The following is a 56,673-nucleotide window of genomic DNA, read 5'->3' as shown; positions in this document are numbered from 1 at the left end:
GGCTTCGTCAACTTCAACGCCGGCACCGCCGGTCCGGGCATGATCGAAGGCCGCGTCTCCGCCGGTGTGTTCGTCGGCAAGGGCTCGGACCTGGGCGGCGGCTGCTCGACCATGGGCACCCTCTCCGGCGGCGGCAACATCGTGATCTCCGTTGGCGAAGGCTGCCTGATCGGCGCCAACGCCGGCATTGGCATCCCGCTGGGCGACCGCAACACCGTGGAATCCGGCCTGTACATCACCGCCGGCACCAAGGTGGCGCTGCTCGACGAAGCCAACAACCTGGTCAAGGTGCTCAAGGCCCGCGACCTGGCCGGCCAGCCGGACCTGCTGTTCCGCCGCAACTCGCAGACCGGCGCGGTGGAGTGCAAGACCAACAAGACCGCGATCGAGCTCAACGAGGCGCTGCACGCCCATAACTGACGGGACGGCCGTAGGGGGGAAAACTCGCGCAGCGATTTTCCACCCTGGTGGATGAGGGCTCGCCGTCATCCTGACCGCAGACAGGCCGGGCCCATGCCCGGCCTGTCTATTTATACTCAGCACATTTCCCAGCCGTGCCGCAGACCATGCCCATCACCTCTCCCTGGCGCGCCGACTTCCCCGGCATCCTGGCCCTCGCCGCCGAGGGCCAGACCTACCTGGACAGCGCCGCCACCGCGCAGAAGCCGCAGGCCATGCTGGACAGCCTGCTCGGCTACTACACCGGCGGCGCGGCCAATGTGCACCGCGCCCAGCATCTGCCTGGGGAGCGCGCCACCCGCGCCTTCGAAGCCACTCGCGACAAGGCTGCGCGCTGGCTGAACGCCGCCAGCCGCGAGGAGATCGTCTTCACCCGCGGCACCACGGAGTCACTGAACCTGCTGGCCTACGGCCTCGAGCCGCTGTTCCAGCCCGGTGACGAGATCGCCATCAGCGCCCTGGAACACCACGCCAACCTGCTGCCCTGGCAGCAGCTGGCCCTGCGCCAGGGGCTCAGGCTGGTCGTCCTGCCACTGGATGAACGCGGCGACATCGACCTGGAACAGGCCGCCAGCCTGGTCGGCCCGCGCACCCGCCTGCTGGCAATCTCGCAGCTATCCAACGTGCTGGGCCGGCAACAGCCGGTCGCCAGGCTGGTCGACCTGGCCCGCGCCCTGGGCGCCCTGAGTGTGGTGGATGGCGCCCAGGGCGCCGTGCACGGTCGCCAGGATGTGCAGGCGCTGGGCTGCGACTTCTATGTCTGCTCCGGACACAAGCTCTATGGCCCGGACGGCGTCGGCCTGCTCTATGGCCGCAGCGAGGCCCTGGCGCAGCTGCGCCACTGGCAGTTCGGCGGCGAGATGGTGCTGCAGGCCGACTATCAGTGCTCGACCTTCCGCCCGGCGCCGCTGGGTTTCGAGGCCGGGACTCCGGCGATCGCCGCGGTCATCGCCCTGGGCGCGACGCTGGACTACCTCGCCGGCCTCGATCAGGCCGCCGTGGCGACGCACGAAGCCGCGCTGCACGCCGAGCTGCTCGCCGGCCTGGGCGCACGCGCAGGTATCCGCCTGGTCGGGGCGCCGCAGCTGGCCCTGGCCAGCTTCACCGTGGACGGGGTACACAGCGCCGACCTGGCGCACCTGCTCACCGAGCAAGGCATCGCCGTGCGCAGCGGCCATCACTGCGCCATGCCGCTGCTGAAAAGCCTTGGCCTGCCCGGCGCGATTCGCGTGTCGCTGGGCCTGTACAACGATGGCGAGGACCTCGCGCGCCTGTTCGTCGCCCTCGACAAGGCCCTGGAGCTGCTGCAGTGACCCTGCCAGCTGCCGCCCACGAAGCACTCGACGCCTTCGCCGCCTGCCCCGGCTGGGAACAGCGCGCACGCCTGCTGATGCAATGGGGCGAGCGTCTGCAGCCGCTGACTGAAGCCGAGCGCAACGAAGCCAACCGGGTCGACGGCTGCGACAGCCTGGTGTGGCTGGTGGCCGAACGCCGTGGCGACGCCTGGCACTTTCGCGCCGCCAGCGAAGCCCGGCTGATCCGCGGCCTGCTGGCCGTACTGCTGGCACGCATCGACGGCCTGAACGCGGACGAATTGGCCGTGCTGGACCTGCAGGTCTGGTTCGATCAGCTCGGCCTGGCACGCCAGCTCTCGCCCTCACGCGCCAACGGCCTGAATGCGGTGCTGCAGCGCATGCGCGAGTTGGCAAAAGCGCCGCAGGACTGAGAGCGAGCGATAGTTCATCGCTATTATCGGCACCCCCCAACTCATGGAGAGAGTGATGCCGTCCTATCTGCGCATGGGGCTGGCCTGCAGCCTCGGTCTCACCTTGCAACTGTGCCTGCCGCTGGTCATTGCAACCTCTGGTGTGTTGCTGTGGTTGCCGGCGCCGCTCACGGCAGTGATCACCCCGTTCTATGCCAACCTACTGCTGTCCTCCACGCTCACCGGCCTGATCGTCGGCAGATGGCTACCAGGCCAGTACGTGCAAGCCACCCTGCTGATTCTCGGCGCCACCACCCTGGTGACCCTGATCCATATTCTGATGGATCCTCCAACCAGGATGCGCATGGCGGAACTGCTTGAGCTGCATGCCGCCAATCTGCAGGCCATCGGCTACGACCTGGTTACCAGCGCGGCCGGCCTGCTACTTGGTGCCTGGCTCGGCTCGCGCCGGCAGGTCAAGGCGCTTGCGGATTCCAGCGATCGGGGTCGCCCCGGTACAGAGCCTCCTGCAGGCGCTTGAGCTCACCGCGCCGGGCGAAACGTGCCAATGACTCGTTGAAGTGCCGCAACAATGCCTCGGCCTGCGGATCATCCTTGCGAAACAGCAGGCGCAGCGGCTCGGTGTTGAGGTAGCGCGGGTGGTGGGTGATGGCCCTGCGCTCAGGCTCGGAGAACAGGCGCCGGAGCATGGCGTAGCCGACCGCGCGATCCTGCGGATGCAGGTCGACGCGGCCCAGCGCCAACAGTCGGAAGGCCGTGTCCTCCTTGCTGTTCTGCTCGACCTGCAGCTGCCCGGCCTGCAAGGCCTGGTCGAACTGAGGCCCGTAGGAATAACCGAGCGTGGTGGCGATCCGGTAGGGCTGCAGGTCCTCGATGCGCTGCCAGTCGAACGCCTGGTCCTTGCGGTGGAACAGGACGATCTCGCCGCGCACCAGCGGCTCGCTGCACACGCCATAGTTCAGGCGCATCGGGCTGCAGCTGTAGGGCATGATGGCATCCAGCTCCCCCTGCTGCAGCATCAGCACGTTGCGGTCCCAGGGGTAGAAGGAGAACTCGACCTGGTAACCGGCGGCAGCGAACACCGCGCTGATCAGGCGGGCCAGGGCACCGCCGTCGGCGCGATGCTGGTCGACATAGGGCACCCAGTCGCCGGTGCCGATACGTACCACCGGTTCGGCGGCCGACACCAGGCCACTCAGCATCAGGCTGGCCAGTACCAGCCAGCGCCTCGGCGAGCGGCGGAGCGAAATGGACATGGGCACCTCAGATCTGGGGCCGTCTGCCCCTCAAGCTTAGCCGAGACGATCAGCCGCGCTGACGCTGGGTCAGGCCACGCAGGAAGTTGCGCAGCAGCTGGTCACCGCAGGCGCGGTAGTTCTTGTGCTCGGGGCTGCGGAACAGCGCATTGAGCTCGGCCTTGGTCATCGGCAGGTCGGCGGCGCGAAGGATCTCGTGCAGGTCGTCGTCGCGCAGCTCGAAGGCCACCCGCAGTTTCTTCAGGATGATGTTGTTGGTCAGGCGCTTTTCCACCGGCAGCGGCGGACGGCTTTCGTCGCGCCCCCGCTTGTGCAGCACCAGGCCGGCCAGGAAGTGCGCCAGTACCTCGTCGCTGCAAGGCTGGAAGCCTTCCTCGTCGTCCTTCTTCAGCAGGGCGGCGACCGTCTCGGGCGCCAGGCTGTAATCGGCCAGCTGGCAGATCCCGACCAGCTGGGCGTCGCTGATATCCAGCAGGTAGCGCAGGCTGCGCAATACATCGTTGTTGTTCATGGAAAACTCTCTGAGCGCCCGCGGGCGCATGAATGCCTAACCGGCCTTGCCGGCACGTTCCGCCGGACGTCGCGCACCGGCCACCAGCTTGTCGATGGTGCGCGCGGCGGCGGCCATGCCGAAACTGGCGGTGACCATCATCACCGCGCCGAAACCGCCGGCGCAGTCGAGCTTGACGCCTTCGCCGACGAAGCCCTTGGCCTGACAGACGCTGCCGTCCGGCTTGGGGTAGCGCAGCTGCTCGGTGGAGAACACGCAGGGCACGCTGTAGCTGCGCCCCGGCGTGCGGGAGAAGTTGTAGTCGCGGCGCAGGGTGCTGCGCACCTTGGCCGCCAACGGGTCGTTGAAGGTCTTGTTGAGGTCGGCGACCTGGATCTGCGTCGGATCGACCTGGCCACCGGCGCCGCCGGTGGTGACGATCTGGATCTTGCGCCGTTTGCACCAGGCGATCAGCGCTGCCTTGGCGGCCACGCTGTCGATGCAGTCGATCACCGCGTCGAGCTGTTCGGTGATGTACTCGGCCATGGTCTCGCGGGTGACGAAATCAGCCACCGGATGGACCTTGCAGGCCGGGTTGATGGCACGGATGCGCGCGGCCATCTCGTCGACCTTGGCCTTGCCCACGGCGCCGTCGATGGCATGCACCTGGCGGTTGGTGTTGGTGATGCACACGTCGTCGAGGTCGAACAGCGAGATCTCGCCCACACAAGAGCGCGCCAGGGCCTCGGCCGCCCAGGAGCCGACGCCGCCGATGCCGACCACCGCCACATGGGCCGCCGCCAGACGTTGCAGCCCTTCACGCCCGTACAACCGGGCAATACCGCCGAAACGCGGATCCTCTGTCGCCATCACACACCTCGCAAACCGGCCAGCATTATACGGCCAGAGGCCGGCGCCCGCTCCGCTATAGTGCAAGGATGGCCCGGATGGAGCCTGCCCATGCGCAATTTCAGCTACTGCAACCCGACGCGCATCCTGTTCGGCGCCGGGCAGATCGCCAGCCTCGGCCAGTTGATCCCCGCCGACAGCCGGGTGCTGGTGACCCACGGTGGCGGCAGCATCCTGCAGAACGGCGTGTGGCAGCAGGTCGAGCAGGCCCTGGCCGGCCACCGCATCAGCCGCTTTGCCGGGATCGAGGCCAACCCGCAGTACACCACCCTGCTGCGGGCGGTGGATCAGGCCCGCCGCGAGCACTGCGACTTCATCCTCGCCGTCGGCGACGGCGCGGTGATCGATGGCAGCAAGTTCATCGCCGCCGCACTGCCCTACCCCGGCGAACCCTTCGACCTGCTCAGCGGCACGCCGATTCGCCGCGCACTGCCCCTGGGCTGCGTGGCGACGCTGGCCAGCAGCGGTTCGGAGTGCAGCCCGCACGGCGTGCTCTGCCATGCCGATCTGCAAGTGCGCCTGGGCTATGGCAGCCCCTGCCTGCAGCCACGCTTCGCCATTCTCGACCCCTGCAGCGCCTTCAGCCTGCCACCGCGCCAGATCGGCAACGCGGTCGTCACCAGCTTCGTGCATACCCTGGAGCACTACCTGAACTATGCCGGGGATACGCCGCTGCAGGAACGCCAGGCCGAGAGCCTGCTGCTGACCCTGATCGAGGAAGGTCCCAAGGCCCTGGCCAACCCGAGCGACTATGCCAGCCAGGCCAACCTGATGTGGTGCGCCAGCCAGGCTCATGGCGGCCTGCTCGGCTGCGGCGCCGCACCGGTCGCGGGCCTGGCCCCGCTGGCCCGCCAGCTCAGCCTGCTCTACCACCTCGACCATGGGCAGAGCCTGGCCGTTCTGCTGCCGGCCCTGCTTGCCGAGTACGCCGACCAGCACCCGCGCCAGCTGCTGCGCTATGCCGGGCAGGTCTGGGGCCTGCACCGCGGCGCCCCGCAGCAACGCGTCAGCGCCGCCATCGGCGCTACCGCAGGCTTCTTCCAGCGCATGGGCCTGGCCACGCGCCTGTCCGCCCACGGCCTGGACGCCGAGGCCGTGGCAGAGATCCTCGCCCAACTGCAGCGTCGCGACAGCCGCGGCGAGCCACCTGGGATCGATTTCCAGGCCAGTGAACGCATCCTCCTGCGTGCCCTTTGAGAACCGTCTGCGGAACTCCTGCGGCATGCCGGCGGACCAAGCCCCTGGCGGGGCCCGGCGGTGCTATACAGTCTTGCGGCCGCGGAGTAGCATGCGCGCCGACCGGCGTTCGCCGGCCCATTTCCCGGTTCGGACGAGCAGCCGCCAGGTGCACTGGCCTCTCGACGCAACCCTGTTCCTTATTGCGGAACCTCTAAGCAGCCATGCCAACGCGCAAACTCGGAATCAACCTGGTGGTCATCGTGGCGGTCGCCGCCCTGTTCACCGGCCTCTGGGCACTCTACAACCGTCCGGTCAGTGCCCCGGACTGGCCGGAGCAGATCTCCGGCTTCTCCTTCTCGCCGTTCCGCGCCGGGCAGAGCCCGATGACCGGGGTCTACCCCAGCGACGAGCAGATACGTGCCGACCTGGAGCTGCTGAGCCAGCAGACCGACAACATCCGCACCTACTCGGTGGACGGCAAGCTGGCCGACATTCCGCGCCTGGCCGAAGAGTTCGGCCTGCGCGTGACCCTCGGCGTATGGATCAGCAATGACCTGGAGCGCAACGAGCGCGAGATCGCCAAAGCCATCGAACTGGCCAACGAATCGCGCAGCGTGGTACGGGTCACCGTGGGCAACGAATCGCTGTTCCGCCAGGAAGTCGAGGTCGAGGAGCTGATCGGCTACATCGACCGCGTGCGTTCGGCAGTCAAGGTGCCGGTCAGTACCTCCGAGCAGTGGCACATCTGGCAGGAAAACCCCGAACTGGCCAAGCACGTCGACCTGATCGCCGCCCACGTCCTGCCCTACTGGGAATTCGTGCCCATGGAGGACTCCGGCGAGTTCGTCCTCGAGCGTGCCAAGGACCTGCGAAAGCTGTTCCCGAAGAAGCCGCTGCTGCTCTCCGAGGTCGGCTGGCCGAGCAACGGCCGTACCCGTGGCGGCGCCGAGGCGGATCAGGCCGAGCAGGCCATCTACCTGCGCACCCTGGTCAACGCGCTAAACGCCAAGGGCTACAACTATTTCGTCATCGAGGCCTTCGACCAGCCGTGGAAGGCCAGCGAGGAAGGCTCGGTCGGCGCCTACTGGGGCGTGTACAACCTCGACCGCCAGCCCAAGTTCGCTTTCGAGGGACCGGTCGTCGCCATTCCGCAGTGGCGCCTGCTGGCCATCGCCTCGGTGGTCATGGGCCTGCTGGCCCTGGCGCTGATGCTGATCGACGGCTCGGCCCTGCGCCAGCGCGGCCGCACCTTCCTCACCTTCGTCGCCTTCGTTGGCGGCTCTGCCCTGGTGTGGATCGGCTACGACTACAGCCAGCAGTACAGTACCTGGTTCAGCCTGACCGTCGGCGGCCTGCTCGGCATCGGCGCCCTGGGCGTGTTCATCGTCCTGCTCACCGAGGCACATGAACTGGCCGAGACGGCCTGGACCCGCACCCGTCGCCGGCCCTTCCTGCCGGTGCTGACCGACACCGCCTACCGGCCCAAGGTGTCGATCCACGTGCCCTGCTACAACGAACCGCCGGAGATGGTGAAGCAGACCCTGGACGCCCTGGCGGCTCTGGACTACCCGGATTACGAAGTCATCATCATCGACAACAACACCAAGGACCCGAAGGTCTGGGAGCCGGTGCAGGCCTACTGCGAGCAGCTCGGTCCGCGCTTCCGCTTCTTCCATGTGGCCCCGCTCGAGGGCTTCAAGGGCGGCGCGCTGAACTACATCCTGCCGCATACCGCGCCGGACGCCGAAGTGATCGCGGTGATCGACTCCGACTACTGCGTGAACCGCAACTGGCTCAAGCACATGGTGCCGCACTTCTCCGATCCGAAGATCGCCGTGGTGCAGTCGCCGCAGGACTACCGCGATGGCGACGAGAGCACCTTCAAGAAGCTCTGCTACGCCGAGTACAAGGGCTTCTTCCACATCGGCATGGTCACCCGCAACGACCGCGACGCGATCATCCAGCACGGCACCATGACCATGATCCGGCGCAGCGTGATGGACGAGCTGAAGTGGGCCGACTGGACCATCTGCGAAGACGCCGAGCTGGGCCTGCGCGTGTTCGAGAAAGGCTACTCGGCGGCCTACGCCCACGAGAGCTTCGGTCGCGGCCTGATGCCCGACACCTTCATCGACTACAAGAAGCAGCGCTTCCGCTGGGCCTACGGCGCCATCCAGATCATGAAGGGGCATGCCCGCGCGCTGTTCCGCGGCGAAGGCTCGCAGCTCACCCGGGGCCAGCGCTACCACTTCATCGCCGGCTGGCTGCCGTGGATCGCCGACGGCCTGAACATCTTCTTCACCATCGGCGCCCTGCTCTGGTCGGCGGCGATGATCATCGTGCCGAACCGGGTCGACCCGCCGCTGATGATCTTCGCCATCCCGCCACTGGCGCTGTTCTTCTTCAAGTTCGGCAAGATCATGTTCCTCTACCGCAAGGCGGTGGGCGTGGACCTGGCGCGCTCCTTCCAGGCCGCCATCGCCGGCCTGGCGCTGTCGCACACCATCGCCAAGGCGGTGCTGTACGGCACCTTCACCAAGACCATCCCGTTCTTCCGCACGCCGAAGATGGCCAGCAACCACGGCATCCTGGTGGCCCTGGCCGAAGCACGCGAAGAGGTGTTCGTCATGCTTCTGCTGTGGGGTGCGGCGATCGGCATCAGCTTCGCCCAGGACATCGGCAACGCCGACGTGAAGTTCTGGGTCGCCACCCTGCTGGTGCAGTCGCTGCCCTACCTGGCGGCACTGCTGATGGCCCTGCTGTCGTCGCTGCCCAAGCCGGCAGAGAAAGAGGTCGCGCAGGCGGCGTAGCCCCTAGGGTGGATATCGCCTTGTACATCCACCATGTCGACGCGTGTCACCCCATCGAAACGGCGGCCTTGAGGCCGCCGTTTTGCATTAAGATGGCGGCCTTTCTGATCTTCGCTGTTCCGGAGCCGCAATGACCGCCCTCACCCCCACCCTGGAGCTCGCCTTCGACCTGATTCGCCGCCCCTCCGTGACCCCGGTCGACGAAGGCTGCCAGGAGCTGATGATGCGCCGCCTGGCCGCCGTCGGTTTCGCGGTGGAGCGCATGCGCATCGAGGACGTGGAGAACTTCTGGGCCCGGCGTGGCGGTCGCGATGGCGCCCAGGGCCCGGTGCTGTGCTTCGCCGGCCACACCGACGTGGTGCCGACCGGCCCGCTGGAAGCCTGGCAATACCAGCCTTTCGATGTGCGCGTGGATGATGAAGGCATGCTCTGCGGCCGTGGCGCGGCGGATATGAAGGGCAGCCTGGCGTCGATGATCATCGCCGTCGAGCGCTTCGTCGCCGACCACCCCAACCACAAAGGCGCCATCGCCTTCCTCATCACCAGCGACGAAGAAGGCCCGGCCCACCACGGCACCAAGGCCGTGGTCGAGCGCCTGCGCGAGCGCGGCGAGCGCCTGGACTGGTGCATCGTCGGCGAGCCCTCGAGCACCAGCCTGCTCGGCGACGTGGTGAAGAACGGCCGCCGCGGCTCCCTCGGCTGCACCCTCACCGTACGTGGCAAGCAGGGCCACGTGGCCTACCCGCATCTGGCGCGCAACCCGATCCACCTGGCCGCGCCGGCGCTGGCCGAACTGGCCGCCGAACACTGGGACGACGGCAACGCCTACTTCCCGCCGACCAGCTTCCAGATCTCCAACCTCAACTCCGGTACCGGCGCCACCAACGTCATCCCCGGCGAGCTGAAAGCGGTGTTCAACTTCCGCTTCTCCACCGAGTCGACGGTGGAAGGCCTGCAGCAGCGCGTCAGCGCCATCCTCGACAAGCACGGCCTGGACTACAGCCTGGACTGGGCCCTGTCGGGCCTGCCGTTCCTCACCCAGCCGGGCGAACTGCTCGATGCCGTGGCCGCCAGCATCCAGGCAGTCACCGGCCGCGCAACCACGCCGTCCACCTCCGGCGGTACGTCGGACGGGCGCTTCATCGCCACCCTGGGTACGCAAGTGGTCGAGCTGGGCCCGGTCAACGCCACCATCCACCAGATCAACGAGCGCGTGCTGGCCAGCGACCTGGACCTGCTCACCGAGGTTTATTACCAGACTCTGGTGAAACTGCTGGCATGAGCCTGACCTGCCCCATTTGCCGGGAACCGCTGAGCCTTGTGGGCAACGGCCTGGCCTGCAGCAACCGGCACAGCTTCGACCGCGCCCGCCAGGGCTACTACAACCTGCTGCCGGTGCAGCACAAGAACAGCCGCGACCCAGGCGACAATCAGGCCATGGTCGAGGCGCGCCGGCGCTTCCTCAACGGCGGCCACTACGCGCCACTGGCCAGGCGCCTGGCCGAACTGGCCGCCGAGCGCGGCCCGCGCAGCTGGCTGGATATCGGCTGCGGCGAGGGCTACTACACCGCGCAGCTCGCCGGGCAGCTGCCGGAGGCCGACGGTTACGCCCTGGACATCTCCCGCGAGGCGGTGAAACGTGCTTGCAAGCGCGCCTCGCAGCTGAGCTGGCTGGTGGCGAGCATGGCCCGCGTGCCGTTGAGCAATGCCAGCTGCGACCTGCTGGCCAGCGTGTTCAGCCCGTTGGACTGGCAGGAAGCACTGCGCCTGCTCAGGCCCGGCGGCGGCCTGCTGCGCATGGGCCCGACCCGCGCGCACCTGATGGAACTGCGGCAGAAGCTGTATGACGAAGTACGCGACTACGACGACCAGAAGCACCTGGAGCTGATTCCCGCAGGCATGCACCTAGCCCACAGCGAGACGCTGAGTTTCCCGCTGCTGCTGGCCGACGCCCAGGCCCGCGCCGACCTGCTGGCGATGACCCCGCACGGCTGGCGCGCCAGCGCCGAGCGCCGCGCCGCGGTGATCGCCGAACCCTTCGAGGTGACGGTCGCCATCCGCTACGATTGGATCGAAAAGAACAAGGACTGAGCCATGCGCCAACCCGATATCGAGATCTACCTGAAGGACGCCGATCAGCAGGCCATTGCCGTCTGGCTGAGCGAGGCCATCGGTCCGTGCAGCGAGTGGCGCCAGCAGGGCCAGACCTTCAAGTGCCGCGCCGGCGAAGTGCCGGTGACCTGGCTGCCGAAGGCCGTAGGCAAGTGGCACAGCCTCTATCTGGAAAGCGACGCCACGCCCTGGAGCGATGACCTGGCCTGCGCCCGCGCAGCCTTTGCCGCGCTCGGCGTGCAGGTGCGCTGCGCTCCCGGTGGCTGGAGCGAGGAAGAAGCGCTGGAGGAAGCGGATCGCTGGATCAAGATCGACGCCGAGGGTGAGCAGGAAATCATCTGGCGCACCGATTGATCTCCCCTCTCCACTCGGGAGCGGGACGGGGATGAGGGTCTCTCAGACTACGGGCCGCTTATAGCACCGCCACCCCAGCCCTCTCCCAAAGGGAGAGGGAACAAAAGCAAGTCCCCACCCCTGAAAAGCAAAAGGCCCGTCATCGACGGGCCTTTCGTTGTGCGACGGGTCTGGCTTCAGACCTTGGACACGTCTTCCGCCTGCAGGCCCTTCTGGCCCTGGATCACGGCGAACTCCACCTGCTGGCCTTCGACCAGCGTGCGATGCCCCTCGCCACGGATGGCGCGGTAGTGGACGAACACGTCCGGGCCGCTTTCGCGTTGAATGAAGCCATACCCCTTGGAATCATTGAACCACTTGACGGTTCCGACCTCACGATCAGCCATTACCACTTCCCTCGATTCTCGATTTTATTGTTGGGCGGATCGGCGCAAACGTTCTTCTTCTTCTCTCCGACCCCGGCCATAACGAGCATGGAGCGGTGTTCCGAATGGCGTCCTGATGCGACCGCCAGGCGAGTATAAAACAAGCGTTCGTCTTGCCAAGGGATTTTTTCGGCCGCCTGCAAGCCCCGGAATACAGGGCCTGCAGGCCATTTTGCTCACTCCTTGGCGAGCAGATCGGTCAACTTCCTGGCCAGGCTCTGGTACTGGTAAGGCTCGATCCGATAGGCCCAATCGCTGCGCCCCGGCACCTCGCTGGCGGACAGACCGCTGCCCTGCTCCAGCAGCAGCCAGTGCTGATCGGCCTTGCTGTAGAAACGGCCTTTCAGGGTCTTGCCGGCAAAGGTGGTGAGGCTGAACTCCAGCGCCGGCTTGCCCTCGAAACCGAGCTGGGCCAGCGGTGCGGCATCGGCGAAACGCAGGTCGGCGAAGAACTGCCCGAAGCCATTGGCCGCGCCCTCGAAGGCCAGCTGCTTGCCCTTGGGCAGATCGCGCACCTGCAGGTTCGCCTCCTCGGCCTTGTCGCGCGAAAGCGTCAGACGTTCCCCACCGGCGTGGCGCAGGTCAAGTTCGCGCACCTCGGCGAAGGGAATGGCGGCGATACGCCGATCCAGCCACTCCAGCTCGCTGATAGGCAATTCGATGCGCTGGCTGACCAGCCAGCTCTGCGCCTCGTCGGCGCGCCGCACCAACTGACCCTGCTGCTGGCCGGGCTTGCCGATCAGCAGCTGCAGCGGTACCTCGCCCTGCTCCAGCTTGAGGCGTACGGCGCGCTGTTCGGCGTCGCCCTTGTCAGCCAGGCCGAGGCGACCATACAGCTCGGGGTTGGCGGTGCGCGGCTCGACCTTGCGCGCCTCGGCCAGGGCCTTGAGCAGCCTGTTCACCACACCCTGGTCGGCCGGGTAATCGGCCTTGGCCGGAATCACCCAGCCTTGCTCGCGACGCTCCAGGCGCACCAGCGGCTGGTCACCACGCTGCACTTCAATGGCCTTGACCTGCGCCACCTGCACGCCCGGCAGCCAAGGTTCGGCCTGGGCCGGCACGCGCGGCAGGCCCACCTGGCTGGTGAAGTACCAGCCGGCCACCAGGGCCAGCGCCAGCACCGCCAGAACGAAGAGGGTTTTGCGATTCATCGGTTGTTCTCCTCAATCAAGGAGTCGGTGAATAGGGGAAGGGAAAGCGAAGGGGAAAGGGCCGCGCCCTCTCCCCCCACCCCTCTCCCATCAATGGCAGAGGGGTGAGACGCCATCACGCGGCCTTGCGCCGGCGCCACAGCCACAGGGCCAGTACGCCGAGGGTCAGCAGCAGCGGCACGGCAAGGATATTGGCCAGCTTGAGGGTGCGACCCAGCGCCTCGATGTCGGCATTGAGCTGGAAACGCACCTCGCGCAGTTCCTTGCGGATACGCAGCTTCTCGTCGAGGAACTGCTGCACCGCCGCCTGCTGCTCGGGGGTCAGCTCCAGGGCCTTGCTCGGGTCCTGCTGCTGCAGCGAGGCGAGCTTCTGGTCGGTCTCGGCCAGGCGCTTCTGCAGGTCCTCTTCCTTGACCCGGAACTGCGCCTCGGCCTCACGCTGCAGCGCCTCGACCACTTCGAATGGGCGGCTGAAACGCCCCCGCGAGCGCACGCTGATCAGCGCATCGCTGCCGGCCAGGTTGTCCAGCGCATTGATGGCGAAACCGGCGTTGTCGGCGAACGGCTGCGGCACGCGCTGACCGAAGAAGTCCTGCACCTGCACCCACATGCGGTCAGTCAGCAGGTCGGTATCGGCCACCGCGATCACGTTGATGTTCTCGGCGGACTTCAGGCCATCCTTCTGCCCCTCGATACCGTTGGGGTAGGCCGACTGCGCCGGACCGCTGATGCGCGCGGCGATGGCATAGCGCTCGCCGGTCGGCTCCAGGTCGCGCATCAGCTCGCCGGGATTGGCCAGCATGCTGAAACGGGCCGCCTCGAACGGCATGGCGTACTCGGAACTCTGCAGCAGCGGCACGAACTGGGTCTTGGCGCCCTCGATTGGCTCCAGGATGCCGCTGGTGGCGATGTTGATGGTCTCCAGGCCGGCCGTGGCCACATCCTCCTGGCTCATCGCGCGCTGCGGCAGCGCCAGCCAGGCGGCATGGCGGGCCGGCGGCTGGCCCTGGCCCATGCTCACCGACAGCGCGTAGGAGCCATCACCGAGCACCTTGTCCGGCACCATGCGCAGGCCCCAGGCCTTGAACAGCGGCTCCAGGTCGGACGCCTTGCCGGCATCGTCACCCGGCAGCATGGGCTGGGCATTGTCCGCCTCGGCCAGCGGGTCGACGAACACCAGCAGCTTGCCGCCGCGCAGGACGAACTGGTCGATGGCGTACAGGGTCGCCTCCGGCAGGCTCTTCGGGTGCACCAGCAGCAGTACCGAGACTTCGTCCGGGATCTTGTCGATGCCGGCCTTGAGGCTGTCGATCTTGAACAGCTGACGGACTTCCTCCATCACCATCCAGGGTGCGGTGGGCTGGCGCGCCATCATGTCGAAGCCGCCATTGAGCTGCAGCCCGGAGAGCAGGCCGATCACCGGCCGCTCCGGCTTGGCCAGGCCCTGCACCAGCTGGCTCAGCTGGTATTCGAGGAACTCCTCCTGGTCCAGCGGGAAGAACGGGATGATCTGCTTGTCGTCCACCGCGTTGGTGCCGGCCAGGCCGAAGTAGATCTGCTCGCCGCTCTGGTTCGCCGGCACGGCCTGCAGGCCGAAGCCGGCCGCCTTGTCCTCGTCCTCGGAGAAAGGCTCGGGGTCGACGATGTGCAGCTTGATCTTGCCATCCGCCGCACGCTCGTAGGCCTTGAGCATCTCCTGCACACGCACCGCGTAGTTGCGCAGCACCGGCAGGTCGCGGGCGGCCTTGTCGGAGTAGAAGAAGTACAGGTTGATCGGCTCGTCGAGCTCACCAAGGATGCGCTCGGTGCCCTCGGAGATGGTGTAGAGCTTCTGCTCGGTCAGGTCCAGGCGGGCATTGCCCAGGCCCAGGGCCGAGAGCATGTTGAAGGCCAGGAAGGCCACGGCGATCAGCAGCAGGCCGGCGCCGGAATACATCAGTTTCTTCATGGTCAGTCAGCCTTCTTCAGATCGACCACGATGGCGGTGGCGGCAAGCCAGGCGGCCATCAGGGATATGAAATAGAGCAGGTCGCGCAGGTCGATCACGCCCTTGCTGATCGCGTCGAAGCGGGTCAGGAAGCTCAGCGAGGCGACCGCGTCGAGCAGCCATTGCGGAGCCCAGGACAGCGCATCGAGCACCATCGGGAAGCCGCTGACGATGAACAGGAAGCAGGCGCTGACGGCGAGGATGAAGGCGATCACCTGGTTCTTCGCCAGGGCCGACATGCACGAGCCGATGGCGAGGTAGGAACCCGCCAGCAGCCAGCTGCCGAAGTAGCCGGTGAAGATTGCGCCGTTATCCGGTTCACCCAGGTAGTTGACCGTGATGATCATCGGGAAGGTCAGCAGCAGGGCGATACCGGCGAACACCCAGGCGGCGAGGAACTTGCCCAGCACCGCGTCGGTACGGGTGATCGGCAGGGTCATCAGCAGCTCGATGGAGCCGGACTTGCGCTCCTCGGCCCACAGGCGCATGGCGATGGCCGGCACCAGGAACAGGTACAGCCAGGGGTGGAAGTTGAAGAACGGTGCCAGGTCCGCCTGGCCGCTTTCGTAGAAGCCGCCCAGGTAGAAGGTGAAGACCCCGGACAGCACCAGGAAGATCAGGATGAACACGTAGGCGAGCGGCGTGGCGAAATAGCTGGCCAGTTCGCGCTTGAAGATCACGGGCAACTGCTTCATGCCGCTTCTCCCCGGGTCAGGCTGCGGAACACTTCATCGAGCCGGCCACGTTCCACGTCCAGCTCCTTCACCTGCCAGCCACGCTGGCGAATCAGCTCGTTGACCTGCGGGAAGATCACCTGGCCAGGCGCGGCCAGCAGGGTCAGGCTGCCCTCGGCGTTGTCTTCCACGCCGGCCACACCCGGCAGGGCGGCCAGTGCCGCGCGGTCCAGCTCGCCCTCGGCGACCAGGGTCACGGCCTGGTGATAGCGCGAGCGGCTCTCCAGCTCCATCGGCGTGCCATCGGCCACCACCTTGCCGGCGGCGATCACCACGGCGCGGGTACAGACCGCCGACACTTCTTCGAGGATGTGGGTGGAAATGATCACGATCTTGTCCTTGGCCAAGCTCTGGATCAGCTTGCGCACCTGGTGCTTCTGGTTCGGGTCAAGGCCGTCGGTGGGCTCGTCGAGGATCAGCACGCGCGGATCATGCAGGATCGCCTGGGCCAGGCCGACACGGCGCTTGAAGCCCTTGGACAGGGTCTCGATGCTCTGCTCCAGCACCTTGTCCAGCTCGACCTGCTCGACCGCACGCTGCACCCGTTGCTTTTTCTCGGCGCCGCGGAAGCCGCGGACCTCAGCGATAAACCCGAGGAAGCCGCGCACCGTCATGTCGCCATAGCAGGGCGCGCCTTCCGGCAGGTAGCCGATCTGCTGCTGGGCCTTGAGGGTGTCGCTCTGGATATCGAAGCCGAGGATGCTGGCCGTGCCGGAGGTCGGCGCCAGGAACCCGGTGAGCATCTTCATGGTGGTGGATTTACCGGCCCCGTTGGGGCCGAGGAAGCCCAGCACTTCCCCCTGCTGGACCTGAAAACTGAGGCCATCGACGGCCGTATGGTGCGCAAAACGCTTGGTTAGATTTTTTATTTCGATCATGGCTCTCATCCCGACGGGAGAAACCCCGGGCCATGCTGACCACGGGGGCCCTGCAAACGCTGGCGGACTATAAAAGTCGACCTGCGGCATGGCAAGACAACGGCTTTTAGGAAAAGTTGCAGCGTCACCGCTATTGCCCCGTAGGCCAGTAACGACGCGGCATCGGGTGAACACTTGTACCGGCGGCGCTTTTGCCGCAGCGAGGCGAATGCGGCACACTAGCCGCCCCGAGCGCATGCTCGTTTTTTCACAGCCGCAATCTATGACCCGCTCCCCGCTCCGCCGCCTCGCCTTTGGTGCCCTGCGTCGCCTGCTGTTCCTCTGGGTACGCTCGGAAACCATCAACCAGTCGTCCTTCAACCTGCGCCTGGATCGCAGCAAGCCGGTGTTCTACGTACTGCAGCAACCCTCGGCGGCGGACCTGGCGGTGGTGGACCGGGAATGCAGCAAGGCCGGCCTGCCGCGCCCGGTGCTACCGGTGGCGATCGGCGAGCAGATGGAGCCGGCGGCGTTCTTCTACCTGACCCGCTCGCCCAGCTGGTTCGGCGGCCACGACAAGCGCGGCGCGCCGCCCACCCTGCAGCGCATTCTCGCCAGCCTCGACGGCAACGCCCTGGACGACGCGCAGATCGTCCCGGTCAGCGTGTTCTGGGGTCAGTCGCCGGACCGCGAGACCAGCCCGTGGAAACTGCTGTTTGCCGACACCTGGGCGGTCACCGGGCGCCTGCGCAAGCTGGTCAGCATCCTGATCCTCGGGCGCAAGACCCGCGTGCAGTTCTCCGCGCCGATCCACCTGCGCGAACTGCTCGACCAGAACAAGGGCCGCGAACGCACCCTGCGCATGGTCCAGCGCATCCTCCGTGTGCACTTCCGCAATCTGAAGACCACGGTGATCGGCCCGGACGTGTCGCACCGGCGCAACCTGGTCAAAGGCCTGATCCACGGCCCACTGGTGCGCCAGGCCATCGCCGAGGAAGTCGAGCGCGACAAAATCAGCGTCGAGAAGGCCGAAGCCAAGGCCCTGCATTACGGCAACGAGATCGCCTCGGACTACACCTACACCGCCATCCGCTTCCTCGAGACGGTGCTCAGCTGGTTCTGGAACAAGCTGTACGAGGGCATCCAGGTCAACCACCTGGAGGCGGTGCGCGACATCGCCCACGGTCACGAGATCATCTACGTGCCCTGCCACCGCAGCCATATCGACTACCTGCTGCTGTCCTACCTGCTGTTCCGCAACGGCCTGACGCCTCCGCACATCGCCGCCGGCATCAACCTCAACATGCCGGTCGTGGGTGGAATATTGCGCCGCGGCGGCGCCTTCTTCATGCGCCGCACCTTCAAGGGCAACCCGCTGTACACCGCGGTGTTCAACGAATACCTGCACACTCTGTTCAGCAAGGGCTTCCCGGTCGAGTACTTCGTCGAGGGCGGGCGCTCGCGCACCGGCCGCACCCTGCAGCCGAAGACCGGCATGCTGGCCATCACCCTGCGCAGCTTCCTGCGCTCCAATCGCCTGCCGATCGCCTTTGTGCCCGTCTATATCGGCTACGAGCGCGTGCTCGAAGGCCGCACCTACCTGGGCGAGCTGCGCGGCGCGGCGAAGAAGAAGGAGTCGATCTTCGACATTTTCAAGGTCATCGGCGCCATCCGTAAGCAGCGTTTCGGCAGCGTGCACGTCAACTTCGGCGAGCCGATCAAGCTGGCCGAGTTCCTCGACGCCGAGCAGCCGGGCTGGCGCACCCAGGACCACGGCGAGCAGTTCCGTCCGGCCTGGCTGAACGCCACCACCAACCGCCTTGGCGCCAAGGTGGCGCAGCACCTCAACGAGGCGGCGGCGATCAATCCGGTCAACCTGGTCGGCCTGGCCCTGCTCTCCACCAGCAAGCTGGCGCTGGACGAAAAGGCCCTGGCGCGCGTGCTCGACCTGTACCTGGCGCTGCTGCGCAAGGTGCCCTACTCGCCCCACGCCACCCTGCCGGAAGGCGACGGCCAGGACCTGATCCGCTATGTGCAGAGCATGGACCTGCTGGCCGAACAGAAGGATGCGCTGGGCAAGATCCTCTATCTGGACGAGCAGAACGCCGTCCTGATGACCTACTACCGCAACAACGTGCTGCACGTGTTCGCCCTGCCCGCCCTGCTGGCCAGCTTCTTCCTCAGCAGCTCGCGTATGAGCCGCGAGCAGATCCTGCGCTACTGCAGCGCCCTCTACCCCTACCTGCAGTCGGAGCTGTTCATCCGCTTCACCCAGGAGGAACTGGAAGGCGTGGTCGACCAGTGGCTGGAAGCCTTCGTCGAACAGGGCCTGCTGCGCCGCGAGGACGACATGTTCATCCGCCCGGCGCCCAGCTCGCGCCAGTTCGTCCTGCTCACCCTGCTGGCCCGCGCCATCGTACAGACCCTGCAGCGCTTCTACATGGCCACCGCCCTGCTGCTCAACGCCGGCCAGTACGCCCTGTCCGCCGAGGAGCTGGAAAACCTCTGCGTGGTCATGGCCCAGCGCCTGTCGATCCTGCACGGCCTCAACGCCCCTGAGTTCTTCGACAAAAGCCTGTTCCGCCACTTCATCCAGACCCTGCTCGACCAGGGCGTGCTGCGCCAGAACGGCGAAGGCAAGCTCAGCCACCACCCGCAGCTCACCGAACTGGTGGAAGGCGTGGCCAAACGCGTACTGCCCGCGGAAATCCGCATGTCGATCCGCCAGGTGGCGCTGGAGCGTGGCGAGGAGCCAGCGGAGTCGGCCTGAGCCACAACGAACCAAGGGCCGCTCTGCGGCCCTTGTTTTTTCCGGCGTCATGCCATCGCCGATTGGCGCCCCCCCGACCACTCCGCTAAGCTCGCCCCATTCCCACCGCATTAAGGAATGCCATCATGCTCCGCCTCACCACCCTGGCCGCCGGCCTGCTGCTGTCCGCCGGCGCCTTCGCGCTGTCTCTCGCCGATCTGACTCAGAGCGACGCCAGCGGCGGCCTCAAGGATGCGCTGACCCAGGGCGCGCAGATCGCCGTCAAGCAGCTCGGCAAGCCGGGTGGCTTCAGCGACAACGACGAGGTGCGCATCGAGCTGCCGGGCAAACTCGGCAAGGCCGCGCAGACCATGAAGATGAGGGGCATGGGCGAACAGGTCGAGGAGCTGGAGGCGAGCATGAACAAGGCCGCCGAGGCCGCCGTGCCGCAGGCCCAGGCGATTCTGGTCGACGCGGTGAAGAAGATGACCGTGAGCGATGCCAAGGCCATCCTCGCCGGCGGCGAAGACTCTGCCACCCAGTACCTGAACAAGAGCAGCCGCGAGCAGATCCGCGCCAAGTTCCTGCCCATCGTCAAGCAGGCCACCGACAAGGTCGGCGTGGCCCAGCAGTACAACAGCTTCGCCGGCCAGGCGGCCGCCCTCGGCGTGGTCGATGCAAAGAGCGCCAACGTCGAGAACTACGTGACCGAGAAAGCCCTGGACGGCCTGTTCAAGATGATCGCCGAGCAGGAAGCCAGCATCCGCCAGAACCCGGCCGGCGCGGCGACCAGCCTGGCGAAGAAGGTCTTCGGCGCTCTCTGAGCCGCTACCCAGTAGGGCGGGTGAAAACCGCGAGCCCGCCCGCGGGTTTCACCCGCCCTACGTTGCTAGCTCGCAATCATCACGGGATGAAAGAGTCCCTAGCCCGGATGCAATCCGCGAAGCAGGCAACTTCGCCCCCGGATTGCATCCGGGCTACCTGAGAAAGCAAAAGCCCGGCAGATGCCGGGCTTTTTTGTGGCCGGGCTTGTGGCCCTGCCGGGTGCCGGAACGAGCCGGCCTGGGGTAGTAACGCTTCGTACCGGGCGGGTAAGCCCCCACGGTGGGTGTACGCTGCGTGGCACCGGGCGGAGAACCGCCGGCACCGGGAGTGGGCGCCTCGCGGCGCCCGGGAACTACGGGTGTTGCGCCAGCATGCCAGGGAAAGCTTTCAGCACGCTTTCCCTGGCGCGACCTGTTCGGTCAGCTGTCGCGTGGGTTTCAACCGATGGTCATCAGGCTGGCGTTGCCGCCGGCCGCCGCGGTGTTCACGCTCAACGCATGTTCGATCAACAGGCGCTCCAGCGGGATGTCGGTCTCGCCCTTGTTGAGGCCGTGCACGCTGACGATGGCGCCCTTGCGCTGGGCGGCCTGCTGGCTCACCTCGCGCAGCTGGTCGGAGTCACCGTGATGCAGGATGGCGTCGAACTCGGCGTCGATCGCCGTCCAGTCGGCCACCGTGGCGATGCGCTTCTGCACCTCCTTGGGCAGCGCGGCGAGCAGCTCGCGCTGGCGCTCCGGCAGCAGCGCATGGCTGCCGACGGCCAGGGTCGCGGCCAGTTGCGCCAGCAGGTCGCTGCGCTCCTCGGCCAGGCACAGCACGCGCTCACGCGGCAGCAGGGTGTAGGTGTTGCGCTCGCCAGTCGGGCCGGTCAGCACATGGCTGGTGTAGCTCTGCGACAGCTCGCCGTACTGCTGGAACAGCGTGGCCACGGCCGGCTCTTCCTTGGCTGCCCAGGTGGCGAAGGCGGCACGTGCCTTCTCCAGCTCGGCCGGCGCGCCCAGAGCATGCACGTTGTCGCCCTTGAGCTGCTGGGCCACGGCATCCTGCGGGCGGGTCGACAGCAGGCGGTACAGGTACAGCGGGCCGCCGGCCTTCGGGCCGGTGCCGGACAGGCCTTCACCCCCGAACGGCTGCACGCCGACCACGGCGCCAACGATGTTGCGGTTGACGTAGAGGTTGCCGACCTTGGCACTGTCCACCACCTGGGCGATGGTCTCGTCGATGCGGGTGTGCACGCCGAGGGTCAGGCCGTAGCCGCTGTCGTTGATCTGCTGCAGCAGGCTGCCCAGCTCAGCACGCGGGTAGCGCACCAGGTGCAGGACCGGGCCGAAGATTTCGCGCTTCATCTCGTCGAAGCTGTCCAGCTCGATCAGGGTCGGCAGCACGAAGGTGCCACGCTTGATCTCGTCGGCATCGGCACGGGCGGCCTGGAATACCTTGCGGCCCTTCTCGCGCATGGCGGCGATGTGCGCCTCGATACCGGCCTTGGCCTCGGCGTCGATCACCGGGCCGATGTCGGTGTGCAGGCGCTCCGGCGAGCCGATGCGGTATTCGGCCATGGCGCCCTTGAGCATTTCCAGCACGCGGTCGGCAACGTCGTCCTGCACACACAGCACGCGCAGGGCCGAGCAGCGCTGGCCGGCGCTGTCGAAGGCGGAGCTGACCACGTCGATCACCACCTGCTCGGCCAGGGCCGAGGAATCGACGATCATGGCGTTGAGGCCACCGGTCTCGGCGATCAGCGGGATGGTGCGGCCCTGGGCGTCCAGGCGCCCGGCGATGTTGCGCGCGAGGATGCCGGCCACCTCGGTGGAGCCGGTGAACATCACGCCGCGCACGCGCTCGTCACCCACCAGGCGGGCACCGACGGTTTCACCACGGCCCGGCAGCAGCTGCACGGCACCGCCAGGCACGCCGGCGTCAAGGAGGATGCGCACAGCCTGGGCGGCGATCAGCGGGGTCTGCTCGGCCGGCTTGGCCAGCACGGTGTTACCGGCGGCCAGAGCGGCAGCCACCTGACCGGTGAAGATCGCCAGCGGGAAGTTCCACGGGCTGATGCACACCACCGGGCCCAGCGGGCGGTAGCTGTCGTTGCTGAAGGTACGCGCCTGCGCCGCGTAGTAGCGCAGGAAGTCCACCGCCTCGCGCACTTCGGCGATGGCGTTGGCGAAGGTCTTGCCGGACTCGCGCACCAGCAGGCCCATCAGTTGCTGGATCTCCGCTTCCATACGGTCGGCGGCGCGTTCCAGCACGGCGGCGCGCTCGGCGGCCTGGGTCGATTGCCAGATCTGCCCGCTGGCCTGGGCGCAGAGGATCGCGCTCTTGACGTCAGCCTCGCTGGCTTCATGCACATGGCCGACCAGGTCGCGGTGATCGGCCGGGTTGCGCACCGGCTCGGCCGGGCCCGGGTTCGGCGTGTCGCAGCCAAGGATCGGCGCGGCAACATAGGCGGTATTGGTGGACGACAGCAGCGCCGAGCTCAGCGAGCCCAGGCGGTGCTCGTTGGCCAGGTCGATGCCTTCGGAGTTCAGGCGCGCGTCGCCGTACAGGTCACGCGGCAGCGGAATGCGCGGGTGCGGCAGACCGAGGGTGCCTTCCTGCGCGGCCATGCGCTCGACCTGCTCGACCGGGTCCAGCACCAGTTCCTTGAGGGAAATGCTGTGGTCGGCAATGCGGTTGACGAAGCTGGTGTTGGCGCCGTTCTCCAGCAGGCGACGGACCAGGTAGGCCAGCAGCGTTTCGTGGCTGCCGACGGGTGCGTAGATGCGGCACGGACGGTTGAACTTGCCGTCGGCGACCTTGCCCACCACCTGCTCGTACAGCGGCTCGCCCATGCCGTGCAGGCACTGGAACTCGTACTGGCCCGGGTAGTAGTTCTGCCCGGCGATCTGGTAGATGGCCGACAGCGAGTGGGCGTTGTGGGTGGCGAACTGCGGGTAGATGGCTTCCGGCACCGCCAGCAGCTTGCGTGCGCAGGCGATGTAGGAGATGTCGGTGTACGGCTTGCGGGTGTACACCGGGTAGCCTTCCAGGCCTTCGACCTGGGCGCGCTTGATCTCGCTGTCCCAGTAGGCGCCCTTGACCAGGCGGATCATCAGGCGATGGCGGCTGCGCTTGGCCAGGTCGATGACATAGTCGATCACGTACGGGCAGCGCTTCTGGTAGGCCTGGATGACGAAGCCGATGCCGTTCCAGCCGGCCAGCTCAGGGGCGAAGCACAGGCGCTCGAGCAGGTCGAGGGAGATTTCCAGGCGGTCGGCTTCCTCGGCGTCGATGTTCAGGCCGATGTCGTACTGCTTGGCCAGCTTGGTCAGGCCCAGCAGGATCGGGTACAGCTCGTCCATCACGCGATCGTACTGGGCGCGGCTGTAGCGCGGGTGCAGCGCGGACAGCTTGATCGAGATACCCGGGCCTTCGTAGATGCCGCGGCCATGCGAGGCCTTGCCGATAGCGTGGATGGCCTGCTCATAGGACGCCAGGTAACGCTTGGCGTCATCCTCGGTCAGCGCGGCCTCGCCGAGCATGTCGTAGGAGTAACGGAAGCCCTTGCTCTCCATGCTGGAGGCATTGGCCAGGGCCTCGCCGATGGTCTCGCCGGTGACGAACTGCTCGCCCATCAGGCGCATGGCCATGTCCACGCCCTTGCGGATCACCGGCTCGCCGCTCTTGGAAATGATGCGATTGAGCGCCGAGGTCATGCCGGCTTCGTTGTGGGTGGACACCAGCTTGCCGGTGATCAACAGGCCCCAGCTCGCCGCGTTGACGAACATCGACGGGCTCTGGCCAAGGTGCTGGCTCCAGTTGCCGTTGGCGATCTTGTCGCGGATCAGCGCGTCACGGGTGGCCTTGTCCGGGATGCGCAGCAGCGCCTCGGCCAGGCACATCAGCGCCACGCCTTCCTGCGACGACAGCGAGAATTCCTGCAGCAGACCCTGCACCAGGCCCTGGCGGCCGCCAGCGCTCTTCTGGTTGCGCAGCTTCTCGGCGATGCCGAGGGCCATCTTCTGGGTGGCTTCGGCCTGATCCTGCGGCAGGCGCGCCTGCTCCAGCAACATCGGCAGCGCTTCGGTCTCCGGGCGACGATAGGCACCGGTGATGGCCGCGCGCAGCACGGACTGCGGCAGGATGCTTTCGGCGAAGTCGAGGAACACCTGCAGGGCCTGCTCGCCCAAGTTCTCCAGCGCTTCTTCGCCGGCGGCAGCGGCCAGACCGGAATGTTCGGCCGGGGTCAGACCACCTTCCACCTGTTCCAGATAGTTGAAGATCGCCTGTTTGATCAGCCAGTGCGGCGTGCGATCGAGGGACTGGGCAGCTTGCTTCAGACGTTCACGGGTGGCGTCGTCGAGTTTCACGCCAAGGGTGGTGGTGGCCATTGCTTATCCTGTTTCGGTTGAGTGCGCTGCGGCGCGTGGCGGAAGAGTAAACCTCTCGCAGGAAAAGGTGCAACCTAGTGCAACCAATGCTTCCGACGAGAGGCAAGCCAAGTGCAACCAATATCTCGAACAGAGCTATAGACAACCTTAGACCTACACCGCCAGCTTGCAGCACCAACCGATAGGCGCCCGCCATAAACGAAAAAGCCCGGCACGGGCCGGGCTGATTCTTAACGCTGCGCTTAGCGCTCCACTTCCTTGACCCTGAACCAGGCCGCGTACAGCGCCGGCAGGAACAGCAGGGTCAGCGCCGTGGCGACGATCAGGCCGCCCATGATGGCCACCGCCATCGGCCCGAAGAACACGCTGCGCGACAGCGGAATCATCGCCAGTACCGCCGCCAGGGCGGTCAGCACGATGGGACGGAAGCGCCGCACCGTGGCCTCGATGATGGCATGCCAGCGATCCTGGCCGGCGGCGATGTCCTGCTCGATCTGATCGACCAGAATCACCGAGTTGCGCATGATCATGCCGGACAGGGCGATGGTGCCGAGCATGGCGACGAAGCCGAACGGCTGCTGGAACACCAGCAGGAACAGGGTCACGCCGATCAGCCCGAGCGGCGCCGTGAGGAACACCATGGCCGTGCGCGACATACTCTTGAGCTGCAGCATCAGCAGGGTCAGCACCACCAGGATGAACAGCGGGACACCGGCGTTGACCGACTTCTGCCCGCGCGCCGAGTCCTCCACGGTCCCCCCCACCTCCAGCAGGTAGCCGTCGGGCAATGCGGCGCGGATCGGCTCCAGTGTCGGCATGATCTGCTTGACCAGCGTCGCCGGCTGTTCGTTGCCATAGATGTCACCGAGGATGGTCACGGTCGGCAGGCGGTCGCGCCGCCAGATCACGCCCTCCTCGAAACCGTATTCCAGGGTGGCGACCTGCGACAGAGCCACGCTCTTGCCGCTCGCGGTCGGCACCGCCAGGCTAGGTAGCAGCTCCAGCGCCTGGCGCTCGCGCACCGTGCCGCGCAGGAGGATCTCGATCAGCTCGTTGTCCTCGCGGAACAGGCTGACGCTGGAGCCGGTCAGCGAACTCTGCAGGAAGCTCGACAGGTCGGCACTGCTCACGCCCAGGGCGCGGGCGCGCTCCTGATCGATGTTCAGGTAGACCACCTTGCTCGGCTCTTCCCAGTTCAGGTGTACGTTGGCCACGTGGCTGTTCTCGCGCACCTTGGCCGCCACCTCGCGGGCGATGGCCCGTACTTCGTCGATGTGCTCGCCACTGACCCGCAGCTGGATCGGGAAGCCCACGGGCGGGCCGTTTTCCAGACGCGAGACACGGGTGCGGGCGAACGGGAAGTCCTCGTTCATCACCTCGATCAGCCAGGTGCGCAGCTTCTCGCGGTCCTCGATGCTCTTGGCCAGGATGACGAACTGGGCGAAACGGGTCGCTGCCAGCTGCTGATCCAGCGGCAGGTAGAAGCGCGGCGAGCCGGTGCCGACATAGGCCACGTAGTTGTCGATGCCTTCGTGGGCCTTGAGCTTGGCCTCCAGGCGCTTGACCTGCTCCTCGGTGGCCTGGAGCGACGAGCCCTCGGTGAGCTTGATGTCGACCATCAGCTCCAGGCGTCCGGATGCCGGGAAGAACTGCTGCGGCACGAAACGGAACAGCAGCAGCGAGACGACGAACAGGCCGATAGTGACCAGAATCACCGTCTTGCGCCGGCGCACGCACCACTCCACCACCTCGCGCACGGTCTGGTAGAAGGTGGTCGAATACGGGTCGTGGCCCTGTGCGCTGCCACCATGCTTCTTCGCATGCAGCTTGGCCAGGTCCGGCAGCAGGCGGTCGCCCAGGTAGGGCACGAAGACCACGGCGGCGATCCAGGACACAATCAGGGCAATGGCCACCACCTGGAAGATCGAGCGGGTGTACTCACCAGTGCCGGACTGCGCAGTAGCGATCGGCAGGAAGCCGGCGGCAGTGATCAGCGTGCCAGTGAGCATCGGGAAGGCCGTGCTAGTCCAGGCGAAGCTGGCCGCGCGCAGGCGGTCGTAGCCCTGCTCCATCTTGATCGCCATCATCTCCACCGCAATGATCGCGTCGTCCACCAGCAACCCGAGCGCCAGCACCAGTGCGCCCAGGGAAATCTTGTGCAGACCGATGCCGAAGTAATGCATCAGGGCGAAGGTCATCGCCAGCACCAGCGGGATGGACAGCGCCACCACCAGGCCGGTGCGCAGGCCGAGGGAGAAGAAGCTCACCAGCAGCACGATGATCAGCGCTTCCACCAGCACGCGGACGAACTCGCCCACACCGGTTTTCACCGCGGCCGGCTGATCGGACACCTTGTGCAGCTCCATGCCCAGCGGCAGGGTTTCCTGCAGGCGCGCGAACTCGCGCTCCAGGGCCTCGCCCAGCACCAGGATGTCGCCACCGCTCTTCATCGACACGGCGATGCCGATGGCATCCTCGCCCATGAAGCGCATGCGCGGCGCAGGCGGATCGTTGAAGCCGCGGTGCACCTCGGCCACGTCACCCAGGCGGAAGGTGCGGTCGCCGACGCGAATGGGGAAATCGCGAATCTCGTCGACCGAGGTGAAACGTCCGGACACGCGCATCTGCACGCGGTCGGTGGGCGTCTCGAAGAACCCCGAATACGCCACCGCGTTCTGCTCGTCCAGCGCCTGCTGCACCGCTGCCAGCGGCAGCCCCAGGGTGGCCAGCTTGACGTTGGACAGCTCGATCCAGATCTTCTCGTCTTGCAGGCCGATCAGCTCGACCTTGCCGACGTCCTTGACCCGCTGCAGCTGCAGCTGCAGGCGGTCGGCGTAGTCCTTCATCACCGCGTAGTCGAAGCCTTCGCCGGTCAGCGCGTAGATATTGCCGAAGGTGGTGCCGAACTCGTCGTTGAAGAAGGGACCGCGAATGCCGGGCGGCAAGGTGTGGCGGATGTCGTTGACCTTCTTGCGGATCTGGTACCAGAGCTCGGGAATGTCCTTGGAATGGATATTGTCGCGAGCCATGAAGGTGACCACCGACTCACCCGGGCGCGAATAGGAGTTGATGAACTGGTAGTCACCGGTCTCCATCAGCTTCTTTTCGATGCGCTCGGTGATCTGCCGCGAGACTTCCTCGGCAGTGGCGCCCGGCCAGTCAGTGCGCACCACCATGGCCTTGAAGGTGAAGGGCGGGTCCTCGCTCTGGCCGAGCTTGGTGTAGGACAGCGCACCGATCACCGCCAGCACGATCATGAAGTAGCGCACCACGCTGCGGTTGCGCAGTGCCCATTCGGAGAGGTTGAAGGACATGGCTTACTCCTTGCCGACCAGCGCAACCACGCGGTTGTCGCGGTCCACCGGACGCACCTTCTGCCCGTCGAGCAGCACGTGCACACCGGCAGCCACCACCCAGTCGCTCTCCTTCAGGCCCTCCAGGATCGACACGCGCTCCTGGCCGTAGGCGCCGACCCGCACCGGGGTGCGCACGGCCTTGGACTCCTTGGGATCGATGATCCAGACGAAGGGCTTGCCCTTCTCCGCGCTGAGCGCGGACAGCGGCACCGACAGCGGTACCTCGCCGTCAGCGGTGATCGAGACACGGGCGCTCTGCCCTACCTCGGCCTTGACCTTGGGATCGCTGAAAGTCACACGCGCGGCGAAGGTGCGCGACTGCGCGTCAGCGGCCGGCGACAGCTCGCGGATGCGCCCGGGGAACTGCTTGTCCGGTTGCGACCACAGCTCGATGCTGACTTCCTGACCGATGCGGAAGCGCTCCAGGGCATGCTCGGGCACGCTGATCAGCACTTCGCGCTCGCCGTCGGCAGCCAGGGTAAACACGGTCTGGCCGGCGGCCACCACCTGGCCCACCTCGCCCAGGCGACGGGCGATCAGGCCGTCCTGGGAGGCACGCAGCACCGAGTAGCCGGCCTGGTTGCTGGCCACGTCGAACTCGGCCTTGATCTGCTTCACCCGCGCCTCGCCGGCACGGTACTGGTTCTCCACCGTGTCGAACTGCGACTGGCTGATCAGCTGGCGGGCCAGCAGGGTCTTGTAGCGGTCGCGCTCGGAACGCACCAGCTTGAGGTTGGCCTCGGCGGCGTTGAGCTGGGCGCGGGCGGCCTCCAGCTGCAGCTTGACGTCCTGCGGGTCCAGTTCCGCCAGCGGCTGGTCCTTGCGCACCCGGTCGCCGGCGTCCACCAGGCGCTTGGCGATCTTGCCCCCAATGCGGAAGGCCAGCTCCGGCTCGAAGCGCGCGCGTACTTCACCGGGGTAGGTATCCACCGCGTCCGCCGCCGGCAGCGGCTGCACCACCATGGCCGGGCGGGCCGGCGCCTCGACGGTTTCACCGTTGCCACAGGCAACCAGCAGGGAGATCAGCGACAGCGGCACAGCGAGGGACAAGGCATGACGGAGCATGATGGCGACCTTTCGCAAAAAGATGCTTGGAATACTTATACTGAGCGGTATAGTAAAAATAGCGTACTCACCAGTCCAGTATTAAAAAGCCAAATGTCCGACAAATCTTTTCCGCCCGCCGGTGGCCCCGGACGTCCCAAGGACCCGGCCAAGCGCCTGGCCATTCTCGAAGCGGCCAAGCGCCTGTTCATGCAGAACGGCTACGACGGCAGCAGTATGGACGCCATTGCCGCCGAGGCCGGGGTCTCCAAGCTCACGGTGTACAGCCATTTCACCGACAAGGAGACGCTGTTCGCCTGCGCGGTGGAATCCAAGTGTGCGGAACAGTTGCCACCGCTGTTCTTCGAACTGCGCCCGGACAGCAGCATCGAACAGGCCCTGCTGGCCATCGGCCGCGGCTTCAATGCGCTGATCAACAGCGAGGAGTCGCTGTCCATGCACCGCCTGATGGTGGCTCAGGGCGCACAGAACCCGCAGTTGTCGCAGCTGTTCTTCAACGCCGGTCCGCAGCGCGTGATCGACGCCATGCAGCACCTGCTGGAACAGGCCAACGCGCGCGGCCAGCTGCAGGTCGACAACCCGCAGCACGCCGCCGAGCACTTCTTCTGCCTGATCAAGGGCGGCAGCCACTTCCGCCTGATGATCGGCGTGGTGGCCCCGCCCAGCGCGGCGCAGGCCGAGGAGCATGTGCAGGAAGTGGTGCGCTTGTTCGTGCGCGCCTATCAGCCCTGAGGCTTGAGCGCCTTCTTGGGGTAGATGTCGTAGCGACTGGACTTGCCTTCCAGCGCATAGCTGGGCTTGGCACCCTCAATGATCGGCGCCTTGCGCGGGCGCTTGACCACCACCCGGTGGCTGGCCAGGGCCAGCGCCGCCTGTAGCAGCGCCGGGGCATCCAGGTCATCGCCCACCAGCGGGCGGAACAGGCGCATTTCCTTCTTCACCAGCGCGCTCTTGTCGCGGTGCGGGAACATCGGATCGAGGTAGATCACCTGCGGCGGCTCGCCCTGCCAGTCGCGCATCAGCTCGATGGCATTGCCCTGCAGCAGGCGCATCTGCGCGGCGATGGGCGCCACCTCGGCATCCCGCTGCGCGCGCGCCAGGCCATCCTCGAGCAGCGCGGCGATGATCGGCTGGCGCTCACTGAGGGTCACGGCACAGCCCAGGCTGGCCAGGACGAAGGCGTCGCGCCCCAGGCCGGCAGTGGCGTCCAGCACGCGCGGGCGCACGCCCGGCTGCACGCCGACCGCCTTGGCGATCATCTGCCCGCTGCCGCCGCCATAGAGCCGGCGATGGGCCACGGCCCCCTCGACGAAATCCACCCGGATCGGTCCCGGCGCCTGCGGGCCCAGCTCGGCCAGCTGCAGGCCCTGCTCGCCCAGCTGCAGGGCGAACTCGGCCTGACCGGCCAGCGGCAGCCCCAGGCGCGCGGCCCACTGCGCAGCCTCGGCGGACAGGGCCGGATGCAGGGCCTCGACCCGGATTCTGGTTATAGGCCGTTCGTCGCTCATCAGGAAATATGCTCAAAAAACGCTCAAAAGACGCGGCACCAGGCCGATATAGGACTGTGCCCTATTCTGCCAGACGCGGCCCACGGCGACCGCACCGAGTTCCCGCATGTTCGATGCCCTTTCCGCCCCACGCCCGTCCGCGCTGGACAAGCAGCTCGACGCCGGCCTGCGCGACTCCCTCGACTACCAGATCCTGCGCCGCACCCTGATGCCCAAGGGCGAGCAGCCCGCGCCCGAGGCGGCAGCCGCCGAGATCGAGGAAGCGCGCAGCGCCCCGCCCGCAGCACAGGCCCCGGCGGATGCCGCCGCCCAGGCCGCCAGCTTCCAGCAGGTGCTGCAGCAGCGCGAGCTGGAGCTGAACGTGACCGCCAACCCGCAGCCACAGAAAACCGACCCGCTGGTGCTCGACCTGGCCGGCAACGGCTTCGCCACCCGCGGCCTGGACGATACCGTGCGCTTCGACCTGGACGCCGACGGCCGCAGCGACCGCATCAGCGCGCCCAGCGGCGACGACGCCCTGCTGGCCCTGGATCGCAACGGCAACGGCCGCATCGATGACGGCCGCGAGCTGTTCGGCGACCAGAACGGCGCCGCCAGCGGCTTCGCCGAACTGGCCAAGTATGACGACAACGACGATGGCCGCATCGACGCCCAGGACGCGGTGTTCGAACGCCTGCGCCTGCTGCGCTTCGACGCCGAGGGCCGCCAGCACAGCCAGAGCCTGGGCCGGGCCGGGGTCGCCGCCATCGAACTGGGCGCGCGCGACGTCAAGATCGCCCTGGGCGCCTACGACGAGATCGCCCAGCTAGGCCGCTTCGAGTTCGCCGACGGCCGCAGCGGCCAGGCCGCCGACCTGCTGCTGGCGCGGCGCTAGATCAGCCCCAACTGCTCCACTTCAGGCTCGGACCGCGCCAGCGCCGGCAAGCCAGGCAGGCGCTGCATCAGCGCACGATGGAAACGCAGCGCCTGTGCTGCGGCCAGCTGATTGTCCGGGGTATGCAGGAACACATGGGGCGTCAGGCCCTGCCCTATCCAGTCCGCCACCTTGTCCAGCCAGGGCTCGAGAAAGGCCTGATTGGCCTCGAGGTCCGGGCCGCCGACGAAACGCAGCTGCGGGCTGGCGCTGAAAGCAGTCGGGCGCAGCGGCAGGCGCGGCTTCTTCGCCTGGGCATGCAGCACCGCCGGATCACGCGAGGTGCAGGCAAACAGCGCCCGTGAGTCCAGGCAGATACGCTCCACGGCGCGAGCCTGCAGCTCGCGATTGAGCAGGCGCTCCTCCTCGCCGCGGGCAAAGAAGAGCGGATGACGCAGCTCCACGGCGATGGCACGGTCGGTGAATTCGTCCAGCCAGGCCAGCAGCTCGCCCAATCGCTCCGGGCCGAAGCTGGCCGGCAACTGCAGCCAGAGCGGCGCCACCCGCTCGCCCAGCGGTGCCAGCAGCCGCAGGAAATCCACCGTGGCGGCAAAATGCTCGCGCAGATCGCCGCCGTGGCTGATATCGCGCGGCAGCTTGGCGCAGAAGCGGAAGGCAGCGGGCATCTGCTCGGCCCAGCGCTGCACAGTCTGCGCCGTAGGACGGGCATAGAAGGTGGTATTGCCCTCGACCGCGTTGAAGGTCGCGCAATAGTGGGCCAGGGTCTCGGCGGGACGCAGAGCGGCGGGATAGAAGCTGCCGCGCCAGGCCGGCTCGTTCCACGACGGGCAGCCGATGAAGTAGGGCAGCATCAGGCGTAGAGGTCTAGACCCAGGACTTCGCTGGCATCGCGCTCTTCGGTGAATCCGGCGGTATTGCCGTAGGCGGCCAGGGCCTGGTTGGCCTTGGCGCTGAGGCCACGCTGCTGGGCGAAGCCATCCTGGTAGCGCGCCGGCAGGCTGTCGCTGCTGGCATTGCCGGCCTGCACCCGGCGCGGCTGGGCCAGTTGCTCGTAGCCCTGGGTAGCGGACGGCGATGCCGGCTGCTCGCGACGTTCCTCGACCTCGCGCTGGCTTTCGCGCAAGGGCGTGACCGCACTGCCCGGGCGGGGGCTGCGATCCAGCGAATAGGAAGAAGAGAGGCCGTCGATACGCATCGGTTACTGCTCGGTAGACGTGGAAAGCAATGTAGCGGCGACGGATACAAATGGCAATTTCCCGGCGCCAGCCGGCAGATGGCAGGCCACCTCAGACCGGCTGCTTGGGTGTCGCCACGTTGTCGCGCAGGTAAACAGGCTGCGCCTGGTCGGCCGGCAAGGCCTCGCCACGCGCCCAGGCGAAAGTGGCCAGGCTGAGCAGATCCTGCGCATGCGGCAACATGGCTGGCTCACTGCCGCAGGGCTGCAGCGCGATGCGCGCGCCATAGGTGCCCCAGCCGGTGCCAGCGGCGAACCAGTCGCCGCTGGCACCGCGCGGCAGCTGCGCCAGTTCGGGCGCCAGCACGGCCTCGAGCCCCTGCAGGCACATCTCGCCCTGCTCGGCGGCATAGCAGCCCCAGTAGACCTCGTCCATGCGCGCATCGATGGCGGCAGCGACCTGCTGCGCGCCGTGCTCGCGCAGAGCGCGCTGCGCCAGCACGGCCAGGTTGGAGACCGGCAGTACCGGCCTGTCGAGGGCGAAGGCCAGGCCCTGGACCACGCCGATGGCGATACGCACGCCGGTGAAGGCACCGGGACCGCGACCGAAAGCGATGGCATCCACCGCCGACAGGGCCAGACCGGCTTCGCCGAGCAGCTCCTGGATCATCGGCAACAGGCGCTGAGCGTGCAGGCGCGGCGCCACTTCGTAGTGGCTGAGCACCTTGCCGTCGTGCAGCAGGGCGACCGAGCAGGCTTCGGTGGCGGTATCCAGGGCCAGCAGAGTGGTCATCGAGGTATCCGGTCAGGCAGACAAAGGGCGGCATTATAAACGCCAACGGCCCGCAATAGCGGGCCGTTGGACAGAGCGATCAGCCGATCAGCTGAGGGCTTCGAGCACCTTGGCGGTGATCTCGTCCACCGAGCCAACGCCGGCGATGGCGCTGTACTTCGGCGTGCCTTCGGCGGCGGACAGCTTCTGATAGAAGTCCACCAGCGGTTTGGTCTGCGAGTGGTAGACGGACAGGCGGTGACGCACGGTCTCCTCGGTGTCGTCCTTGCGCTGGACCAGTTCTTCACCGGTCACATCGTCCTTGCCCTCGACCTTCGGCGGGTTGTACACGACGTGGTAGACGCGGCCGCTGGCCTCGTGCACCCGGCGGCCGGCGATGCGCTGGACGATTTCTTCGTCGTCGACAGCGATCTCGACCACGTTGTCGATACTCACGCCAGCTTCCTTCATGGCCTCAGCCTGGGGAATGGTGCGCGGGAAGCCGTCGAACAGGAAGCCGTTGGCGCAATCCGGCTGGGCGATGCGCTCCTTGACCAGGTTGATGATCAGGTCGTCGGAGACCAGACCACCGGCGTCCATCACGCTCTTGGCCTGCAGGCCCAGCTCGGTGCCGGCCTTGACGGCGGCGCGCAGCATGTCACCGGTGGAGATCTGCGGAATACCGAACTTCTTGGTGATGAAGCCAGCCTGGGTACCTTTACCGGCACCGGGCGCCCCCAGCAGAATCACGCGCATCGAAGTGCTCCTCAAAAAATAAGACAGAAAAGTCGTCGGACTCGCCTCATGGGGCCAATCTCGTTAATTGGGTTTCCGCGTCACTGAGCGGCGAAAGGATGGCCACGATACACAGCGCATCAAGGCTGCACAAGCCACCGAAAGTCGGAGGCGGCGGGGCCTCAGCCGGTGTTGCGCAGCCCCGCCGCGATACCCGCCACACTGACCAGTAAAGCCTGTTCCAGAGGGCTGTCCACCGGGCTCTCGCGCAGCCTGCAACGGGCCAGGAGCTCGGCCTGCAGCAGGTGCAGCGGGTCCAGGTAGATGTTGCGCACGGTAATCGCCTCACGGGTCTCCGGGCTGTGGGTGAGCAGCTCGGACTGATGAGTCAGGGCGAGTACCAGAGTGCGGCACTGCGACAATAGGTCGCGTAAATGCGCCCCCAGCGGTCGCAGCTCGTCCGTCACCAGGCGCTCGTCATATAGCTCGGCAATCGCCAGGTCGGTCTTGGCCAGTACCATCTCCAGCATGTCGATGCGCGTGCGGAAGAATGGCCAGCGCTCGCGCATATCCTCCAGCAGCGCCTGCTCGCCGCGCTGCATGGCGTTGCCCAGTGCGCTCTCCCAGCCCAGCCAGGCCGGCAGCATCAGGCGGGTCTGGGTCCAGGCAAAGATCCACGGAATGGCGCGCAGGCTTTCGATGCCGCCGGCGCGGCGCTTGGCCGGGCGACTGCCGAGCGGCAGGCGCCCCAGCTCCTGCTCCGGCGTGGCCTGGCGGAAGTACTCGACGAATCGCGGATTGTCGCGCACCACCGCGCGATAGGCGGCCACGCCCTCCCCGGCCAGCCGCTCCATGGCCTCGCGCCAGGCCGGCTCGGGCGCGGGCGGCGGCTGCAGGGTGGCTTCCAGCACGGCGGCCAGGTACAGGTTGAGGTTCTGCTCGGCCAGCGCCGGCAGACCGAATTTGAAACGGATCATTTCGCCCTGCTCGGTGGTGCGGAAGCGCCCGTTCACCGAGCCCGGCGGTTGCGACAGGATGGCCGCATGGGCCGGACCGCCACCGCGACCGACCGTACCGCCGCGGCCGTGGAACAGCAGCAACTCCACCTCGTGCCGGCGGCAGACCTCCACCAGGGTCTCCTGGGCGCGGTACTGGGCCCAGGCGGCGGCCACGGTGCCGGCATCCTTGGCCGAGTCGGAGTAGCCGATCATCACTTCCTGCGGGCCATGCAGGCGCGCACGGTAGCCGTGCAGGCCGAGCAGGCGGTCGATGGCCGGGCCGGCATTATCCAGGTCGGCCAGGGTCTCGAACAAAGGTGCAACCCGCATCGGCCGCTGCAGGCCGGCTTCCTTCAAAAGCAGTTGCACCGCCAGCACATCGGAAGGTGCACCGGCCATGGAGATGACATAGGTACCGAGCGAGGCGGCCGGTGCCGCGGCGATCACCCGGCAGGTCGCCAGCACTTCGGCGGTCTCGGCCGAGGGCCGGTGCTGCGCCGGCAGCAACGGGCGGCGATTGTCCAGCTCGCGCAGGAGAAACTCGATGCGCCGCTCCTCGTCCCATTCGGCGTAGTTGCCCAAGCCGAGGTAATCGGTGATCTCGGCCATGGCGGCGGCATGCCGGGCGGCGTCCTGGCGCACGTCCAGGCGCACCAGGAACAGGCCGAAGCAGGCGGCGCGGCGCAGGCAGTCGAGCAACTCGCCCTCGGCGATCACGCCCATGCCGCAGGCATGCAGCGAGTGGTAGCAAAGCTCCAGCGGCTCGAGCAGTTCGCGATTGTCGTGCAGCACTTCGGCACCCGGCGCGATCTCCTCGCGAAGGGCGGCCTCGGCCCAGGCACGGGTGGCGCGCAGGCGCTCGCGCAGCTGCTTGAGCACGGCGCGATAGGGCTCCGGGTGTACGCCAACGCGCAGGCGCAGCTCATCACTGGCCTGCTGCATCGACAGCTCGGCCGCCAGCCGCTCGACGTCGCGCAGGTACAGATCGGCCGCCATCCAGCGCGCCAGCAGCAGTACCTCGCGGGTAACGCTGGCGGTGACGTTGGGATTGCCGTCACGGTCGCCGCCCATCCAGGAGGCGAAGCGCACCGGCGCCGCCTCCAGCGGCAGGCGCAGGCCGCACGCCGCCTGCAGGGCGCGGTCAGCCTTGCGCAGGAAGTTCGGCACGGCCTGCCACAGCGAATGCTCGATCACCGCGAAGCCCCACTTGGCCTCGTCGACCGGGCTGGGGCGGTTGCGCCGAATTTCCTCGGTATGCCAGGCCTCGGCGATCAATCGCTGCAACTTGAGTTGCACCTCGTCGCGCTCGACTGGAAGCAGGTCGCCGTGGTCGAGGGCGGCCAGCTGCGCGGTCATGGCGTCGTATTTCTGGATCAGGGTGCGCCGCGCCACTTCGGTGGGGTGCGCGGTGAGCACCAGTTCGATATCCAGGCGGCCCAGCTGGCGCGCCAGCTGCTCGGGCTTGTGCCCATCCGCCACCAGGCGTTGCAGCAGCTCGGCCAGCACTCGGTCATCGAAGGGTTGCGCCTCGTCCGGCCGACGCCGGCGGATGCGGTGATACTGCTCGGCAATATTGGCCAGGTTGAGAAACTGATTGAAGGCCCGCGCCACCGGCAACAGCTCGTCATCGCCGAGCGCGGCCAGCGTCTCGCGCAGCTGTCGGTCGCCGGCGGCCGAGCCCTGGCGCCCGGCCTTGGCCCCCTGGCGGATCTGTTCGACCTTGGCCAGGAAGGCCTCGCCGCGCTGGTTGCGAACACAGTCGCCGAGCAGCTCGCCGAGCAGGTGAACCTCTTCGCGCAGACGCGCATCGATTTCCGCCATGACCGCCCTCTCCGCCCAGGGATAGAGCCTTCAGCTTGCACAGAGCGACTCGTTCTTACAAGCACACGACGGATGGCCATGACCACTGCCAGGGCAAGCTAGGCTGAACAGACCGGGGGCACAAGCCCCGTGGGCCGGCGCCTACAGCGTGCGGCCAGACCACCGCCCACCACGAATGGGCATGACGAGGTGTATATGAAGATCCGTGAACTCGCCCGCCATTGGGAGCAGAACGCCAAGGGTCGCCTGACCCGCAACACCTACCAGATCCATCTCGACCTGGAATCCGCCGCGCGCCTGGCGGCACTGTGCGAGATGTACCCCAAGCGCAATGCCGAGGAACTGCTCGGCGAGCTGATCGGCGCCGCCCTGGAGGAACTGGAAGCCAGCCTCCCCTACGTCAAGGGCAGTAAGGTGGTGGCCACCGACGAACAGGGCGACCCGCTATATGAAGACATTGGCCCCACGCCACGCTTCCTCGCCCTGTCTCGCCGCTACCTGCAGGAGCTGTGCGCGCAACAGGACGGCGCCAAGCACTGATCGCTGGTCGCGCTGATCCCGGCAGCCAGGCAGGCCGCTAGAGCAGGCGCCGATAATGCTCAGCCATGTCTGCGGAGAAGGCGACCAGCAGCGCGCGCCGCAGGCTGCTACCCGGGGGACGCGGACGACGCAGCTCGCTCACGGCAATCTGGGCCGCCGCCTCCAGGGGATAGCCATAAACGCCGCAACTGATGGCGGGAAAGGCGATATCGGCCAGGCGATGCGCCTCGGCCAGCGCCAGACTGTTGCGGTAGCAGGCCGCCAGCCGCTCCGGCTCTCCGCGCTGGCCGCCGTGCCAGACCGGGCCGACCGTGTGGATCACCCAGCGGGCCGGCAGTCGAAAGCCCGGAGTAATACGCGCCTCGCCGGTGGGGCAACCGCCAAGGGCGCGGCAGCTGGCCAGCAACTCGGGGCCGGCGGCGCGGTGGATGGCACCGTCGACCCCGCCACCACCGAGCAAGGAACTGTTGGCAGCGTTGACGATGGCATCCAGCGCCAGAGCGGTGATATCGCCGTGCACGACCTCGATCAGCATGGCGCCAGGCCAGGCTTTACTGCTGAGGCGCCTGCGGGGTTTCCTCGCCCATGCAGCGCACGGCCTGCTTCTTGCTGTCCACCAGCACGCCGGTCAGGCCCTTCTGCTGGGTATCGAACAGCACCAGCACGCCATCGATGCACTGCGCCACCTGATTGGCCGGTTTCAGCGAGACCTTGTAGTCCTCGCCGGGCACGGTCTTGAGCATGGTGAAATCGGCCAGCAGCAGGGCATCCTCCTCCTTGGCGAAATGCACGTAGCCGTAGTACCAGAGCACGGCAATGGTGCCGATGATGCTGGCGATACCGGTGAGAATCAGGGGAATGGCGTTGCGTTCTTCACTCATGGGAATGGCTCGCTGTACAAAAGGCCGGAAGTTTACCCGTTGCCCGGAGGCGCCGCGCGTCCGCAATGTCGCAGCGCGTGACATCGCCAGCGGCTACTTGCCGCCGGCGCGCACTTCCTCGCGGGCCCGGAAAGTGGCGTCGTAGATACGCTCGGCCAGGCGCGAGAAGGGCAGGCTCTGTACCCACACGGTACCTGTGCCCTTGAGGGTGGCGAGGAGAATGCCTTCGCCGCCGAACAGCATGCTCTTCAACCCGCCGGCCAGGCCGATGTCGTAGTCGATACCGCTGGTGAAGGCCACCAGGCAACCGGTGTCCAGGCGCAGGGTCTCGTTGTTCAGCTCCTTGCGGATCACCGTGCCGCCGGCGTGCACGAAGGCCAGACCGTCGCCTTCCAGCTTCTGCAGGATGAAGCCCTCGCCGCCGAAGAAGCCGGCGCCGATGCGTTTGTTGAAGCTGATGCCGATCTCGGTGCCGTACGCAGCGCAGAGAAAGGCGTCCTTCTGGCAGATCAACCTGCCGCCGACCTGGCTCAGGTCGATGGGCACCACGGTGCCCGGATAGGGCGCGGCGAAGCCGACCCGTTGCTGGCCCTTACCCTGGTTGCTGAAGTGGGTCATGAACAGCGACTCGCCGGTGAGCAAGCGCTTGCCGGCGCCCCACAGCTTGCCCAGCACGCCACTGGACGAGCCATCGCCCATGCGTGTCTCGAAGCGGATGCCTTCGGTCATGTAGTTCATCACCCCGGCCTCGGCGATCACCGTCTCGCCCGGGTCGAGGATGATCTCCACGGTCTGCGCCGAGGCGCCGAGGATTTCGTAGTCGAGTTTGTGGCTGGGCATGGCGGGGGTTCCTTGCAGGTTGCGCGATGCCCCCTCTCCCGTTTAAGGGAGAGGCTGGGGAGAGGGGGCACTTTTACCCTCTCCCACAAGTGGGCGAGGGGAGCCGCGGATCTAGAGAATATTGGCGTAGTCCGCTTCGATGCGATCCAGACTCAGATGGTTCAGGAAGTTGGAGAAGCACATCCAGGCCGCCAGTGCATTGAGGTCGCGGAACTGCGGCGGCAGGTACTTGGGCGGCGCCACCAGGCCCTCGTCGACCAGCTGGCGCAGGGTGCGCATGTCTTCCAGGGTGGTCTTGCCGCAGAACAGCAGCGGGATCTGCTCCAGCTTGCCCTTGCGCACGGCGAGCTGGATGTAGTTGTAGATCAGGATGAAGCCCTTCAGGTAGGACAGGTCCTTGGTGAACGGCAGGCCGTCCGGGGTGGAGCCGCGGAACACCCGGCTGGCGTTGCCGTAGCTCTCCTCCAGGCCGTAGCCCTGCTCCTGGTAGAACTCGAACACCTGCAGGAAGTCCGCGCCCTCCTCCGCCATGTGGATGGCACGGGTGCGGTTGGTCAGCTTGCGCAGGCGGTATGGATAGGAGGCGAAGGCGATCACCTCCATCAGAATGGCCAGGCCTTCCTGGGTCACGGTCGACGAGGGCGGGCCCTTGGCCAGGAAGGTGCATACCGGCTGATTGAGGCCGTTGAGGGTGGTGCCGACGTGCACCATGCCCTCGTGCACTTCCAGCGCGCGCACGTCGCGTTCGTTGAACAGCGCGTCGCTGCGGATCTTGATGTAGTCGGCGCCGGCGGCGGCGTCGGCGACGATGCCGTCGGACTCCAGCACGCGAATGGTGTCGTCGCCGAACACCTTGGCCAGGCGCTCCTGGAGTATGGCCACGGCGTCCTTGGCGGTGAGGCTCTTCGGCTCGTCATGCAGGTCGCCGCGGGCGGCGATGTTGTTCAGGTAGTCGGACAGCATCAGGCCGAGGTCGGCCAGGGTCGGGTCGCCAGCATGGAAGGCGTCCGAGGCGGCGCCGTAGAGCTCCTGCGAGATCAGACCGAAATCGGCGGTGCCGCGCGCCTCGAGCATGCGGATCACCATGCGGTATTCCTTGCACATGCGCCGCATGATCTGCCCGACCGGGTTGAACTGGCCGAGCTGGCGGGTGATGTCGCGCTCGATGTTCTGGAATTCGAGTTTCTTCGCCACCGCATCGAAGGCCAGCGGGCGGCTATCGTAGTAGGCGCGATCGACCGCCGGCATCGCGCGGCCCTTGGCCTTGAGAAAGCCCTGGCGCACGCTGTCGTCCCACTTGATCGCGTCGAGCACGCGGATCGGCGTCTGCGCCTCGACCAGGCGCCCGGAGAGGGCGCGGATGATCTCGTGATAATCGTCCTGGGACTTGCGTCGGCTCATGCGCGGCCCTTATTCGACGCTGCGCTGGTAGCGCGCGACTTCGACGAAGACGTCGGCGTTGGCCTGGTCATCGAGGTAGCTGAACACCCGGTCCAGCGGACTGGTGACCAGCACCGCGTCGCCGTCGGGTGTTTCCACCGGCTGCCCCTGCAGGGTGCCGCCGTCCATTTCCTGGAGGATGCGCTCGACGTCGAGGTTGTAGATCACCAGTTCGTTCTTGGCGGTCAGCTCGAAACCGGCGATGGCGAAGTTGGCGCCCAGGCGCTTGGGCAGGCCCGCCGAGATGTACCAGCGGCGGCCGTGATGGGCCACGGTGAAACCGTACTCCTCGACAGCCTGATCGTCGGCATCGCTCCAGGCCCGCGCGCGATAGAGGTTGGAGCCGGCGCGCACGATGGATAGGTACTGCTGGTCGCCCCACTCGTCCTTGCGCTCCCAGTCACCGAGCAGCGGTATGGGCGCCGCCTCGTTGGCCGGAATGGGGTCCTTGAAAGTCACCAGGCAACCGCTCAGCAGCAGGCAGCTGAGGGCGGTTATGGCCATGCGCCAGGCTTTCATCTTGCACTCCTTGTGAGGTTCGACCGACTGCCGCAAACGAAAAGCCCCGCCGAGGCGGGGCTGGGACTCAAGCTCCGACGACCAGATCCAGAAAGCGCTGCAACACGGCGCGCTGGGCCTCCAGGTCGAAATCTTCCACCCCATCGACAATGGCATGATATTCCATCCGCAAAACCAGCGTCGTCAACACCTGTGCATCCTCGACCGGCGCCCGGGAGCCCATGGCCCGCACGGCACGCTCGGCGAAGCGGAAGCGCAGCTGCTGATGGGCGAGGAACAGCGGACGCAACTGCGGGTTGGTCAGCGCCTCCTGGCGGAAGGCCAACTCCATCAGCAACTCGTCGTCACGCGCGCGCATCTTGGCCTGCACGTGGGCCACCGCCAGGTCGATGAAATGGGTGACCAGCTCGCGCCGGGCGCCGGGGTCCTGCTTGATGGCGGCGGCAATACGGCGGAAGTCCTCGTCCATGCCGGCCCAGAGCGCGGCCAGGCTGGCCGAACTGCGCTTGACGAACAGCGCGAAGCTGTCGGCGATCAGGTCCTGGATGTCGTTGAAATAATAGGTGGTGGCCGACAACGGCACGTCCGCCTCTGCCGCCACCGCGCGGTGACGCACGCCCCGCAGCCCCTCACGCACGATGATGCGTAGCGCCGCTTCGAGAATGCTCAGGCGGCGCTGCTCGCTGCCCTGGCGACTGGCCTTGCGGCCACGATACTGCACGGATTCGGCTAACTCGCCGGCCAGTCGGACCGGGCATTCCACGGCGGAGCTGAGGTTCACTGCTGGACGTTCCTCGCACGGACTGAAGAGAAAAAAGCAGGGGCCTGCCTTGACGGCAGACCCCTGCTTTCAAACAGCGGGATGGCCATGTGCCACCCAGCGCCCGACGGTGCCCGTTCCGGCGCCTGCGATCAAGCCTGCGGACGCATATGCGGGAACAGGATCACATCGCGGATGGACGGCGAATTGGTCAGAAGCATTACCAGGCGGTCAATCCCGATACCCTCGCCGGCGGTCGGCGGCATGCCGTATTCCAGGGCGCGGACGAAGTCGGCGTCGTAGTGCATGGCCTCGTCGTCGCCGGCGTCCTTGTCGGCCACCTGCTGCAGGAAGCGCGCAGCCTGGTCTTCGGCATCGTTCAGCTCGGAGTAGGCGTTCGCAATTTCCCTTCCACCGATGAACAGCTCGAAGCGGTCGGTAACACTCGGATCGTCATCGCTGCGACGGGCCAGCGGCGAGACTTCGAACGGGTAACGGGTGATGAAGTGCGGCTGTTCCAGCTTGTGCTCGACCAGCTCCTCGAAAATCATCACCTGCAGCTTGCCCAGGCCTTCGAAGCCGAGCACCTTGGCGCCGGCCTTCTTGGCGATCTCGCGGGCCTTGTCGATGTCGTTGAGGTCGGCGGCGCTGATGTCCGGGTTGTACTTGAGAATCGAGTCGAACACCGACAGGCGCACGAACGGCTCGCCGAAGTGGAACACCTTGTCGCCGTAGGGCACATCGGTGCTGCCGAGTACCGCCAGGGCCAGCTCGCGGAACAGCTCCTCGGTCAGGTCCATGTTGTCTTCGTAGTCGGCGTAGGCCTGGTAGAACTCGAGCATGGTGAACTCGGGGTTGTGCCGGGTCGAGACACCCTCGTTACGGAAGTTGCGGTTGATCTCGAAGACCTTCTCGAAGCCACCGACCACCAGGCGCTTGAGGTACAGCTCCGGCGCAATGCGCAGGAACATGGCCATGTCCAGGGCGTTGTGGTGGGTCTCGAACGGCTTGGCCGCGGCACCGCCGGGGATGGTCTGCAGCATCGGGGTTTCCACTTCGAGGAAACCGCGCTCGTTGAGGAAGCGACGGATGTGCGCGATCACCTGGGAACGCACGCGGAAGGTGTCACGCACCTCCTCGTTGACGATCAGGTCGACGTAGCGCTGGCGGTAGCGCTGCTCGGTGTCGGTCAGGCCATGGTGCTTGTCCGGCAGCGGGCGCAGCGACTTGGTCAGCAGGCGCACGTTGAGCATGTCGACGTACAGGTCGCCCTTGCCGGAACGGGCCAGGGTGCCCTCGGCGGCGATGATGTCGCCCAGGTCGAAGTGCTTGACCGCTTCCAGCTGCTCGGCCGGCAGGGTCTTGCGGTTGACGTAGACCTGCAGGCGCCCGGAGGTGTCCTGGATAACCATGAAGGCGCCACGGTTGAGCATGATACGCCCGGCGACCTTGACCGGAATGGCAGCCGCTTCCAGCTCTTCCTTGGTCTTCTCCGCGTACTGTTTCTGCAGGTCGGCGCACAGGCTGTCGCGGCGGAAATCGTTGGGGAAGGCATTGCCCTGCTCACGGACGGCAGCAAGCTTCTCTTTGCGCTGGGCAATCAGCTTGTTTTCTTCCTGTTGCAGTTCGTGCTGGTCGAGTTGTTGGTCGCTCATGGTCGTCTGTCTGCCTGGCATCTAAATCAAAGGGGTTACTGGCCGGAGCGAGCCGCGCTCACTCCGCCGGGTGCGAATCAAAGGCCCTGTTTCAGGCTGGCCTCGAGGTACTGGTCGAGGTCGCCGTCGAGGACCTTCTGGCAGTCGCTGCGCTCGACGCCGGTACGCAGGTCCTTGATGCGCGAATCGTCGAGCACGTAGGAACGGATCTGGTGCCCCCAGCCGATGTCGGACTTGGAATCTTCCAGCGCCTGCGAGGCGGCGTTGCGCTTCATCATCTCCAGCTCGTACAACTTGGCCCGCAGCATTTTCATGGCGGTGTCCTTGTTGGCGTGCTGGGAACGTTCGTTCTGGCAGGCCACCACGGTGTTGGTCGGTACGTGGGTGATACGTACGGCCGAGTCGGTGGTGTTGACGTGCTGACCACCGGCGCCGGAGGAGCGGTAGGTGTCGATGCGCAGGTCGGCCGGGTTGATCTCGATCTCGACCTTGTCGTCGATCTCGGGCGACACGAACACCGCCGAGAACGAGGTGTGGCGACGGGCCCCGGAGTCGAACGGGCTCTTGCGCACCAGGCGGTGCACGCCGATCTCGGTGCGCAGCCAGCCGAAGGCGTACTCGCCCTTGATGTGCACGGTAGCGCCCTTGATGCCGGCGACTTCGCCTTCGGACAGTTCGATGATGGTGGCGTCGAAGCCGCGCTTGTCGGCCCAGCGCAGGTACATGCGCAGCAGGATGTTGGCCCAGTCCTGCGCTTCGGTACCGCCGGAGCCGGCCTGGATGTCCAGGTAGCAGTTGTTCGGGTCCATCTCGCCGCTGAACATGCGGCGGAATTCCAGCTTCTCGAGGATTTCGCGCAGGCGCTCGACTTCGGCGACGATGTCATTGACCGCGCCCTCGTCGCTCTCCTCGGCGGCCATTTCCAGCAAGTCTTTGGAGTCGGCCAGGCTACCGGTGAGGTCGTCGATGGTCTCGACGATCTGCGCCAGCATGGCACGCTCACGGCCCAGGCCCTGGGCGTACTCGGGCTTGTTCCAGACGCTGGCGTCTTCCAGCTCGCGGTTTACTTCGACCAGGCGATCATGCTTCTGATCGTAGTCAAAGATACCCCCGAATCGACAGGGTCCGCTCGGACAGGTCCTTGATGCTGTTGAGGATCGGATTGATTTCCATGGTGGGCAGCACTCTCGGGCAAAGGCGCGCGGCTGTCGGGCCATCGGCGAGGTGCCGACCGCGCACGACGCAGGCCGCGACCGCGAAGTTTCGGAAAAGCCCGCGAGTATACCCGAGTGCACGCGCCCTGGCAGCCCGCAGGCTGACCGGCGGACCGACCTCAGAACTTCAGGCTGAGCCGCGCCGCCAGGGCATTGTCACGGGCATCCTCGGCGTAATCGCCCGCATAGGTCAGGCCGAGGTAGAGGCCGTCACGCAGTTCGTGGTCCAGGCTGAGGTCCAGGCGCAGGCTGCTACGCTCGAACTCGCGGCCCTGCAGGCGCAGGCGCTGCCCATCCGCGGTCATCGCCTCGGCATTCATACGGTCACTGCCCAGGTCCTGGCGCAGCGCTAGGCTGGCCCGGCCGACCCATTTGCGCTGCTGCCAGTACCAGGGCGCTGCCAGGCGCCAACCCAGGGTCAGGTAGCCGCCCTCCTCGTCCGCCGCCTGCAGGCGCAGGCCGTTATCGCGTAATGCGCCGCCGTCCAGGCGCAGCAGCGCCAGCCCGGCGAAGGGCTCCAGGGTGAAGTCGCGGAAATCCAGGGCGAAGCTGCTTTCGCCGAACAGCTGCCAGCTGTGCGCGCTGGCGTGATCGCTGCCACTGTCCAGACGATGCTGGCCGTACAGGGCGCCGAGCTTGAAGCCCAGCTGGTTGTAGACACGGGTGGCGGCATACAGACCGACGTGGGCACTGTCGCTGACGCCGCTATCCGCATCATCCTCCAGACGCGCCTGAGACAACGCGAGCAGCCCGCCGCCGATCCACTGACCAGCGAGCGGCCGGTCCATCCCCAGCGTAAGGCTCTCGCCACGGCGCTGCAGGCCGCCGTCCCAGTGGCCGTGATAGCCCTGGACGCGCGTCCAGATCGGCCATTGATCAGCCTCGGCCTGAGACTCGCGAAAGGCAAAGCGTACCTGCTGCAGACGGTCCAGCGCCGCCTCGCGGGGCAGGCGGCTGTCGTTGAGCAGCAAGGCGCGCTGATCGAGCAGCAGCTGGCCCTCGTCGGCGCACGCCAGCGCGCTCAAACCGCAGCAAGCCAGTATCATCCATCCCCGCATGATCCACCCGTCCCTCATCAGTCGCGACCTATTCTAGCGATCCGTGCGCATGGCCGGGCCACCCCTTCACTATGCTTAGTGGCAACCCGCCATGCACGAGACCCGCAGCACGATGCGCCGATCCTTCAGCCTACGCAGCCACTTTGCTCTGCTCATCGCCCTGCTGGTGACGCTGCTCAGCTGGCTGCTCGGCAGCCTGATCGGCAATGACGCCAGCCAGCGCATCCGCGAGGAGGTGGGCCGCGACCTGGTGGAGGCCTCACTGCAGATGATCGATCGCCTGGACAGCGACATGGCGGGCCGCGCCGCATACCTGCAGGTGCTCGCCAGCCTGCAGGTGCTGCGCCAGCCGGACGATACCGGGCAGATCCGCGCCCTGCTCGACCGTATCCACCAGCAGATCCCGAGCGTCGCCTGGATCGGCTTCACCGATCCCAATGGTCAGGTGGTGGCGTCCAGCGGCGGCGTTCTCGAAGGCCTCAGCCTGGCCCAGCGCCCGGTCTACATCCAGGGCTACCGCGGCCTGTTCATCGGCGACGTGCATGAAGCGGTGATGCTGGCCGAACGGCTGCCGAACCCGAGCGGCGAACCGATGAAGTTCGTCGACATCAGCCTGCCGGTGTACGGCAGTGACGGCGAACTGGCCGGGATACTGGCCTGCCACCTCTCCTGGGGCTGGGCCGACGAGGTGCGCCGCGCACTGCTCGAGCCCATCCAGCAGCGGCGCAACGTCGAATTTCTGGTACTCGGCAGCGACCACAGTGTGCTGCTCGGTCCGTCCCATCTGATCGGTCAGAAGCTCTCGCTACCCAGCCTGGACCAGCCTATTGCCAAAACGGGACGATGGGCGGTGGAACACTGGCCGGATGGCCAGGAATATGTCACCGGCCTGGCCAGGAGTCATGGCTATCAGGACTACGCCGGCCTGGGCTGGATCGTCGTGGCGCGCCAGGGGCTGGACGAAGCCTACGCGCCCGTCCGCGAGGTGAGCCGCTACATCGCCCTCTGGGGCGCCGCCCTGGCCCTGCTGTTCGCCGCCGCCGGCTGGCTGCTGACCGGTTACTTCACCCGTCCGCTGCGGGCCATCTCGCAAGCCGCCGACCACCTCAGCGCCGGACAGATCGGCACCATCCCCAGCCTCGACAGCCCGCGTGAAATTGCCGTGCTCAGCCAGTCCATTCGCCAGCTGGTGGAGAGCCTCACCCATCAGCAGAGCGTGCTGGGCATGCTGGACGACAAGGCCCACAGCGACCCACTCACCGGCCTGGCCAATCGCGCGGCGCTGGAACGTTTCCTGTTGCTGGCCAAGCACCGCGAGAACGCGCTGGGCCTGCTCTACCTCGATCTGGACGGCTTCAAGCCGATCAACGACAGCCTCGGCCACGCCGCCGGCGATCAGCTGCTCAAGCATGTCGCCGTGCGCCTGCGCGGCTGCCTGCGCGACGGCGACATGGTGGCGCGCCTGGGCGGCGACGAGTTCGTGATGGTGCTGCGCATGAGCGAAGGCAAGGAGCCGGAACGCGTGCGCCTGGTCGCCGAGCGGGTGCTACACGGACTGTGCCAGCCGGTACTCATCGACGGCCAGGAAGCGCACATCGGCTGCAGCATCGGCGCGGCACTGTGGCCGCAGGACCATGCCGAACTGGACGGGGCGCTGGAACTCGCTGACCAGGCGCTCTACCGCGCCAAGCACAACGGACGCAATCGCGTGGAGTTCCACAGCCCCGGGTGAAACCTCAGCGCAGTGCCAGCTCCTGACGCACCTGGCTTTCCAGCTCGGCCTTGAGCGACGGCTCCAGCTTGAGCTGGCGGGCCAGCTCCTCGAGGTAGGCGCGCTCCATGAAGTGCTCCTCGTCGACCATCAGCACGCTGGCGATGTACATCTCCGCGGCCATCTCCGGAGTGCTGGCGGCGCGCGCTACTTCGGCAGGGTCGAGCGGCTTGTTCAGCTCGGCATCCAGCCAGCGCAGCAGCTCCGGATCATTGGCCAGCGCACCGATCTGCTCCTCGATCAGCTGGCGCTCCTTGGCGTCGACATGGCCGTCGGCCTTGGCCGCCGCCACCAGCGCCTTGAGGATGGCCTGGCTGTGCAGTTCGGCCTGCGGTGCCGGCAGGCGATCGACGGTCTGCGGCTCGATACGCGGCTGCGCACTGCCAGCACGCTGCTGCTCCTGCCAGTTGCCGTAGGCCTTGTAGGCAATCACGCCGAGGGCCGCCAGGCCGCCGTAGGTCAGTGCCTTGCCACCCAGCTTGCGCGCGCTCTTGTTACCCAGCAACAGCCCCAGAGCGCCCGCTGCCAGGGCGCCACCACCGGCGCCCTTGAGCAGGGTGCCGAGGTCACCGCTGCCGCCCTTGCCGCCGCCGGTCACGCTGCCGAGCAGGCCACCCAGGCCGCCGGCCGACGATCCACCGGATTTTTGTTGCAGCAGGTCCTGGCCGGATTTGAGCAGTTGGTCGAGCAGTCCACGAGTATTCATCTAAGCCCTCCTGAGGGATTACCTGTCCATGTAAGGCCTTGATTTTAACCACAACAGCCGGAGCGCGAAGTGACGCTCTGCTTCCGGATATTGCGTACAGCAAAAAAACCACTTCCTTTCGATTAAAAAGAACGGCTTTATCTATTTTCGATAAACCGCAACCAATTGCCTCGGATTGCCCGCCATGATGACCCTGCGCCAGATCCGCCATTTCATCGCCGTTGCCGAGACCGGCTCGATCTCTGCCGCCGCCCAGGCGGTATTCATCTCGCAGTCGACCCTGACTCTGGCCATCCAGCAGCTGGAGGAGGAGATCGGCGTCAGCCTGTTCAACCGCCACGCCAAGGGCATGAGCCTGACCCACCAGGGCCACCAGTTCCTGCGCCAGGCGCACCTGATCCTGGCCACCGTGGACAATGCCAAGCGCAGCCTGCAGCAGAGCACCGACCAGGTCGCCGGGCACCTCACCATCGGCGTGACCAGCCTGGTCGCCGGCTACTACCTGGCCGACCTGATCACCCGCTTCCAGCGTGCCTACCCCAACGTGCAGGTCCGCGTGGTGGAAGACGAGCGCCCCTATATCGAACACCTGCTGGTCAGCGGCGAGATTGACGTCGGCGTGCTGATCCTGTCCAACCTGGAAGACCGCCACGCCCTGCAGACCGAGGTACTGACCCATTCGCCGCATCGCCTCTGGCTACCGGCACGCCACCCGCTGCTGGAGCGCGACAGCATCAGCCTGGCCGACGTGGCCAGCGAACCACTGATCCAGCTCAACGCCGACGAAATGGGCCTGCATACCCAGCGCATCTGGAGCCGCGCCGGCCTGACCCCGCACGTGACCCTGCGTACCGCCTCGGTAGAGGCCGTGCGCAGCCTGGTGGCCGCCGGTCTCGGCCTGTCGATCCAGCCGGACATGACCTACCGGCCCTGGTCGCTGGAGGGCGACATCATCGAAGCGCGGCCGCTGGTCGACCTCGGCGAGCCGCTCGATGTCGGCCTGGCCTGGCGCCGCGGCACGGCGCGACCGGCGCTAGTCGACCCGTTCCTCACCCTGGCCCGCGAACAGCCCAACAACCGCAAGGTTTCGATTTAATCGAACGCCACTTTCAATATTTAGAATTTGTCGACCTCAAGCCCGGCCTCTAGTCTCGCTTCCCTATGGACGCAGGCATCCCGGGCCAACCGGAGCCGCCATGCCAGCCGCAACCAATAACAGAAGAAACGCGAAGATGAGCACGCCCACCCTGCACAGCGCCTTGCTGATCGACGGCCACCTGGTCGGCGGGGAAGGTGTCGCCGAAGCCATCCTCAATCCTGCCAGCGGCGAAGTCCTGTGCAGCATCGCCGAGGCCTCGCTGGAGCAGCTCGAAGCCGCCGTGCAGGCCGCCCACCGCGCTTTCCCCGCCTGGTCGCGGACCACCCCGGCACAACGCGCCGCCACCCTGCTGGCGATTGCCGAGGCCATCGATGCGCAGGCCGAGCAGCTGGCCCAGTTGGAAGCCCTGAACTGCGGCAAGCCGTTGCATCTGGCGCGCCAGGACGACCTGCCGGCGACCGCTGACGTCTTCCGTTTCTTCGCCGGCGCCGTGCGCTGCCAGCAGGGCCAGCTGGCCGGCGAGTACCTGGAAGGGCATACCAGCCTGGTGCGCCGCGACCCGGTCGGCGTGGTCGCCTCCATCGCGCCGTGGAACTACCCGCTGATGATGGCGGCCTGGAAAATTGCCCCGGCCCTGGCCGCCGGCAACACCCTGGTGTTCAAACCCTCCGAGCACACGCCGCTGTCGATCCTGGCGCTGGCCCCGGCGCTGGCGCAGATCCTCCCGGCCGGCGTGCTGAACATCGTCTGCGGCGGTGGCGAAGGCGTCGGCAGCAGCCTGGTCGGCCACCCGAAAGTGCGCATGGTGTCGCTGACCGGCGATATCGTCACCGGCCAGAAGATCCTGCAAAGCGCCGCGCGCACCCTCAAACGCACGCACCTGGAGCTGGGCGGCAAGGCGCCGGTGATCGTCTGCAACGATGCCGACATCGACGCCGTGGTCCAGGGCATCCGCAGCTACGGTTACTACAACGCCGGCCAGGACTGCACCGCGGCCTGCCGCATCTACGCGGAAAAAGGCATCCACGATCGCCTGGTCGCCGAACTGGGCGATGCGGTGGCGAGCATTCGCTTCGCCCGCAAAAAGGACGCCGACAACGAGATCGGCCCGCTGATCAGCGCGCGCCAGCGCGACCGCGTGGCCAGCTTCGTCGAGCGCGCCCTTGGCCAGCCGCATATCGAGCGCGTCACCGGTGCCGCGGTGCATTCCGGCCCTGGCTTCCATTACCAGCCGACCCTGCTGGCCGGCTGCAAGCAGAGCGACGAGATCGTCCAGCGCGAGGTGTTCGGCCCGGTCGTCACCGTCACCCGCTTCGACCACCTGAGCCAGGCGCTGGACTGGGCCAACGACTCCGAATACGGCCTGGCCAGCTCGGTGTGGACGCAGAACCTGGACAAGGCCTTCCAGCTGGCCAACCGCCTGCAGTACGGCTGCACCTGGATCAACACCCACTTCATGCTGGCCAGCGAGATGCCGCACGGCGGGCTGAAACGCTCGGGCTACGGCAAGGACCTGTCCAGCGACTCGTTGCAGGACTACAGCGTGGTGCGCCACATCATGGTTCGCCACGGACAACAACTAGACTGACCCAACCCGCTCGGCGCGGTCTGCCGAACGCCATTCATCTGCCCCGATAACAGGTCACAACAAGAGGGAATCACGATGTCCGCGCCAACCACCACGCTTATCAGTGCTCTCGCCACCGCCCTGCTCGCCGCAGGCGCCGTGCAAGCCGCCGAACCGCTCAAGACCCTCGGCAGCGCCGAAGGCCAGCTCGACATCATCGCCTGGCCCGGCTACATCGAGCGCGGCGAAACCGACAAGAACTACGACTGGGTCACCCAGTTCGAGCAGGACACCGGCTGCAAGGTCAACGTCAAGACCGCCGCCACCTCCGACGAGATGGTCAGCCTGATGGCCAAGGGCGGCTATGACCTGGTCACCGCCTCGGGCGATGCCTCGCTGCGTCTGATCGCAGGCAAGCGCGTGCAGCCGGTCAACGTCGACCTGATCCCCAGCTGGAAACACATCGACGAGCGTCTGAAGGACGCGCCCTGGCACACGGTCGGCGGCCAGCACTACGGCACGCCCTACCAGTGGGGCCCGAACGTGCTGATGTACAGCACCAAGTTGTTCAAGGAAGCGCCGAGCAGCTGGAAAGTGGTGTTCGAGGAGCAGACCCTGGCCGACGGCAAGAGCAACAAGGGCCGCGTGCAGGCCTACGACGGCCCGATCTACATCGCCGACGCCGCGCTTTACCTGAAAGCGCACAAGCCGGAGCTGGGCATCAGCGATCCCTACCTGCTCAACGAGCAGCAGTACGCCGCCGCGCTGGAACTGCTGCGCCAGCAGCAACCGCTGATCCACCGCTACTGGCACGACGTCACCGTGCAGATGAACGACTTCAAGAACGAAGGCGTGGTCGCCTCCAGCGCCTGGCCGTACCAGGTCAACGCGCTGCAACTGGAGAAGCAGGAGATCGCCTCCACCGTCCCGGCCGAAGGCGCCACCGGCTGGGCCGACACCACCATGCTGCACGCCGAGGCCAAGCACCCGGTGTGTGCCTACAAGTGGATGGACTGGTCGCTGCAGCCCAAGCTGCAGGGTGACCTGGCCGCCTGGTTCGGCTCGGTACCGGCGGTACCGGCCGCCTGCCAGGGCAACGCCCTGCTCGGCGCCGAGGGCTGCAAGACCAACGGCTTCGACAACTTCGACAAGATCGCCTTCTGGAAAACCCCGCAGGCCGAGGGTGGCAAGTACGTGCCCTACAGCCGCTGGACCCAGGATTACATCGCCATCATGGGCGGCAGGTAAGCCTCCCCTCTCCCTCTGGGAGAGGGGCCGGGGCGGCCCGCGTAGGGGTGAGGGATTTTCAGGCAACTCCGAGCCATCTCAGGCGACGCCAAGCGGCCTATAGCTCCCTCACCCCTGCCCTCTCCCAGAGGGAGAGGGAGTAGTCCCTACTTCCACCGTTTTCCCGTTGTACACCCACCACCGACTCTCCCGTCTCGTGTCGGCAAACCGGCCGGGCCGGTGGTGGGTGGCTTTCCTCCTGGAGTGTTCGAGATGACCCTTGCAGTGCAATTCACCGATGTGTCCCGCGTGTTCGGCGAGGTCAAGGCCGTCGACCGGGTGTCCATCGACATCCGGGACGGCGAATTCTTTTCCATGCTCGGCCCCTCCGGCTCGGGCAAGACCACCTGCCTGCGCCTGATCGCCGGCTTCGAACAACCCAGCGCCGGCTCCATCCGCATCCACGGCGCCGAGGCGGCCGGGTTGCCGCCCTATCAGCGTGACGTCAACACGGTGTTCCAGGACTACGCCCTGTTCCCGCACATGAACGTGCTGGAGAACGTCGCCTACGGCCTCAAGGTCAAGGGCGTGGCCAAGGCCGAGCGCCTGGCCCGCGCCGAAGAGGCGCTGGCCCTGGTAGCCCTGGGCGGCTATGGCGCACGCAAGCCGGTACAGCTGTCCGGCGGCCAGCGCCAGCGCGTGGCCCTGGCCCGCGCCCTGGTCAATCGCCCGCGCGTGCTGCTGCTCGACGAGCCACTGGGCGCACTGGACCTCAAGCTGCGCGAGCAGATGCAGAGCGAGCTGAAGAAGCTGCAGCGCCAGCTCGGCATCACCTTCATCTTCGTCACCCACGACCAGGGCGAGGCGCTGTCCATGTCCGACCGCGTGGCAGTGTTCAACAAGGGCCGTATCGAGCAGGTCGATGCCCCGCGCAACCTGTACATGAATCCGGCCAGCACCTTCGTCGCCGAGTTCGTCGGCACCAGCAACGTGCTCAAGGGCGACCTGGCCATCCGGGTCAGCGGCTCGCCGCGCCCGATGTCGATCCGTCCGGAACATGTGCGCCTGGTCGACAGCGGCGCCAGCCTGCCGGCCAGCGACGAGGCGGAGATCAGCGGCCTGCTGCACGATATCCAGTACCTGGGCGCCGCCACCCGCTACGAGCTGCAGCTCGACAACGGGCAGAACTTCGCCGTGAGCCAGGCCAACAACCAGTGGGGCGTCGGCGATGCCCCCTGCCAGCCCGGCCAGCGCGTCACCGCGCGCTGGGCCCGCGCCGCCATGGTCGCGCTGCGCGAGGAGGCCTGAAATGAGCAGCCAGACCCTGGCCCTGCAGACGGATGGCGGCCTGCTGCGCCGCCTGTCCAGCCTGCTCTACCGTAAGTCCACGCTGTACCTGGCGCTGCTGCTGATTCCGCCGCTGCTGTGGTTCGGCGCCATCTACCTGGGCTCGCTGCTGACTCTGCTGTGGCAGGGCTTCTACACCTTCGACGACTTCAGCATGACGGTCACCCCGGACCTCACGCTGGGCAACTTCAAGGCGCTGTTCCAGGCGGCCAACTTCGACATCATCCTGCGCACCCTGACGATGGCGGTCGCGGTATCCGTGGCCAGCGCCGCGCTGGCCTTCCCCATCGCCTACTACATGGCGCGCTACACCAGCGGCAAGACCAAGGCCTTCTTCTACATCGCGGTGATGCTGCCGATGTGGGCCAGCTACATCGTCAAGGCCTACGCCTGGACTCTGCTGCTGGCCAAGGGCGGAGTCGCCATGTGGTTCGTCCAGGTACTGCACCTGCAACCCGTGCTGGAGTTCCTCCTGGGCATCCCCGGCATCGGCGGCAACACCCTGTCGACCTCGCACCTGGGGCGCTTCCTGGTGTTCGTCTACATCTGGCTGCCGTTCATGATCCTGCCCATCCAGGCCTCGCTGGAACGTCTGCCGCCCTCGCTGCTGCAGGCCTCGGCCGACCTCGGCGCGCACCCGGCGCAGACCTTCCTGCAGGTCATCCTGCCGCTGTCGGTTCCCGGCATCGCCGCCGGCTCGATCTTCACTTTCAGCCTGACCCTCGGCGACTTCATCGTGCCGCAGCTGGTGGGGCCGCCCGGCTACTTCATCGGCAGCATGGTCTACGCCCAGCAGGGCGCGATCGGCAACATGCCGATGGCCGCCGCCTTCACCCTGGTGCCGATCGTGCTGATCGCCATCTACCTGTCCATCGTCAAGCGTCTGGGGGCCTTCGATGCACTCTGAGCAAGCGTCCTGGGGCCTCAAGGCTGCCGCCTGGGGCGGGCTGGTGTTCCTCCACTTCCCGATCCTGATCATCTTCCTCTACGCCTTCAACACCGAAAGCGCCGGCTTCAGCTTCCCGCCCAAGGGTCTGACCCTGGGCTGGTTCAGCGTCGCCTTCGCCCGTGCCGACGTGCTGGAAGCCATCGTGCTGTCGCTCAAGGTGGCGAGCATCGCCACGCTGATCGCCATGCTGCTCGGCACCCTGGCCGCGGCGGCGCTGTGGCGGCGCGACTTCTTCGGCAAGGAGAGCGTGTCCCTGCTGCTGATCCTGCCGATCGCCCTGCCCGGCATCGTCACCGGCATCGCCCTGCTTTCGGCGTTCAAGACCTTCGGCATCGAGCCGGGCCTGCTGACCATCGTCATCGGCCACGCCACCTTCTGCGTGGTGATCGTCTACAACAACGTCATCGCCCGCTTCCGCCGCACCAGCTACAACCTGATCGAAGCCAGCATGGACCTGGGCGCCGACGGCTGGCAGACCTTCCGCTACATCGTCCTGCCCAACCTGGGCTCAGCCCTGCTGGCGGGCGGCATGCTGGCCTTCGCCCTGTCCTTCGACGAGATCATCGTCACCACCTTCACCGCCGGCCATGAGAAGACCCTGCCGATCTGGCTGCTCAACCAGCTGTCGCGCCCGCGTGACGTGCCGGTGACCAACGTGGTCGCCATGCTGGTGATGCTGGTGACCATGCTGCCGATCCTCGGCGCCTACTACCTGACCAAGGGTGGCGAGGGCGTGGCCGGCAGCGGCAAATGACCTTTACGCCCCTCTCCCGTCGGGACAGGGGCCGGGCTCTGTGCAGCTCGTAACTCCCTCACCCCAACCCCTCCCCAAAGGGAGAGGGGCTTAACAAACAACCGCAACGACGAGGCTTATGCGATGCAAACCAAACTGCTGATCAACGGCCAACTGGTGGCTGGTGAAGGTGCTGTCCAGCCGGTCCTCAATCCTTCGCTGGGTACCACCCTGATGGAGATCGCCGAGGCCAGCCCGGCCCAGGTCGACGCTGCCGTGCAGGCGGCCGATGCCGCCTTCGCCGACTGGTCGCAGACCACCCCGGGCCAGCGCTCGGCGCTGCTGCTGCAGGTGGCCGACGCCATCGACACCCATGCCGAGACACTGGCCCGCCTGGAATCGCAGAACTGCGGCAAGCCTTACGCCGCCACCCTGGGCGACGAGCTGCCGGCGGTCGCCGACGTGTTCCGCTTCTTCGCCGGCGCGGTGCGCTGCATGCCGGGCTCGGCCGCCGGCGAGTACCTGCCGGGGCACACCTCGATGATCCGCCGCGACCCGGTCGGCGTGGTCGCCTCCATCGCGCCCTGGAACTACCCGCTGATGATGGCTGCCTGGAAGCTGGCCCCGGCCCTGGCCGCCGGCAACTGCGTGGTGCTCAAGCCCTCCGAGCAGACCCCGCTGACCGCGCTGAAACTGGCCGAGCTGATCGCGCCGATCTTCCCCGCCGGGGTGGTCAACCTGGTGTTCGGCCGCGGCCCGAGCGTCGGCCAGCCACTGGTCACCCATCCCAAGGTGCGCATGGTCTCGCTGACCGGCTCCATTCCCACCGGCGTCAACATCGTTTCCAGCACCGCCGAAACCATGAAACGCACCCACATGGAACTGGGCGGCAAGGCCCCGGTGCTGATCTTCGACGACGCCGACATCGACGCCGCCGTGGAAGGCATCCGTGCCTTCGGCTTCTACAACGCCGGCCAGGACTGCACCGCCGCCTGCCGCATCTATGCACAGAAAGGCGTGTACCAGCAGTTCGTCGCCAAGCTCGGCGAGGCCGTCAGCACGCTCAAGCTGGGCACCCAGGACGAGGATGGCGTCGAGCTCGGCCCGCTGATCACCGCTGCCCACCGCGACCGTGTGCTGGGCTTCCTCGAACGCGCCAAGGCCGTACCGCACATCCAGGTGGTCACCGGCGGCCAGGCCGCCGACCGTCCGGGCTTCTTCGTCGAGCCGACCGTGCTCGCCGGCGCTCGCCAGGACGACGAAATCGTCCGTCGCGAGGTGTTCGGCCCGGTGGTCTCGGTCACCGAGTTCGACACCGAGGAGCAGGCCCTGGCCTGGGCCAACGACTCCGACTACGGTCTGGCCAGCTCGGTGTGGACCGCCGACGTGGGCCGCGCCCATCGCCTGTCGGCGCGCCTGCAGTACGGCTGCACCTGGGTCAACACCCACTTCATGCTGGTCAGCGAGATGCCGCACGGCGGCATGAAGCTCTCCGGCTACGGCAAGGACATGTCCATGTACGGGCTGGAGGACTACACCACCATCCGCCACGTGATGATCAAGCACTGATCCGAGCGCCGCGCGCGACGCTCAGATAACGCCAATGTTTCCCTGCCCCACGGGCGGCGCCCGGCGCCGCTCGCGGGCAGCGCTACGCCGATTTCGGGC

At 66.8% G+C, this 56,673-nt stretch carries 49 protein-coding genes (1 of these 49 only partly in view); 22 read left to right on the top strand and 27 right to left on the bottom strand.

Annotated features, from left to right (window positions below):
- The 4 genes from dapD to PA6_RS12100 form a co-directional block, all read left to right on the top strand.
- A protein-coding gene (gene dapD, locus PA6_RS12115; RefSeq protein ID WP_021701213.1) for a 2,3,4,5-tetrahydropyridine-2,6-dicarboxylate N-succinyltransferase crosses the window boundary here: on the top strand, positions 1 to 420 show its final stretch. The gene continues 615 nt to the left of window position 1, outside the view; only the last 420 of its 1,035 coding nucleotides appear in the window; its start codon lies beyond the left edge, outside the window; its stop codon occupies positions 418 to 420.
- A gap of 146 nt (positions 421 to 566) precedes the next feature.
- Complete coding sequence (locus tag PA6_RS12110) at positions 567 to 1,772, top strand: aminotransferase class V-fold PLP-dependent enzyme (RefSeq protein WP_043216612.1); 1,206 nt, start codon at positions 567 to 569, stop codon at positions 1,770 to 1,772.
- A complete protein-coding gene (locus tag PA6_RS12105) occupies positions 1,769 to 2,185 on the top strand; it encodes a SufE family protein (protein ID WP_021701211.1) in 417 nt (138 codons plus the stop codon). Before PA6_RS12110 ends, PA6_RS12105 begins: the two co-directional genes overlap by 4 nt.
- A gap of 55 nt (positions 2,186 to 2,240) precedes the next feature.
- On the top strand, positions 2,241 to 2,705 hold the full coding sequence (locus PA6_RS12100) for a hypothetical protein (protein ID WP_043216611.1): 465 nt from the start codon (positions 2,241 to 2,243) through the stop codon (positions 2,703 to 2,705).
- Here PA6_RS12100 and PA6_RS12095 read toward each other — a convergent pair.
- From PA6_RS12095 to tcdA, 3 genes are read right to left on the bottom strand one after another with little or no spacing between them, the layout of a single operon-like run.
- Positions 2,641 to 3,441: a substrate-binding periplasmic protein gene (locus PA6_RS12095; RefSeq protein WP_021701210.1), complete on the bottom strand. Its 801-nt coding sequence runs from the start codon at positions 3,439 to 3,441 to the stop codon at positions 2,641 to 2,643. The two genes, PA6_RS12100 and PA6_RS12095, sit on opposite strands and share 65 nt — an antisense overlap.
- Before the next feature lie 49 nt (positions 3,442 to 3,490).
- On the bottom strand, positions 3,491 to 3,952 hold the full coding sequence (locus PA6_RS12090; RefSeq protein WP_021701209.1) for a YehS family protein: 462 nt from the start codon (positions 3,950 to 3,952) through the stop codon (positions 3,491 to 3,493).
- Between the two features lie 36 nt (positions 3,953 to 3,988).
- A complete protein-coding gene (tcdA, locus tag PA6_RS12085; protein ID WP_021701208.1) occupies positions 3,989 to 4,801 on the bottom strand; it encodes a tRNA cyclic N6-threonylcarbamoyladenosine(37) synthase TcdA in 813 nt (270 codons plus the stop codon).
- A 90-nt stretch (positions 4,802 to 4,891) separates the two neighbouring features.
- Between tcdA and PA6_RS12080 the strand changes: the two genes are divergently transcribed.
- The 5 genes from PA6_RS12080 to PA6_RS12060 all read left to right on the top strand — a co-directional run bounded on the left by PA6_RS12080 (position 4,892) and on the right by PA6_RS12060 (position 11,295).
- Positions 4,892 to 6,037 (top strand): iron-containing alcohol dehydrogenase, encoded by a 1,146-nt coding sequence (locus PA6_RS12080; RefSeq protein ID WP_021701207.1) that lies wholly within the window; start codon positions 4,892 to 4,894, stop codon positions 6,035 to 6,037.
- A 203-nt stretch (positions 6,038 to 6,240) separates the two neighbouring features.
- Complete coding sequence (locus PA6_RS12075) at positions 6,241 to 8,829, top strand: glycosyltransferase (RefSeq protein ID WP_021701206.1); 2,589 nt, start codon at positions 6,241 to 6,243, stop codon at positions 8,827 to 8,829.
- Between the two features lie 130 nt (positions 8,830 to 8,959).
- Positions 8,960 to 10,111, top strand: a complete 1,152-nt coding sequence (gene dapE / locus PA6_RS12070; protein ID WP_021701205.1) for a succinyl-diaminopimelate desuccinylase — start codon at positions 8,960 to 8,962, stop codon at positions 10,109 to 10,111.
- A complete protein-coding gene (locus PA6_RS12065; protein ID WP_021701204.1) occupies positions 10,108 to 10,920 on the top strand; it encodes a putative RNA methyltransferase in 813 nt (270 codons plus the stop codon). The genes dapE and PA6_RS12065 overlap by 4 nt, the downstream gene beginning before the upstream one ends.
- A gap of 3 nt (positions 10,921 to 10,923) precedes the next feature.
- Positions 10,924 to 11,295: a hypothetical protein gene (locus tag PA6_RS12060; RefSeq protein WP_021701203.1), complete on the top strand. Its 372-nt coding sequence runs from the start codon at positions 10,924 to 10,926 to the stop codon at positions 11,293 to 11,295.
- A gap of 176 nt (positions 11,296 to 11,471) precedes the next feature.
- Here the strand turns inward: PA6_RS12060 and PA6_RS12055 are convergent, their stop codons facing one another.
- From PA6_RS12055 to PA6_RS12035, 5 genes are all read right to left on the bottom strand, one after another.
- Positions 11,472 to 11,681 carry a cold-shock protein gene (locus tag PA6_RS12055; protein WP_021701202.1) on the bottom strand — a complete coding sequence of 70 codons (210 nt, stop codon included), beginning with the start codon at positions 11,679 to 11,681 and terminating at the stop codon, positions 11,472 to 11,474.
- Positions 11,682 to 11,896: 215 nt separating this feature from the next.
- Positions 11,897 to 12,871, bottom strand: a complete 975-nt coding sequence (locus PA6_RS12050; RefSeq protein ID WP_021701201.1) for a DUF4340 domain-containing protein — start codon at positions 12,869 to 12,871, stop codon at positions 11,897 to 11,899.
- A gap of 115 nt (positions 12,872 to 12,986) precedes the next feature.
- Positions 12,987 to 14,819: a GldG family protein gene (locus PA6_RS12045; RefSeq protein WP_021701200.1), complete on the bottom strand. Its 1,833-nt coding sequence runs from the start codon at positions 14,817 to 14,819 to the stop codon at positions 12,987 to 12,989.
- A 2-nt stretch (positions 14,820 to 14,821) separates the two neighbouring features.
- Positions 14,822 to 15,553: an ABC transporter permease subunit gene (locus PA6_RS12040; protein WP_021701199.1), complete on the bottom strand. Its 732-nt coding sequence runs from the start codon at positions 15,551 to 15,553 to the stop codon at positions 14,822 to 14,824.
- Positions 15,550 to 16,470: an ABC transporter ATP-binding protein gene (locus tag PA6_RS12035; RefSeq protein WP_021701198.1), complete on the bottom strand. Its 921-nt coding sequence runs from the start codon at positions 16,468 to 16,470 to the stop codon at positions 15,550 to 15,552. The genes PA6_RS12040 and PA6_RS12035 overlap by 4 nt, the downstream gene beginning before the upstream one ends.
- A 262-nt stretch (positions 16,471 to 16,732) precedes the next feature.
- On the opposite strand from PA6_RS12035, the gene plsB reads away from it, so the two are divergent.
- Together plsB and PA6_RS12025 are read left to right on the top strand one after the other, a co-directional pair.
- The gene (gene plsB / locus PA6_RS12030) at positions 16,733 to 19,219 is read left to right on the top strand and encodes a glycerol-3-phosphate 1-O-acyltransferase PlsB (RefSeq protein WP_021701197.1); all 2,487 of its coding nucleotides are present in this window, start codon (positions 16,733 to 16,735) and stop codon (positions 19,217 to 19,219) included.
- Between the two features lie 125 nt (positions 19,220 to 19,344).
- Positions 19,345 to 20,022, top strand: coding sequence for a DUF4197 domain-containing protein (locus PA6_RS12025; protein WP_021701196.1), 678 nt, complete (start codon positions 19,345 to 19,347; stop codon positions 20,020 to 20,022).
- Positions 20,023 to 20,460: 438 nt separating this feature from the next.
- Here the strand turns inward: PA6_RS12025 and putA are convergent, their stop codons facing one another.
- From putA to PA6_RS12010, 3 genes are all read right to left on the bottom strand, one after another.
- The gene (putA, locus tag PA6_RS12020) at positions 20,461 to 24,396 is read right to left on the bottom strand and encodes a trifunctional transcriptional regulator/proline dehydrogenase/L-glutamate gamma-semialdehyde dehydrogenase (RefSeq protein WP_021701195.1); all 3,936 of its coding nucleotides are present in this window, start codon (positions 24,394 to 24,396) and stop codon (positions 20,461 to 20,463) included.
- Positions 24,397 to 24,638: 242 nt separating this feature from the next.
- Entirely contained in the window at positions 24,639 to 27,710 is a 3,072-nt protein-coding gene (locus PA6_RS12015) for an efflux RND transporter permease subunit (protein ID WP_021701194.1), read from the bottom strand.
- 3 nt (positions 27,711 to 27,713) lie between these two features.
- Positions 27,714 to 28,817, bottom strand: coding sequence for an efflux RND transporter periplasmic adaptor subunit (locus PA6_RS12010; protein WP_021701193.1), 1,104 nt, complete (start codon positions 28,815 to 28,817; stop codon positions 27,714 to 27,716).
- Between the two features lie 93 nt (positions 28,818 to 28,910).
- Here PA6_RS12010 and PA6_RS12005 point away from each other — a divergent pair, with 93 nt between their 5' ends.
- Positions 28,911 to 29,549: a TetR/AcrR family transcriptional regulator gene (locus tag PA6_RS12005; protein ID WP_021701192.1), complete on the top strand. Its 639-nt coding sequence runs from the start codon at positions 28,911 to 28,913 to the stop codon at positions 29,547 to 29,549.
- Here PA6_RS12005 and PA6_RS12000 read toward each other — a convergent pair.
- The gene (locus tag PA6_RS12000; protein WP_021701191.1) at positions 29,540 to 30,325 is read right to left on the bottom strand and encodes a class I SAM-dependent methyltransferase; all 786 of its coding nucleotides are present in this window, start codon (positions 30,323 to 30,325) and stop codon (positions 29,540 to 29,542) included. The genes PA6_RS12005 and PA6_RS12000 overlap by 10 nt on opposite strands.
- 106 nt (positions 30,326 to 30,431) lie before the next feature.
- Here PA6_RS12000 and PA6_RS22505 point away from each other — a divergent pair, with 106 nt between their 5' ends.
- The gene (locus PA6_RS22505) at positions 30,432 to 31,199 is read left to right on the top strand and encodes a hypothetical protein (protein ID WP_021701190.1); all 768 of its coding nucleotides are present in this window, start codon (positions 30,432 to 30,434) and stop codon (positions 31,197 to 31,199) included.
- On the opposite strand, the gene PA6_RS11990 is transcribed toward PA6_RS22505, so the two are convergent.
- The 5 genes from PA6_RS11990 to ppc all read right to left on the bottom strand — a co-directional run bounded on the left by PA6_RS11990 (position 31,196) and on the right by ppc (position 36,699).
- A complete protein-coding gene (locus tag PA6_RS11990; RefSeq protein ID WP_021701189.1) occupies positions 31,196 to 32,050 on the bottom strand; it encodes a DUF72 domain-containing protein in 855 nt (284 codons plus the stop codon). The two genes, PA6_RS22505 and PA6_RS11990, sit on opposite strands and share 4 nt — an antisense overlap.
- On the bottom strand, positions 32,050 to 32,394 hold the full coding sequence (locus PA6_RS11985; RefSeq protein WP_021701188.1) for a hypothetical protein: 345 nt from the start codon (positions 32,392 to 32,394) through the stop codon (positions 32,050 to 32,052). The genes PA6_RS11990 and PA6_RS11985 overlap by 1 nt, the downstream gene beginning before the upstream one ends.
- 91 nt (positions 32,395 to 32,485) lie before the next feature.
- Entirely contained in the window at positions 32,486 to 33,166 is a 681-nt protein-coding gene (gene tsaB / locus PA6_RS11980) for a tRNA (adenosine(37)-N6)-threonylcarbamoyltransferase complex dimerization subunit type 1 TsaB (RefSeq protein WP_021701187.1), read from the bottom strand.
- Positions 33,167 to 33,253: 87 nt separating this feature from the next.
- A complete protein-coding gene (gene adk, locus PA6_RS11975; protein WP_021701186.1) occupies positions 33,254 to 33,901 on the bottom strand; it encodes an adenylate kinase in 648 nt (215 codons plus the stop codon).
- Between the two features lie 161 nt (positions 33,902 to 34,062).
- Positions 34,063 to 36,699: a phosphoenolpyruvate carboxylase gene (gene ppc, locus PA6_RS11970; RefSeq protein ID WP_021701185.1), complete on the bottom strand. Its 2,637-nt coding sequence runs from the start codon at positions 36,697 to 36,699 to the stop codon at positions 34,063 to 34,065.
- Between the two features lie 195 nt (positions 36,700 to 36,894).
- Here ppc and PA6_RS11965 point away from each other — a divergent pair, with 195 nt between their 5' ends.
- A complete protein-coding gene (locus tag PA6_RS11965) occupies positions 36,895 to 37,239 on the top strand; it encodes a hypothetical protein (protein WP_021701184.1) in 345 nt (114 codons plus the stop codon).
- 37 nt (positions 37,240 to 37,276) lie between these two features.
- On the opposite strand, the gene PA6_RS11960 is transcribed toward PA6_RS11965, so the two are convergent.
- The 9 genes from PA6_RS11960 to PA6_RS11920 all read right to left on the bottom strand — a co-directional run bounded on the left by PA6_RS11960 (position 37,277) and on the right by PA6_RS11920 (position 45,573).
- The gene (locus PA6_RS11960; protein ID WP_021701183.1) at positions 37,277 to 37,774 is read right to left on the bottom strand and encodes an O-acetyl-ADP-ribose deacetylase; all 498 of its coding nucleotides are present in this window, start codon (positions 37,772 to 37,774) and stop codon (positions 37,277 to 37,279) included.
- 16 nt (positions 37,775 to 37,790) lie between these two features.
- Positions 37,791 to 38,120 (bottom strand): hypothetical protein, encoded by a 330-nt coding sequence (locus tag PA6_RS11955; RefSeq protein ID WP_021701182.1) that lies wholly within the window; start codon positions 38,118 to 38,120, stop codon positions 37,791 to 37,793.
- A gap of 93 nt (positions 38,121 to 38,213) precedes the next feature.
- Positions 38,214 to 38,960: a TIGR00266 family protein gene (locus PA6_RS11950; RefSeq protein ID WP_021701181.1), complete on the bottom strand. Its 747-nt coding sequence runs from the start codon at positions 38,958 to 38,960 to the stop codon at positions 38,214 to 38,216.
- A 111-nt stretch (positions 38,961 to 39,071) separates the two neighbouring features.
- Complete coding sequence (locus PA6_RS11945) at positions 39,072 to 40,361, bottom strand: flavohemoglobin expression-modulating QEGLA motif protein (RefSeq protein ID WP_021701180.1); 1,290 nt, start codon at positions 40,359 to 40,361, stop codon at positions 39,072 to 39,074.
- Positions 40,362 to 40,370: 9 nt separating this feature from the next.
- A complete protein-coding gene (locus PA6_RS11940; RefSeq protein WP_021701179.1) occupies positions 40,371 to 40,919 on the bottom strand; it encodes a hypothetical protein in 549 nt (182 codons plus the stop codon).
- Positions 40,920 to 40,986: 67 nt separating this feature from the next.
- Positions 40,987 to 41,700, bottom strand: a complete 714-nt coding sequence (locus PA6_RS11935) for a TetR/AcrR family transcriptional regulator (RefSeq protein ID WP_021701178.1) — start codon at positions 41,698 to 41,700, stop codon at positions 40,987 to 40,989.
- A gap of 131 nt (positions 41,701 to 41,831) precedes the next feature.
- Positions 41,832 to 43,334, bottom strand: a complete 1,503-nt coding sequence (lysS, locus tag PA6_RS11930) for a lysine--tRNA ligase (RefSeq protein ID WP_021701177.1) — start codon at positions 43,332 to 43,334, stop codon at positions 41,832 to 41,834.
- Between the two features lie 77 nt (positions 43,335 to 43,411).
- A protein-coding gene (gene prfB / locus PA6_RS11925) for a peptide chain release factor 2 (RefSeq protein ID WP_115287945.1) occupies positions 43,412 to 44,507 on the bottom strand; the annotation gives its coding sequence in 2 pieces (ribosomal slippage) (positions 43,412 to 44,434 and positions 44,436 to 44,507; 1,095 coding nt in all).
- 160 nt (positions 44,508 to 44,667) lie between these two features.
- On the bottom strand, positions 44,668 to 45,573 hold the full coding sequence (locus PA6_RS11920; RefSeq protein ID WP_169728647.1) for an autotransporter outer membrane beta-barrel domain-containing protein: 906 nt from the start codon (positions 45,571 to 45,573) through the stop codon (positions 44,668 to 44,670).
- Positions 45,574 to 45,718: 145 nt separating this feature from the next.
- On the opposite strand from PA6_RS11920, the gene PA6_RS11915 reads away from it, so the two are divergent.
- Positions 45,719 to 47,338: a GGDEF domain-containing protein gene (locus tag PA6_RS11915; RefSeq protein WP_043216632.1), complete on the top strand. Its 1,620-nt coding sequence runs from the start codon at positions 45,719 to 45,721 to the stop codon at positions 47,336 to 47,338.
- Between the two features lie 4 nt (positions 47,339 to 47,342).
- Here PA6_RS11915 and PA6_RS11910 read toward each other — a convergent pair whose 3' ends face one another.
- Positions 47,343 to 48,083 (bottom strand): tellurite resistance TerB family protein, encoded by a 741-nt coding sequence (locus PA6_RS11910; RefSeq protein ID WP_021701173.1) that lies wholly within the window; start codon positions 48,081 to 48,083, stop codon positions 47,343 to 47,345.
- 184 nt (positions 48,084 to 48,267) lie between these two features.
- Here PA6_RS11910 and PA6_RS11905 point away from each other — a divergent pair, with 184 nt between their 5' ends.
- From PA6_RS11905 to PA6_RS11875, 7 genes are all read left to right on the top strand, one after another.
- Positions 48,268 to 49,179 (top strand): LysR family transcriptional regulator, encoded by a 912-nt coding sequence (locus PA6_RS11905; RefSeq protein WP_021701172.1) that lies wholly within the window; start codon positions 48,268 to 48,270, stop codon positions 49,177 to 49,179.
- Between the two features lie 136 nt (positions 49,180 to 49,315).
- Complete coding sequence (locus PA6_RS11900; RefSeq protein ID WP_021701171.1) at positions 49,316 to 50,770, top strand: gamma-aminobutyraldehyde dehydrogenase; 1,455 nt, start codon at positions 49,316 to 49,318, stop codon at positions 50,768 to 50,770.
- Between the two features lie 75 nt (positions 50,771 to 50,845).
- On the top strand, positions 50,846 to 51,997 hold the full coding sequence (gene ydcS, locus PA6_RS11895; RefSeq protein ID WP_021701170.1) for a putative ABC transporter substrate-binding protein YdcS: 1,152 nt from the start codon (positions 50,846 to 50,848) through the stop codon (positions 51,995 to 51,997).
- Between the two features lie 252 nt (positions 51,998 to 52,249).
- Positions 52,250 to 53,284, top strand: a complete 1,035-nt coding sequence (locus PA6_RS11890; protein ID WP_021701169.1) for an ABC transporter ATP-binding protein — start codon at positions 52,250 to 52,252, stop codon at positions 53,282 to 53,284.
- 1 nt (position 53,285) lies between these two features.
- A complete protein-coding gene (locus tag PA6_RS11885) occupies positions 53,286 to 54,230 on the top strand; it encodes an ABC transporter permease (protein ID WP_021701168.1) in 945 nt (314 codons plus the stop codon).
- Positions 54,220 to 55,026: an ABC transporter permease gene (locus tag PA6_RS11880; RefSeq protein ID WP_021701167.1), complete on the top strand. Its 807-nt coding sequence runs from the start codon at positions 54,220 to 54,222 to the stop codon at positions 55,024 to 55,026. Before PA6_RS11885 ends, PA6_RS11880 begins: the two co-directional genes overlap by 11 nt.
- A 123-nt stretch (positions 55,027 to 55,149) precedes the next feature.
- A complete protein-coding gene (locus tag PA6_RS11875) occupies positions 55,150 to 56,574 on the top strand; it encodes a gamma-aminobutyraldehyde dehydrogenase (RefSeq protein ID WP_021701166.1) in 1,425 nt (474 codons plus the stop codon).
- Positions 56,575 to 56,673: the final 99 nt, after the last annotated feature.

The organism is Aquipseudomonas alcaligenes NBRC 14159 (genome assembly GCF_000467105.1).
GTDB lineage: Bacteria > Pseudomonadota > Gammaproteobacteria > Pseudomonadales > Pseudomonadaceae > Aquipseudomonas > Aquipseudomonas alcaligenes.
This window is presented reverse-complemented; position numbering and strand designations above follow the sequence as displayed.

Bases quoted from the DNA above. Each gene is read 5' to 3' on its own strand.
- PA6_RS11875 (WP_021701166.1), top strand. From the start codon at position 55,150: ATGCAAACCAAACTGCTGATCAACGGCCAACTGGTGGCTGGTGAAGGT.
- tcdA (WP_021701208.1), bottom strand. From the start codon at position 4,801: ATGGCGACAGAGGATCCGCGTTTCGGCGGTATTGCCCGGTTGTACGGG.
- PA6_RS12015 (WP_021701194.1), bottom strand. From the start codon at position 27,710: ATGTCCTTCAACCTCTCCGAATGGGCACTGCGCAACCGCAGCGTGGTG.
- PA6_RS12005 (WP_021701192.1), top strand. From the start codon at position 28,911: ATGTCCGACAAATCTTTTCCGCCCGCCGGTGGCCCCGGACGTCCCAAG.
- PA6_RS12000 (WP_021701191.1), bottom strand. From the start codon at position 30,325: ATGAGCGACGAACGGCCTATAACCAGAATCCGGGTCGAGGCCCTGCAT.
- PA6_RS11960 (WP_021701183.1), bottom strand. From the start codon at position 37,774: ATGCTGATCGAGGTCGTGCACGGCGATATCACCGCTCTGGCGCTGGAT.
- PA6_RS22505 (WP_021701190.1), top strand. From the start codon at position 30,432: ATGTTCGATGCCCTTTCCGCCCCACGCCCGTCCGCGCTGGACAAGCAG.
- PA6_RS11955 (WP_021701182.1), bottom strand. From the start codon at position 38,120: ATGAGTGAAGAACGCAACGCCATTCCCCTGATTCTCACCGGTATCGCC.
- putA (WP_021701195.1), bottom strand. From the start codon at position 24,396: ATGGCCACCACCACCCTTGGCGTGAAACTCGACGACGCCACCCGTGAA.
- PA6_RS11890 (WP_021701169.1), top strand. From the start codon at position 52,250: ATGACCCTTGCAGTGCAATTCACCGATGTGTCCCGCGTGTTCGGCGAG.
- plsB (WP_021701197.1), top strand. From the start codon at position 16,733: ATGACCCGCTCCCCGCTCCGCCGCCTCGCCTTTGGTGCCCTGCGTCGC.
- PA6_RS12075 (WP_021701206.1), top strand. From the start codon at position 6,241: ATGCCAACGCGCAAACTCGGAATCAACCTGGTGGTCATCGTGGCGGTC.
- PA6_RS12045 (WP_021701200.1), bottom strand. From the start codon at position 14,819: ATGAAGAAACTGATGTATTCCGGCGCCGGCCTGCTGCTGATCGCCGTG.
- PA6_RS12060 (WP_021701203.1), top strand. From the start codon at position 10,924: ATGCGCCAACCCGATATCGAGATCTACCTGAAGGACGCCGATCAGCAG.
- PA6_RS11910 (WP_021701173.1), bottom strand. From the start codon at position 48,083: ATGAATACTCGTGGACTGCTCGACCAACTGCTCAAATCCGGCCAGGAC.
- PA6_RS11940 (WP_021701179.1), bottom strand. From the start codon at position 40,919: ATGAAAGCCTGGCGCATGGCCATAACCGCCCTCAGCTGCCTGCTGCTG.
- PA6_RS12055 (WP_021701202.1), bottom strand. From the start codon at position 11,681: ATGGCTGATCGTGAGGTCGGAACCGTCAAGTGGTTCAATGATTCCAAG.
- PA6_RS11900 (WP_021701171.1), top strand. From the start codon at position 49,316: ATGAGCACGCCCACCCTGCACAGCGCCTTGCTGATCGACGGCCACCTG.
- PA6_RS12080 (WP_021701207.1), top strand. From the start codon at position 4,892: ATGCGCAATTTCAGCTACTGCAACCCGACGCGCATCCTGTTCGGCGCC.
- PA6_RS11985 (WP_021701188.1), bottom strand. From the start codon at position 32,394: ATGCGTATCGACGGCCTCTCTTCTTCCTATTCGCTGGATCGCAGCCCC.
- PA6_RS11950 (WP_021701181.1), bottom strand. From the start codon at position 38,960: ATGCCCAGCCACAAACTCGACTACGAAATCCTCGGCGCCTCGGCGCAG.
- PA6_RS11945 (WP_021701180.1), bottom strand. From the start codon at position 40,361: ATGAGCCGACGCAAGTCCCAGGACGATTATCACGAGATCATCCGCGCC.
- dapE (WP_021701205.1), top strand. From the start codon at position 8,960: ATGACCGCCCTCACCCCCACCCTGGAGCTCGCCTTCGACCTGATTCGC.
- PA6_RS12095 (WP_021701210.1), bottom strand. From the start codon at position 3,441: ATGTCCATTTCGCTCCGCCGCTCGCCGAGGCGCTGGCTGGTACTGGCC.
- PA6_RS12050 (WP_021701201.1), bottom strand. From the start codon at position 12,871: ATGAATCGCAAAACCCTCTTCGTTCTGGCGGTGCTGGCGCTGGCCCTG.
- PA6_RS12090 (WP_021701209.1), bottom strand. From the start codon at position 3,952: ATGAACAACAACGATGTATTGCGCAGCCTGCGCTACCTGCTGGATATC.
- PA6_RS11905 (WP_021701172.1), top strand. From the start codon at position 48,268: ATGATGACCCTGCGCCAGATCCGCCATTTCATCGCCGTTGCCGAGACC.
- PA6_RS12025 (WP_021701196.1), top strand. From the start codon at position 19,345: ATGCTCCGCCTCACCACCCTGGCCGCCGGCCTGCTGCTGTCCGCCGGC.
- PA6_RS12035 (WP_021701198.1), bottom strand. From the start codon at position 16,470: ATGATCGAAATAAAAAATCTAACCAAGCGTTTTGCGCACCATACGGCC.
- PA6_RS12110 (WP_043216612.1), top strand. From the start codon at position 567: ATGCCCATCACCTCTCCCTGGCGCGCCGACTTCCCCGGCATCCTGGCC.
- PA6_RS11915 (WP_043216632.1), top strand. From the start codon at position 45,719: ATGCGCCGATCCTTCAGCCTACGCAGCCACTTTGCTCTGCTCATCGCC.
- PA6_RS12065 (WP_021701204.1), top strand. From the start codon at position 10,108: ATGAGCCTGACCTGCCCCATTTGCCGGGAACCGCTGAGCCTTGTGGGC.
- PA6_RS12010 (WP_021701193.1), bottom strand. From the start codon at position 28,817: ATGCTCCGTCATGCCTTGTCCCTCGCTGTGCCGCTGTCGCTGATCTCC.
- PA6_RS11965 (WP_021701184.1), top strand. From the start codon at position 36,895: ATGAAGATCCGTGAACTCGCCCGCCATTGGGAGCAGAACGCCAAGGGT.
- PA6_RS12100 (WP_043216611.1), top strand. From the start codon at position 2,241: ATGCCGTCCTATCTGCGCATGGGGCTGGCCTGCAGCCTCGGTCTCACC.
- tsaB (WP_021701187.1), bottom strand. From the start codon at position 33,166: ATGACCACTCTGCTGGCCCTGGATACCGCCACCGAAGCCTGCTCGGTC.
- ppc (WP_021701185.1), bottom strand. From the start codon at position 36,699: ATGGCGGAAATCGATGCGCGTCTGCGCGAAGAGGTTCACCTGCTCGGC.
- PA6_RS11885 (WP_021701168.1), top strand. From the start codon at position 53,286: ATGAGCAGCCAGACCCTGGCCCTGCAGACGGATGGCGGCCTGCTGCGC.
- PA6_RS11880 (WP_021701167.1), top strand. From the start codon at position 54,220: ATGCACTCTGAGCAAGCGTCCTGGGGCCTCAAGGCTGCCGCCTGGGGC.
- PA6_RS12040 (WP_021701199.1), bottom strand. From the start codon at position 15,553: ATGAAGCAGTTGCCCGTGATCTTCAAGCGCGAACTGGCCAGCTATTTC.
- ydcS (WP_021701170.1), top strand. From the start codon at position 50,846: ATGTCCGCGCCAACCACCACGCTTATCAGTGCTCTCGCCACCGCCCTG.
- lysS (WP_021701177.1), bottom strand. From the start codon at position 43,334: ATGAGCGACCAACAACTCGACCAGCACGAACTGCAACAGGAAGAAAAC.
- PA6_RS11990 (WP_021701189.1), bottom strand. From the start codon at position 32,050: ATGCTGCCCTACTTCATCGGCTGCCCGTCGTGGAACGAGCCGGCCTGG.
- adk (WP_021701186.1), bottom strand. From the start codon at position 33,901: ATGCGCGTGATTCTGCTGGGGGCGCCCGGTGCCGGTAAAGGTACCCAG.